The sequence below is a fragment of the Cytophaga aurantiaca DSM 3654 genome (genome assembly GCF_000379725.1).
GTDB classification, from domain to species: Bacteria; Bacteroidota; Bacteroidia; order Cytophagales; family Cytophagaceae; genus Cytophaga; species Cytophaga aurantiaca.
In genome coordinates this window covers 1-57671 of sequence record NZ_KB903622.1, presented here as the reverse complement: position 1 = coordinate 57671, position 57671 = coordinate 1, and the positions used below count along the sequence as shown (strand labels likewise).

Below are 57671 nucleotides of genomic sequence, written 5' to 3'. Positions count from 1 at the left end.
AATTGCAGTCAATACAGAAGATGCTCCCTGACAGATGCTTTGTTGAGAAACATTCATTGTAACAACAGGTTGATTAAATAAATTTGCTGTTGAAGCGCTCATATTCAATACGAATCCATGCCCGGCTCCTTGAGTTGCTGTCAAAGCTACACCACCATTATAATAGCTTACAAAAATATAATATGTATTTCCTTGTACCACTGTAATAGGTGCATTGTTCTGGTTGCCAGACAATCCATTCGCTCCTGTTTGACCAACTGTACTTGAAGAATTGCAAGCTATCTGCAAAGATGGATTTGTTGCAATATCCGTACAACTTGCATTCGTCAAATCAAACACAGCCCAATCATAATCATCTGCAGAGATTACAGGAGATAATGTAAAATTAAGTACCCCATTAACTGCAGCTGTAAATTTATACCACACACCATTTAATTCACCTGCTCTTAAACAACTCGTTGCGCTATTTATTGTATTCCCTTGAAGAGAATATGCATCATATGTATTTATAGCTGTCAGGTAACAAAGTGAAGTAGCCGTAATGCAGTTTTGCTCCGGCCCAACTCGTAGGTTCGATTGTCCCTGAGCTGAAGGAAACTTTCTTGGGAAAGGAGCTACCAGTTGCGATTTAGAAACTGTAACGCCCTGCAGAACTACAGAGACAGTTGTTTGTCCTGCTGCAGCATTTCCATCATTTAAATGGAGTTTAATATAATCTGTTGTAACGATGCTTTGTGCTGCCAACCCTTGAGGTGCAGAACTTAATTCATAATACAAACCATCTGCAGATGCAGTATACGTACTGGTAACGATACCGCTGGTACTATAATTAAACGCAAATGAAATTGTTCCCGTACCTGCATTCCCTGAAGTAACAGGGAGACGCTGCGGAAGATTAAAACTGTACAAAGAAGTAAATGTCTGTTCCCAATCCTGATACGTATCCGGATATGTTTTAGACGCTGTTAAAGATTTTGTGGTGCCACTCTGAGCATAACTCAAAATACCACACAACATCATGGCTACTACAAAGAGCTGTTTTGAAAATAACATAAAGGTTAGTTGGTTTAATTGATTAAAAATTAAAAACTATGTAATGAAAAAATTCACCTAGTAATCTATTAAGAATTAAATTTCCATAGCGCTACGAATCTATTATTTTTATTTATTTAAAAAAAATCATGAAAATAATCTGCTTTATATTTATAAAATAATTACAGATTATATTGTTTTATTACCATTACTTACTCACGATTTTAAATTCAACACGTCTGTTTAATTGACGTGTTTCTTCGGTGGCATTGCTTGCAATAGGTTTTGCACCGCCATAGCCTTTTCCTGTAATTCGCGCAGAAGAAATTCCTTTCGCAACAAGATAGTCTTTGATCGCAGCCACACGCTTTTCAGACAACTGAATATTCAACGCAGGATCACCCTGATTATCGGTGTACCCCAGCAATTCTATACGCATGGTAGGATTATCCAACAGCAAGGTATACAACTGATCCAGCGATTCATTGCTGCTTTCAAGCAAATCAACACCGCCACGCGCAAAATATACATTTGGTAATTGAAGAGTCTCTCCTACTTTGATCGGTATCAATTGAAAATATGCAGTCTGTTTTTGATTACCTTCCACAACTTCAACAGAAGTATTTTCATTTACATAATCATCTTTTTCAACCTGAACACTGTATAAAGCAACAGGCAATATAATACTGTACGAACCATCTGCAGCACTTGTCACTTTTTTAATAAGCACTTTGCTATCCGTTTTAAAAAATAAAATGTTTGCTTCAAGCGGTGACTGAGTTGTTTTATTAACAACACGTCCTGAAAGCGTTTGCATTACTGGTTCTGCAGTGCCGTCCGGAATGAGTTCGTATGTTTGAACAATTTTACTACTGATATTTATATCCAACAGATTTATGGTATCTGTAATCGTTTTATATCCTTTTCTCTGTATTGAAAAAATATACATGCGATCAGCATACAATTCCGTTTGTATACCTTGTCCATTGTTTATATATACAGGCAACATAGACTTATTGGATTGAGCATCTACACAGGTAATAGTTGCAGTGATCGGTTTTTTAGTTACTTCGTCTGTAAAATTAAATTGAACATCGTATTGACGCGGAAGGTGTCCTTCTGCATATACCGGAATCAGAACAGCATCAGGAGTATTTTTCAAATGAACTACCAAACTCGTAGAAGTTCTTCCGCGTTGTGTTGCCGTAAATTTTATCTGAATGGATGCAGATGCTCCGGCAGCTAAGGTATATGTTGACGGAGAAGATAAACTGAATTGTGTTTTGTCCGGACCCGCCAATTCAATGCCAGTAATGTATAGAGTGTTCTTACTTGTATTGGTAAATACATTTATAAAAGATGTATCAATAGTTTTTCCAACCTGAATACGACCGATATTCAATTCTGTATTTTTTAATGCATATGGTTTAACAATACCTGTTCCTGAAATGGTAACACGCACCGTATCGTATGCGGTTATTACTTTCAATACAGCTTCCTGCAAACCTGATTTCACAGGTGCAAACCGGATTTCAAGATTTTGTTTGGATGAAGCGTTTAACGTAAAAGACGAAATCGGATTTAACAGTTTAAAAGATGCTACTCCAGCTCCTTCAATTGAAATAGACTTTACGGGTATTTCAATTGGTACATTATTTTTCATGAATGCAGTAACAATGCTATCTTTATTACTTCCTACATATACCAATGGAAAATTAATTTTCTTCACTTCAGGTTTTGTAGATACAATAGTAAATGTCGACGAAGACTGATCTGAAAGAAGTCCGCCTTTATTATTTTCAATACCAGATGTAACCATGTATACATTTTTAGATGCGGCGTTTGTGAACAGAATATAAGTCCCATTACTAAAAGGCACAAACCACCCAAACTTCACCGCACCCGGTAATGTATAGATATGTATTACTTTTCCTGTATTCATATCTACCAGCGCAGGATAATTGTCAACAGAGCAGATCGCATAATTCTGATACGTATCTAAAGACATGAATGACTTTGCTGAATTTTGAAATCGATACAACTCTTTTCCGCTTAGATCATAGGCTGTAAAATCCTGTTTCGTTCCATCCGCCCCCCAGGTGTATACAAACAATACCGTTTCATCTTTATTGAATTCTGCATTTACAATTCGTTCCTTAGGAATCGAAATGCTTAACAGCTTACTTCCTTTTTTATAATCCCATACCCAAACCTGATGATTTGATTCTTCCAGCGATACAATATAATTTCTTGTGAAGTCTGTTACTTCTTTGCCTTTCACAAAGGCAACACTTTTAACCTTTGCTCCTGTTTTAAAATTAAAAATACCTAGCGTACCGTCTGCATCAAGAGCAACATATTGTGTAAGATCGTTGTTGATGTACGGTTCAATAAAACTGCTCAACGTTTTCTTAAATACGCCCCATTCTTCTATGTATTGAAATGTATGCGCATCGTATACTTTCGTTGGTTTTCCTTCGTCGTAAATAAAAATATATTTATCATCCGGAGAAAAAATAAAATACCCGTTTTGGATCGTATTGTTTATTTTAAAAATGGTGGTATTGGTATATGTATCCATCAGCAATAATTCCGTGGGAGTCTGTGAAATATATCTTGACCCATCCGGACTTAAATTATACGCATTCATGATGCCTGCAAAACGATCGTATACAATTTTTGATTCAGCGGTAGCTTTTTGTTCTGTTACGATCGTTTCTACTTTTATCAGATTCGTTGCACCCGGCTTATTCGGAATTCTCCAATTAAAATGATCTACGGTACAACTATCCTTTACAATTTTCCAGTCTTTACCTGCATTTGAACTGAATGAAATCTTAACAGGTGCATACGTGTTTTGCAGATTCCATCGGATCAATGTATCCGTACCTGCATAAAATGCTTCCTTCCCATCCGGCGCAATCAGATTGATTGCAGGCTTAGTTGAATTCGGCTGATATTGATAATAAATAAATGTGGATTGACAGCCAGCGGAAACCAATTCAATTCTGCCTGAAATAAATTCGGTTGAAGAGCCGGTATATTTTATAACGAATGTATCTGTTGCATCTTTTTTTATTGTATGCGGTATAGATGGAGTAACAATTGAGAAATAAGGTTTGGAAGAATTAAAAGATGTGATGGAAAAATTTCCATTTACCGCTTTTATTGAAACAGGAATTTCAGATGTAGTTGCATTAAACGTTATATTATTTACATCCAAAACAAGACGAACAACATGTTTAAGCGGTGCTTCATACTTCATTGCTGCAGCCTTGAACGCATTCCGTTTATCTCCAAACAAAACATTTTTAGAATAGCCGCAGGCAGCAGTACTAACCCACTCAACCGTAGAAGGTGTCAATCCCTGAATGCGATACAGAATACTAAGATAGGCCGCATTGATCTCCTGTTCTGAAATAACATTTTCATAATAATATCCATTGGTTGCCTGCACAATTCTTTTCAACTCTTCCGGCGTATTCATACCTAAGGTAATGACGTATACCTTTGCACCCATGGCTTTTGCTTTCTGTATGATCTCCGGCGGATTTACATTTCCATATCCATCTGTTAGAAAAATCAATACCTTTTCATGCAAACCGTTTCTTAAAATATCCAGTCCGCCCGCATTTGATTTTGTAAAACCCTTATCGTAATCCGTTCCGCCATGTGGAGTCAATGTCTGTATCGACTGCTGCAATCTCAGTTTATCTCTCGTAAAATCTGTGTTCACAAAACTGATATCATCAAAACTTGTTATGGCACATTCGGACAGATCTAAAGGAAGTTTATTGACAATTGCATTTGCTGCATTTTTAGCTAACTGTATATACGCGCCTTCCATCGAACTCGAAACATCAATAGTCAATACAAGAGAAATCTGCTTCGGTTTTAATGCTGTTGGATTAACAACTTTAACAACCTCTTGTGCACTTGCATTTTCTGTAATAAAAACATCTGCTGCTGTTAAAGTTGTTACTTGACTTTCGTTTTGATCTATGGCAAAAAAATCAGCTTTCACTGTCGGATAGCGACTGGTATCTATATTAAACAAGGTAAGCTGCTGTGCGAAAACAGGTGTGTTTTCGCACAGATAAAAAAGAATTATAATAAATGCTAGTAGCTTTTTTGAAGAATTCATAGATGCAGTCAATTTAGTGAATTATGAATTTGGTTCAAATAAAAACCTTTTATGAAATTGTGTTTTCTATCTCTGCACTGACCCCGGCAGGGGTCAGATCTTTATAGCAAAAAAAACAAATAGGTTCAAAGGTCATTATTCAAGCATTATTTTTTATATTTCATAAACGTTAATTCAAGATTTTATGGGCAAACTCAGCGTATTTAATTTTATTACCTTGAATGGTTTTTATAAGGATGCTTCCAATGACATCCATTGGCACCAGCATGGAAAAGAAGAAGGCGAGTTTTCCGGAGAGATGCTGAAGCAAAACAACATTCTTCTTTTCGGACGAACTACCTATGAAATGATGTACAGCTTCTGGCCAACAGAAATGGCTCTCTCTTCTATGCCTGAAGTAGCAAAGGGAATGAACAATGCAGAGAAGATCGTTTTTTCTAACACATTAAAAAAGGCCGAATGGAAGAATACGACAATTATAAAAAATGACGTTGTTTCAGAAATCCGTCAACTGAAAAAAACATCGAAAAAAGATTTGACTATTTTAGGAAGCGGAAGCATTGTAGCTCAATTTGCAGAAGCAGGTTTAATCGACACGTTTCAATTCATGATCGACCCCACGGCTATTGGTAAAGGTACTTCCCTTTTTAGCGGTTTAAAAGAAGATTTGAATTTTACACTCACAGAGACAAAAGTATTTAAAAGCGGAAGCGTACTTCTGTGTTATAAAAAATAATGATTACTATGACTCCATTTTTTATATTTCATAAATTTTAAACCAGATGAAACACGCTACCAAACTTAAGTTTCTGTTTTTTATTATTGTTTTTTTATTGATATGTATTTTAACGATTGAGTTGTTTAATGATCAGATGCCAAATCGTTTTTATTGCGGTGTAATCGATCCCCCAATTATAGAGCAACATGTTTCCGAACAAATTGATTTTGAGCCACGCCATGAGGCAGGAGAACAATTATTTAAAGAAAATTGCAAAAGCTGTCACAAAATACACGAAGTATCTGTTGGCCCGGCATTATTGGGAGTTACCGAAAGACGTCCAAGAAAATGGATTTATGCTTTTATCAAAAATTCTTCAGCCCTAATAAATAAAGGCGATACAATGGCAGTTAATCTGTATAATAAATACAACAAAAATATAATGACGAGTTTTCCATCATTCACAAAAGCAGAAATCGATTCTATTTTAATTTATATTGAATCTTCTTCGAGACCTGTACCAATATATGATCCTCCAATAGCCTTACCTTAGATTCAAAATCACAACATCCTTTTGTAGTATTTTGTATAAAATCTCTGTATCTTATGTAAACACCAAAATACATAAGCTATGGAACAAGCAACTTCTCAAGCAAAAGTTCTTAAGATCAATCACTCGATCTTAACGAATGCAGCAACATTCAATCATTCATTGTTCAACAGTTTGGTTACAAGCATGCAGGAACATGTAAAAGAACGTAATTGTGACGTTGAAATATATACTGAAGAATTTGATGGCAAACATATAACCGGCGAAGAAACGGAGCATCTATTTGATTCTCTTGAAATTCTTAACATCTGGTTAAAAACTACCTATCCGAATAATATTTAACTCTTTAATACTACAAGCAGCTACATACTATCCTCTACTATTTGTCCGTTATGCTCATATATTTTGGACATATACATGAGATCGCTTTACATTTTATTTTTCAGCTGCGCTACCGTTCTTTACAGTGCATACAGCAGTGCACAAAGCGTGTTCAGTATTGGCATCAAAGGAGGTATTGGTGCCTCACTCCCCGATCCGAATTCCTCGCTTGATATAAACGGACAATCTTATTCCTTGCGTACACATGCATTTTATACAGGCGGTATGTTAGGACAATATGTTTTGGGAAACACGATCGGAATAGAAACCGGAATACTAAATACCTATCAATCGTATTCCAGAAAAGATCTTACCGACCCTTCCCTGCTGCAATCACTTGGCTGGGATGCGAATATCGGCGTGAACAGCTATCAGATTCCAATTCAATTTATGTATATGTTTCGCATGAACAGCAAACCCAATATGCGTTTCAAACTAACAGGAGGCATTGCAATGGACTGGCACACGCAAGGCTTTTTAAAGAAACAGGAAAATCCTGCAATGGTTTCAAGTATTCTCTTTGGCGCACGGATCAAAAACCCGCGGGGCAAATACGGAAGAATAGAATATGGTCTGGAGTATCAGTATTCATTGAATGGAAACTATACGTTCGATCTAAAAACAGATCAGGGAACACAAACCTTACACACCAGGTATTCTGTCCTTTCATTCAATCTATATTATTTCTTTTTTAATAAGCACACATCCAATACGTGTTATTAGAAGCCTCACCAAGCATTTGATCTTTTGATTTGAATACGGACTTACAATATTCAAACATAAGCTACAATACAAAAAATCCAGTAATCACAGATATACCTCCTTTGACCCGAGAATATAGCTAAGAGTTGGCTATAGTTTTTTAATATGTTGATATTAGGGATAAAATAAATCAAACTACAGGTTGTCTACAATAAAATAGTGTATATAGTAGCTTATATGCGAAATAGATCCAATTGTCAATGTTTGGTTTTTATTAGCTGAATCTATTTTAGATATATATGGAAAATCAACAACCTAAATTTTTTTGGACATCTGATAGTGCTCACTGGTTTCAGCAGTTAAACAGTTCTGAAAAAGGACTTACTCAAAATAATGCTGAAACCATAGGTAAACAATACCTGGTAAGCAAAAGAACCAAATCGGGTTTAGAAAAAGACATACAGCTATTTATTAGTCAGTTTAAAAGTCCGCTCATGTTGCTTTTGATCGGTGCTGTTATTCTATCTGCTTTTCTTGGCGACACTTCAGATGTATTTATCATTCTTTTCATTGTAGTATCCACCGGCTTGCTGAGTTTTTTCCAGGAACGTAATGCCGGGAAAGTCGTAGAGAAACTACAATCTATGATTGCCTTGAAAAGCGTTGTACTACGCGATGGGAAAGCACTGGAAGTCATTTCAACGAATATCGTACCGGGTGACGTATTGTTATTAAAAGCTGGCGACATGATCCCGGCTGACTGTTTACTGATTGAAGCAAATGAAGTACATGCAAACGAAGCGAGCTTAACCGGCGAATCCTATCCTGTTGTAAAACAGGTCGGAATTCTGAACGAACAAACTGCACTGGCTCAACGAACAAATTGTTTGTGGGAAGGAACCAGCATTGTTAGCGGTACAGCAAGAGCACTTGTCATTCATACAGGTGATGAAACAATTTTTGGAAATATTGCTCAAGGCAGTTTAAAAAAAGTTGAGACTTCTTTTGAAAAAGGGATTAAAGACTTCGGTTTTTTCCTAATGAAAATAACATTAATACTTTCCATTTTTATCCTTGTTGTTAATTTATTAAACCACAAAAGTCCTCTGGAATCGGTACTATTTGCGTTGGCTCTTGCTGTAGGAATGGCACCTGAATTACTGCCTGCAATTACTACTATTGCTATGAGCGCTGGTGCAAAAAGATTATTAGCAAAAAAAGTAATTGTTAAAAAACTATCGTCGATACAAAACTTAGGTGAGGTTAATTTATTATGCACTGACAAAACAGGGACCATTACGGAAGGCTCGATTAACGTAGCGGATATTGTTGATACACTCGGCTCAAGCAGTAGCTTCGTTAAAGAAATTGCATATTGGAATGCAATGCTTGAAAGCGGCTACTCCAACCCGATTGATGAGGCGTTGAAAAATATGGATGCTCAACCATTACCTGAAAAAATTGGTGAAGTTCCGTATGATTTTATCCGAAAATGTTTAAGCATAGCTATTCAAACGAGCAGTGATAAAATGCTGATCAGTAAAGGGGCATTTATTCAGATCTTAGCATTATGCAACAAAGCGCGCTTAAGTGACGGAAGCATTGTCGAACTCTCTACACAACAACAATTCATCAAACAACAGTTTGAAACCTATGGAAAAAACGGTTTGCGTGCAATTGCTGTATGCTATAAAAATATAGATGTACAAACCATTTCGAAAGAATTAGAAAATGAAATGATCTTTGCCGGATTTGTTTTATTACATGATCCAATTAAGGCTGGCATTATTGAAACAATTACTGAACTGAAAAAATTGCATGTTGATTTAAAAATCATAACCGGTGACAATAGAAACATAGCAACCTCCATTGCTTTAAGCATTGGCATAACCAATCCGGTCATATTAACGGGTCAGGATTTGCTTGAAACAAGCACAGAAGCTTTAAATAAACGTGTACAGGAAACACATATTTTCTCTGAAGTTGAACCGCAGCAAAAAGAACGTATTATTCAGGCGCTCCGAAGATCCTATACAGTAGCATATATGGGTGATGGCATTAACGATGTATCAGCTATTACAGCAGCAGATGTTGGGATATCTGTTGAGAATGCTGTAGATGTTGCAAGAGAAGCGGCGGATTTTGTTCTAATAGAAAAAAATTTAATGGTATTGATTGATGGAATTAAAGAAGGAAGAAAAACATTTTCCAATACACTCAAATATATTTTCATAAATACTGGCTCTACATTTGGCAATATGTTTAGTGTTGCAATCGCTTCTTTGCTTTTGCCTTTTTTACCTATGCTGCCCAAGCAGATCTTGCTTACAAACTTTATTACAGACTTTCCATACTTAACTATTGCATCTGACAATGTAGATGAGGAACAATTGGCCAAGCCCGGTAAATGGGATCTTAAATTCATTCGAAGCTACATGGTCATATTTGGTATTCATAGTTCCATCTTCGATGTTATTACCTTCATAACTCTATTATTTGTATTAAAAGTAAAAGAATCTGCATTTCAAACAGGCTGGTTTGTTGAATCAGTTCTTACTGAATTATTTATTTTATTTATCATCCGCACACACAAGAATTTTTTCAAAAGTCAGCCTGGTAAATATTTATTTCTTTTAAGCGTTCTTGGCCTTATTTTAACACTAGGTTTACCTTATATGCCTTTTGCATCAGACATCGGTTTAGCGCCACTCCCTATGTTAAATCTGGGACTGATGTTGTTTATTGTTGCTTGTTACATCCTTACGGCTGATTTATTGAAAGTATGGTTCTTTAAAAAGTATAGGAGCCAATAAAAACCACAAAATGAGCGAATGGAACAATAGATTACATCGTATGTGGAATTATGTAAAAATTACATCTCAAATACCATCATTTCAAATTGTTTTGAATACCTTTATCTATCTATCTTTTTGAAAATCAATCTATATTTTACATTAATCACATCATGAAAAAAATTCTACTTTTACTACTAGCCATTGGATTAATACCTTTGCTAAGTAATGCACAATGCGTAATTAGCGCAGGCTCTGATCTTACGATCTGCTCTACTCAAAGCTCATTCCCCATTCAAGGGACAGCCACACAGTTTACCACCTACCTATGGTCAACCAGTGGCACAGGGTCATTTATGACAACAACAAATCTGGGTACGGTGTACTCACCTTCTCCAGCAGATATCACAGCAGGCTCTGTTACACTTAGCCTATCAGGCAGCGGCGGATCGTGTACTGCTAAAACAGCTACAGTGTTGATCACAATCAATCCGGTGCCAAGCATCAGTGCCGGTGCGGATCAAACAAGCTGCAGCAATGTACAGATGACTGCCAGCATTTCAGGCGGCGCCACATTAGCATGGAGCACAGCTAGCGGTTCAGGTACATTTACAAATCCTTCTTCAGCGAATTCATTATATTATCCAAGTCAAGCAGATCTAACAAACGGCTCTGTTACATTGACAGCAACGGCTACGAGTGCCGGTGCATGTACTTCATCGGACCAGGTTGTAATTACGTTCATTGCTTCCCCATCTGTTAATGCGGGCTTAGATCTTACAAGCTGTCTGAATTCACCCGTGAGTTTAATAAACGCAACAGTTACAAATGCTACAACCTATCTATGGAGCACTTCCGGAACAGGTACATTTTCAAGTACTACTGTTTTACATCCAACCTATCAACCTTCCGCTGCAGATATTACAGCAAGTAATGTTGTCTTAACACTTACGGCTACAAGCAGCGGCGGATGTACAGCTTCAGATGCTCTTACAGTATCGATCATAAACAGCGGCGCATCTGTAAATGCCGGAGCAGATCAATCCATGTGCGGCAACAGCGTTCAATTGAATGCTACGTTCTCCGGTGCAGGTGGCGTTGTCTGGACTTCATCAGGTTCAGGAACATTCTCAAGCACAACCATTGCAAACCCTACATACTCTCCTTCTCAAGCAGAACGTACTGCCGGAATAGCTACCTTAACGGCAACTACAACAAGCAACGGCTCATGCCCTGCTGCATCCGATCAGCTTATTGTAACCATTAACGCTCGGGTTCGATTGATCGCAGGTCCAGCAATTACTGTTTGTCCGAATGCTCCGGCATTCCCAACAGTAGCTGTAGACGCAGGTACTGTAACATGGACTTCATCCGGCACCGGTTCATTCACAAATGCAACTTCGCTAACACCAACCTATGTTCCTTCTGCAGCGGATTACACAGCCGGACAAGTAACGCTAAATGTAACATCCAGCACAAACGGTTCTTGTCCTTCAGAATCCGGAACAGTAGCTGTAACATTCACAGGTGCAACAGCAGCTGCAAATGCAGGTCTCGATGTAACAACATGTAAATCTTATGTCAATTTGAATGGAACTGTAACGAATGCAACTGGCGGCATCTGGACTACAACCGGTACGGGTACATTTGCTCCTTCTGCTCAATACCTGAACACTACTTATTCTTTTTCAAATTCAGATGCGAATATTGGTTCTGTAACCTTTACGCTTACTACTACCGGTACATGTGGTACAAGTGTTTCCGATCAGGTAACGGTAACAGTTGCAAGTGCAACTTCTCCAAACGTTTATGCAGGTTTAGATCAGGTAATAACAGGTACAACAGTATCTTTAAGCGGGGCTGTATCCAGCGCAAGTGGTGCACTATGGACTTCAAGCGGAACAGGAACATTCAGTTCTGCAACTTCTTTATCTGCAACATATACCCCTTCTGCACAGGATATCGTAAATGGTTTAGTAAAACTAACACTAACAAGCACAGGTAACGGTGTATGCGCTGCCGCATCTGATAATATGTATGTAACAATCGGAAATACCTTTACACTTTCCGGTGTGATACAAGCCGCTACCAATGCGCTTGACGAAGGTGTAGTATTGATCTACAAAAAAGAAAATACTACAGTCAGACTTATTCAAAAAATAGATCTTGCTGCTTCCGATGCAGGTGCTTATAGTGCAGAAAATCTTCCTGCAGGAAATTATATTGTTTTTGCCACACCAACACGTACTTCAACTTTCGCAAATACGTTTTTACCAACCTATTCTGGCGGCGTTCAGAAATGGGATCAGGCACAAGTATTCTCTTTGACTTCTAATACAACTAAAAATATTCCATTAACTGCTTATACAAGTGCTGATCCTACATGGGATACAGGTAACGACGTTATTGCAGGTATTGTTTATTTAAGTGGATCAGGACAAGTTCTTTTGCGTACAACAGCTACTGCAAATCAAGTGCCTGCTGCCAATACAACAGTCTACTTAACAAATGCAAGCGGAGCAACCGTTGCATATACGTTAACTGATTCTGAAGGCAAATACGAATTTACAGATGTTGTGGCAGGAAAATACAGAGCTGTACCTGAACTAGGTGGCACTGCAATTTCAGGAACACAGGGTTATGTACAAGTTGTTACAGATGGTAGTTCTTCAACCGTAGAAGATGCTTCTATAAACATTGAAGAAAGAACTTCTTCTTCAACAGGTGTACTATATGCCAAGACATTAAATCTAAATACCTATCCAAACCCGGCAACTACAAGAATCTCTTTTGATCTTGTAAGCAGCAATGTTACTGGCACAGTTAAATTACTGAATCAGGCGGGTGTTGTTCAACTACAACAACAGGTTGATCTAAGTACTTCAACTGTTACATTGGATATTGAAAAAATTGCTGCCGGTATTTACATTCTTCAGGTAACATCTGCAGACGAAGTGTATACTTCTAAAGTAATTAAATATTAATTTGAATTAATTTCATAATACTAAAACAAAAGGTCACGCTAATGGCGTGACCTTTTGTTTTATATCGAAACCCATTTCGTTGCAAAATATCAAATACACTCGTCAAATGATTTTCTTATTATCCGTTTTTATTTATATTGAATAAAATCCTCTAAGCTATGTTGAAATACGCATCTTTATTTTCTGTGCTTTTATTTTTTAATTGTTCGTATCTGCAAAGCGAAGAAACGAATGCAATAGATTCTACAAATAGCATAATCGATACGATGGATGCAAGCCGTCCTGTGATCGTACCGTCTGATCTGGATTCTTTTAAAATAACAAAGCTGAAAGAATATGCCAAAGATTGGGACGGGAGTTATTTCCCTTTGCCTACGCCTGCGATGCTTCAACATCAGCCGAAAAAAGATCCGGGGTATATGTATATATCGAACAGCTTTGATTCATTATCTTATAAAAATTCTACTGATAAAGAACCAAGTGAAGGAACACCTTGTTCGTGGAAACAAAAATTTAAATCCGGTATTATCTATAATAAATCTACCTGCCAGGAAAGCGGGACAAATTATGTGATCAATACAAAAAGCAATGATAAAAAAACATTGATACGGCTAATCGACATGTTGTTTTACAATCCCATAAATGATTGGAACACAGACTCTACAAAATATGCACCGTTATCAGAAAAAGCCGGTTCGTATTATTCGCTTGAGAAAAATGATGCGGGCTATTATGACATTGTGTACAGCAGCAGTTATTGATACATTATTGAATTGAAAAGACATGTCTTTCGAAAAAGAACTTTCAAATTTGGATTGGAAAAAAGAATATGCTTCTTTACAAGCATTACTTTCGAAAGATCTGCACATGTATCGCATACTTATGTATACATGCGTTGCTTGCGCTCTCATTTTACTTTTTGTTTTTCAGATTGCACTTATTATTGCACTCCCGGCTGCAGCTTATTTTTGGTACGCTACGCATACAAGTAAAAAAAAACTACCCATTGGGATATCATTTGCGTTATTAAGAAAGGAATGCTGGAACCGTCCAAGATCGCCCTTTTATAAAGACGATCCGGAATCTTTAGACGACAGTTACACATTTTATTTATTCATTCCTGATCCAAGCCATTATACTTCTTACACAATTTCTGAAGCCGGTTTGAAAAAATATACTACAGATACCATTGCAAAACATTTTATTGTTTACGAATACATTTTTGATGCTTTTGAAAAAGGTCAGCAAGTATTCTTTATTTTTTCACCCACCAACGACCTTGTTGCTTTTTATTTGAACAAAAAAATTCTACCGTTGCTTGTAACATCTACCCTCGAAAAAGGTAAAGAATACAAAACAAGTATTAGTTTGAATCAAGTACCATTAAAAGATATTAATCGCGATGGATTTGAATTGTTAAAACCCGGTGAAAAACCGGAAAGATATGATGCGTAAATCTGTATATTTTAATAGATTTTTAAAACCCGTAATTATATGGGAAAACTAATTGCATTTAATTTCATTTACATTGAATGGAGTTCACAAAGATGCTTCTAACGACATCCGTTGGCATAGGCATTCCTTTATTTCACAATAAGAAACAAGACTTGTATCTTCAGCTTATCAAAACAAAAGTATTTAAGAGTGGAAGTATATTGCTTTGTTATGAGCCTATGCTGGTAAATAACCTTTACAGAAATGTTTGTAAAATAGTATTCACTTCTTCCTGGGTCTTAATTGTAAATTTCGCGTAGCTATTTTTAACGCCTACTTTAATAGTAAGTGCATTATCCGGCAATGCCTTAAACATGTCTTCATCCGTCCGGTCATCACCAATAGAAAGTATAAAATCCGGTTGATACAAATCGCAAATTTTTCTTGCAGCTATTCCTTTATCAGCATCTGATGGTTTCATTTCCACAACCTTGTCGCCATCTATAATTGTTAAATTTGATTTCGCCCCAATTTTATTCTCCAACTCTTCAATAAATTCTCTTGATCGGATATGTGCATATTCCGTTTCAGTATTTCTATAATGCCATGCTAACGAAGTAGATTTATTTTCAATGAAGGATCCTGCACATCTATCTGTATATTTTTGAAATATTGGCAATACCATATGCTTCCATTGATCGTCGTATTGATATTGTAACTCCCAATCTTGCCCGGGTATGCGCAGAAAGGCTCCATGCTCAGCAGATAAAATTGTACTTGCATCAAAGATGTAGTTTAGAAATTCTTTATCTCTACCGCTGATTATAGCAACATTGACATTAAAATCGCTGCTTATTTTTTTCAACAACTCAACAATTCCAACACTTGGTTTAGAACTTGAAGGATCCGCTACGATTGGCGACAATGTACCATCATAATCCAATAAAAATAAACGTCTGCTTGATTCATCAAATATCTGTTTAAAATTAGCCAGTACATGTTGATTTATAATTTTCTCTTCGAATTTTAATTGTTTGGTTTTTATTATATCTAACTGATCCATGTAATCTTCAGTCCATTTAAATATGTCATAAACTTTAACGCGGTCTTGCATCAATTGCATACGCTGTGCTTGTTCCTGCTCATCCATTGTTAATGCCTGAACGATTGCATCAGATAATTTTTTCCTATCAGTCGGGTTAATTAAAATTGCACCGGTCAATTCCAACGAAGCTCCGGCCATTTCACTTAATATTAAAACTCCCTTTTTATCTGTACGCGTTGCAACAAATTCCTTTGCAACCAAATTCATCCCATCACGAATAGGTGTAATTAATGCTACATCTGCAAGCGTGTATAATGCTCCTAATTCATCAAAACTTAATGAACGATATAAATATACTACAGGCCGCCATCCAAGCGTTCCATATTTCCCATTAATCCTGCCAACTGCTTCTTCCAGTTCATGCTTCATTTCAGCATATTTTAAAATCGTTTCTCTGGATGGAACAACAATCATTGTAAAAACAACCCTGCTATGCCATTCCGGATGCTGATCCAGAAAATATTCAAAACCATTTAAGCGATGTATTAAGCCTTTAGAATAATCCAATCGATCTACAGAAAAAATATTTTTTTCCCGGCCCAAGTCTTTTAGAAATTCTTTTCGCTTTTCCATTACCTGAGGATTGTCATAAAGACTTTGAAATTTATTGTAATCAATACTGATTGGAAATGTATCTACACGAACAATGCGATTACCTATACTTATATCACGTACTGTAGTATCATAACCGAGTATACGTTGTACACTTCTTAAAAAATATTGACTATAATCATTTGTATGAAACCCAATTAAATCCGCACCAATCAATCCCTTTAACAAATCTGACTGCCATTGTTTCGGAAGCAAGCGAAATATTTCAAACGTTGCAAAAGGTATGTGATGAAAATAACCTATAGATGCCTCTGGATGCTCTGCACGTATCATAGCAGGCAACAACATGAGCTGATAATCCTGTATCCAGACAATATCACCCGGACGGATAAACGCATTTATTTTATCAGCAAAAATTTTATTTGCTTTTACATAGGCTTCATAATGATCTTCATCAAAACTGGTAAGGTACGGATAGTAATGTGATATCGGCCAGATAGTACTATTACAAAAACCTTCGTAATATGCTTCGTTTAACTCATCGTCTAGCAAAACAGGATGGACAATAAAATTTTCATTTTCAACTTTTGTCTCTCCTTCCTGTAAAATATCAGGTGTAGAATAACCAAACCAATGTATTTTTTGTTTGTCAGAAATAGCCTCGCCCTTTTCAGCTAACGATAATATCGCAGAAACAAGTCCTCCTGAATTTTGTTGTAAGGTACGTTCACCTGATTCCTGAAATGTAACTTTAAATGGAATTCTATATGCAACAATTATTAATCTTTTTTCATCATTCATTTCCTCTCCTTTCATTAAATGTAAGATGGCTTATCTAATTTTTTAGCAATTCTATAAGCCGAATTCATTAAACCCACATGACTATATGTTTGTGGAAAATTACCCCATTGACTTCCATCTAATCCAACATCTTCGCTCAACAAGCCGAGATGATTGGAATATTTCATCAGCGATTCAAATGCACAAACAGCATCATCTATACGGCCTACCGACGCCAAGGCGTCTACATACCAAAATGCACATACCAGAAATGTCACTTCAGGTTTTCCAAAATCATCTTCGTGTTTGTAGCGAAAAAGCAAACCATCTTGAACCATTAAATCTTCTTCGATAGCTTTTAAATGCAATCGTGCACGCTCAGAAGATGGATCCAGATAATGCATACTAATTAATTGGATACAACTAGCATCTAAATATTTCGATCCCGCAGCTTGTGTATATACCTTTCGTTCCGGATCATAGCATCGCTCGATCATTTCAGCTGCCTTTTTAATTGTTGATTTTGATTTTTCAATCAACTCTTCATCTTTATATAACTCGCCAATTTTTAATGCAGATTTTGCACCTACCCAATGGAATAAAAATGTATAACAGTGATATTGTCTAAGATGTCTGAATTCCCATAAGCCTGCATCCTTTTCATCCATTGTTTTATCAATGAATGAAAGTAACTTATAAATTATATCTGTTGAAAAACGGTTTGTTCTTATTAAACGAAGATCTGTAAATAGCGGTGTAATGCTTGCCAGTATTTGCCCATACACATCGTTTTGAATATGCGTATATGCATCGTTCCCAACACGTACAGGTTTATTACCTAAATATCCTTCAAGATCTAATTCTATTTCTTCGATTTTTTTTGAACAATCAATTCCATAAAGTGGCTGTATGCGATCTATTTCACTTTGCACAATATTTTCTATAAAATGAAAATATTTTTCGGATTCTTCAAAGTGACCAATTGTATTAAATGCCTGAAGCGTATAATAGGTGTCACGCATCCAGCAATAGCGGTAATCCCAATTCCGGGTTGAGCCATTGCTCTCAGGCAAACTCATTGTACCCGCTGCAATAATGCCGCCTGTATCTTCAAATTGATGTAACTTTAAAGCCAGTGCGGATCGGATAATTTGTGCCTGATAAAAATTTACAATATAAGTGGTCTTTACCCAGCTGTTCCAGTATTGACGTGTCTTTTGAAGAAACTCCTCAGCCGTATAATCTATTGCCGCTTCAAGCGGAGGACCATAAGTAAAAAATATATATTTCGTTTCTGTTAAGGAAAATTCCTTTTCATCTATGATATACGTAATCGGAATATTCGTACTAAGCCGAACATCTGCATCCAAATGTAAAAACCGAATGTGGTTACTTCCATACGATGTAGCTGTATCTCTATTGCCTCTCATATTGCCAGGTATACAGGTAACTTTTATACGTGGCTTTCCATGCATCACTTCTATTTTCCGAACCAACATGAGTGGTCTGAAGTTTCTGTTATGCTGTTGGAAGCGTGGTGCAAAATCTGTTACCTTATAACTTCCATCTGGCGTATGGCAAATAGTAACCAGAATGTTTGTGTTTTCTAAATAGGCCTGTTCGTATTCTGCTAAATTTTCATCTGCAGGTTTAATAGAAAATTGTCCCCCTTTTTTTTTGTCCAGCAATCCTCCGAACATAAAGTCAGAATCAAATCTTGGCAAACACAACCAATCAATATTTGTGTTTTTGTTTACGTATGCAATAAAAGAACAATTGCCTATAACACCCATATCATACTTGTGTGGCACCTCCATGCTTTTTGATTTTAAGGTTAAATAAAATAAAAACGAAAAAATGACTTATTATTAATATAAGAAAAATATATCTATAAATGAAATCTGAAAGATGATACCAGCATATTATTAAAAATAATAATGAATATTATTTTCCTGTAAGACTCATAAATAATGAAAAAAGAAAGTATGAGAATATAAAATTATTTTTAATGATACGTATTGTGTTGAAATTTCATTTCATATAAATAGCCGTGTACGATCTTCAATAGATCCTTTAATCGTTGTTATTTTTCCCTATCTGCCAGGTAGTGACTCCCATGTCTTTCAGGGAGTATCTGTATTCTTAGGTTTTTTATTCACGTTCGGATCTGCGTGTTCTTTATCCAATATCATTGCAGGAATTATTCTCACCTATATGCGTTTATTCAAAATAGGCGACAGAGTAAAGATCAGTGATGTAACCGGCGATGTAATAGAAAAATCATTACTGGTAACACGCGTACGGACAATCAAAAATAAAATTGTGTCTATTCCGAATTCAACCATTATGAATAGCCATACTGTAAACTATACCAGTGATGCACCTAACAACGGACTCATTATTCATACAACGGTTAAGATTGGTTATGACTTGCCATGGAGAGATATGCACCAGTCACTTATTGATGCTGCGTTAAAAACTGGAAGATCCGAAGACATTTGTATTACAAACCAGCATGGAAGACTTTTATGTTTCGTGTCAGATCAATGCATACACTCGGGAAGCAAACAAGCAAGCAACGATATATTCAGATTTGCATCAAAAAATTCAGGATGAATATAATGAAAGAGGTATAGAAATCATGTCGCCGCATTATAGAGCTGGTCGCGATGGTAATACCTCAACCATTCCTCCAAGCTATCTTTCTGAGGATTATAAATCTCCGGTTTTTAATGTGAACATACATAATACAAACCCTAAAGAAAATAAAGAGTAGCTTTCAATTAAAAAGAAAGCGAATAATCCGTTAAGTAAGAATATTTAAAGAGACGTAATACTGGTATTTATTACATTTTCTTTACCCATTCAGGCTGTTTATCGTATATTCGTATGCTATTTAAGAATAATTAACATCAACCAATTAAATAAACAAACATGAATATCATTCTTATTTTCTACGGTTTTTTTCTGATCAGCTGCGGCATTGGCTCAGTTATATTCATTGGCATGAAAGCTAAAACGGCTTTGATCTCCGGCAGTTCCTCCGGACTTATTTCCATACTCGTTGGATATTTCTATACACTGCATAACATACCACTGGTAATTATAGCGATCATCATTCCACTTGCACTGTTTTGTATTTTTTCCTGGCGTTCAACAAAAACTCTTTTAAAACTGATCGAACTGATCTCAGAAAAAAGTCCGGAAACAAATTCAAAAGCAATTGCCTTTTTAATTATCAGTTTAATGGCTGTTGTTTCGATCTTTACATTTGCCATTCAGTTAACAGAATATGTGAATATTGCATTGGTGCAATGAAAATTCATTAATTCTATTCAATCGTTAAGGCATTCTTATTAGTAAGAATGCCTTTCGTTTTTTACCGTTCACCTCCTATTTTTTACCGCTTACCGATTCCTTGTTTTTCCGTTTTTTCGAATTGCGTAAGTTTGATCCATAATAAAAACAAACATTATGGCACAATCATTTTCAGGCAAAAGAATCTGGGCAGGTACACTGCTGCTCTTAACCGGTACATTCTACCTCTTACATAATTTCAATGCACTCCCCTTTGCAGTTCCTGCCTATGTATTCTCCTGGCAGATGCTGTTGATCCTTGTAGGTGTTTATCTGCTTTACAGATCCATCACCAAAGGAGTGATCTTAATCGGTATCGGAACGTATTTCATCTTACCCTTAACAGGATTTATTCAACCTATTGAGATTGAAAAAATGTGGCCGGCACTTATTATTCTGCTCGGCATCATTGTTCTATTCGGATCTAAGAAAAACCATAAACCAAAACCTATGTCAACTACACATACTGTAAATGAAGAATTGTTTGATATCACCGCCATCATGAGCGGCAATACACGTCAGATCAGTTCATACGATTTCAAAGGAGGTACAATCACTGCCGTTATGGGTGGTGTAGAACTGGACTTAACCAATTGCTATTTATCAAAAGAAGGTTGCATCATTGACCTGTCTGTTGTAATGGGCGGTGTAAGTCTTAAGATATCACGCGAATGGAACATTCAATCTGAAATTACACCGATCATGAGTGGCATTGAAGATGAAGGTCAATATGCGAACAATGTACATATTGATCCGGCTGCAACAATTATATTACGTGGCAGTGTGGTAATGGGTGGAATTGAAATTAAAAGAGCATAACAATGCAGCATCCTTTATTTGTATCTAAAAGAAAACTATACACCTATATCTTTGCATGGATGCCCGTATTAGGCATTCATGCATTCATTGATATATACATTTATAAAATACCTACCACGTTAAGCGTCATCGATGCAGGTATATCTACTGGTATCTTTGCCATGATCGGCATGCTTTCCTGGTACACCGTACGTTTTATAAGTATTGACAATACAAAAATCCTCTTTACTATATTAAATCATTTTATTGCTGCACTGCTCTTTATTACGCTGTGGTTTTTTATTTCGAATTCAATTTTAAAAATCCTAAGCAACGATTTTTATTTTCTGAATTTCATTCAAACCACAACACCATTCCGAATTGTCATCGCATTGTTCTTCTATTGCATACTCGCTTTATCGTATTACCTGTATAAATATTACAGCTCGTATAAGGCACGAATAGAAAGAGAAGCCGAATGGAAAACGCTGGTAAAGGAAGGCGAACTGAATTTATTAAAATCACAGCTGCAACCGCACTTCATCTTCAACAGCTTAAATTCCATTCATGCATTGATGTATCAGGATATGGAAAAAGCGCAGGAGATGCTTACAAACTTATCTTCTTACCTGCGTTTATCAATCGAAAAGAATAAAGAAAAATCGGTTCCGTTTTCGGAAGAACTTCAAAATGGCTTATTGTATTGCTCTATAGAAAAAATCCGTTTCGGGAACAGATTGGATATTGAAACAACGATTTCAGAAGATTCTCTTTCATGTCAGGCTCCCTTTATGATCCTACAGCCGCTTCTTGAGAATGCCATCAAACATGGCTTGTTTGGATTCATTGGAATGGTTAAGATTGAAATCGTCAGCTTTGTTGAAGACAATGCGCTGCACATACTTATAAAAAACAATCACGATCCGTCTGTACACAAACAAAACGGAAATGGTCTGGGACTAACGCATGTACAACATCGCTTCGCTTTATCATTCGGAAGAAAAAATCTGGTGAAAATTAAAGATGAAAACGGTATCTTTCAGGTAGAACTTATTATTCCTCAATATTGATTTGAATACAATACGCACTATAATCATAGACGACGAACCTCTTGCCAGAGATCTGATCCGTTTGTATCTGAAAGACTATACATCCTTTCAGATCATCGAAGAATGTGCCAATGGATTTGAAGGATTAAAAGCGATCCAGGAACTGAAGCCGGATGTTATTTTTTTAGATATTGAAATGCCGAAGGTAACAGGTCTGGAAATGCTTGAACTGCTTGATCAGCCGCCGGTGGTCATTTTCACAACAGCCTATCAGGAACACGCGATAAAAGCATTCGATCTGAATGCCCTGGATTATTTATTAAAACCGTTTTCAAAAGATCGGTTCAAAAAAGCCATTGATAAAATCGTGACACGTATTGAATCAAAAACAGTTGATCCGAATATCATCAAAGATTTTATTAAGGAACCGCCGTTGCCACATGGCACGATCGATCGAATCGTAGTTAAAACTATTAATTCGATCAAAATAATTCCTGCTTCTGAAATCAAATATCTGGAAGCACAGGACGATTATGTAATGATCTATACGCATGAAGGTAAATTCCTAAAACAGCAAACCATGAAGTATTTTGAACATGCGCTTGATCCAGCTTTTTTCATTCGCATTCATCGTTCGTATTTAATTAATGTTCGCGAAATCTTGCGTATTGAACCGTATGAAAAATCTTCGTACCAGGTCATTTTAAAAGACAATACTACACTGCCAATCAGCAGAACCGGATATAGTTTATTAAAAGAAAAATTAAATTTTTAGATAGAACATTCAATGTTCTTTCTTATACCCCCGATACTTTTCTATAATTCTATTGCGAAGAATAAATACGGTAAGTCCGGCCAATACTACAACAACAGCACCGGCTCTTAAAGCAAAGGCTGTGCCCATATACTCCGACACCAAACCAATCTGAAAATTTCCGAGTGGTGTCAGCCCGATAAACATCAGTACATAAATACTCATCACTCTTCCTCTGAATTCACTTTTAACAAGCGTCTGTATCGTAGTATTGGATTGGGATGCAAACGACAACAATCCAAAACCACTAAAGAACAATAGTATAGATGCGGTATTCACATCGGTTGTATAACTGAATAAAAAGATACTGATCGAAAACACCAGTGTGCCTCCGAAAATAAAATACATAGGAGATATTTTTTTTGAATACAAGGCTATCACAAGTGTTGCCAAGAGAGATCCCAGACCCGACGATGCATACAGATAACCCAGCCCCGCTGCACCAACATGAAAAGTATTTTTTGCCATAATAGACAACACCGTTGTGTACGACCAGCCAAATACAGAAACAATCGCGATCACAATAAACAATGTACGGATGATCGGATGCGTCGCCGAATAATGTATTCCTTCTTTAATTGCCTTTATCGGATCCGGCAGATGAGCAGGCTTTACGTGTTCCATTTTTATTTTCCGCAATGCAAGCAATACGGCAACGTAACTCAGTGCATTCAGAATAAATGCACCTCCGGTACCAATGATTGCAATCATCAGTCCGGCAACAGTGGGGCCAATAACACGTGCGCTATTAAATACTCCGGAGTTCAAAGCAATAGCAGATGGCAGCTGTTCTTTATTTACAAGTTCAGAAACAAATGCTTGTCGTGCCGGTGCATCAATGGCATTCACTGTACCTAACAGAAATGCAATCACACATATTTCCCAGATGGTGATCCAGTCAAAAACAGTCAATATGCCCAGCAACAAGGCCAGTACCATGGCACAGATTTGTGTAAAAAATAAAATTTCTTTTTTAGGAAAACGGTCCACAATTACACCGCCATACAATGTAAAAAGAAGTGTAGGAAGCGTAGACAAGGCCATTACCAGACCAATCAAAAAAACAGATTCAGTTAATTGCAGCACTAACCAACTTTGCGCGACAATTTGCATCCATGTTCCGATCATAGAAACAAGCTGTCCGGAAAAATAGAGTTTATAATTTGTGCTTTGAAAAGCAGGAAATGCTTTCTGTACCTTATCTACCCACACCCGATTTTGCCCACCAGGTACTTCCGGATTCGAATTAACAATAAAATTTTCTTCAGAATTTATTCCGCTATCCATATCTAAATCGCGCTTGCCGGCCTACTCATCTAAAGATAGGAAAAGAAAATTTACTCTGTTACCTGATTGATCAAAAAAGCATATTGTTTCCCATTCAGTTTAATATGCAGAATAACTTTTATGCACTCTTTCGTTTCAAAAAAAATATTTCCTTCTACATAGCTCAATGGATATATGGTATTCGCACGTAAGGCCTGTGATTCCCAAAAAGCTTTTTGAGCTTTTGCATCCAGCAGATTATTTTGTTCCGATTTCAGTTTTTCATTATAAATGGTTGTGCTAGTCTGCGTAGTAGTATTGATCTTGTTGGCCCAAGGCGTAACTTTAGCAATGCTTACAGCCGTATTCCCTGTGTTTCGGCTTTTTACAAGGGTATTGATTTCTTTTTCAGATCGGGCAATCTCCGCATCTGCTTTTGCAATATGTATTTCAGGATTACAGATCGCTACAGAATCCATGTTCCCATTCGCGTATACACGACTGATGCTGCAATCTTTAGGATTGATTGTTATCGTATCATTTCCAATATTCTGAATTTTAAGTCTGAAAACGGTAAATCCATCATGGTTCGCTTCATCGTAGATACTTAAAAAAACAGGGTCATCGTAAATACTGCAACTTTTCTTCCCATTCAGCCATAGTGCCTTTTCACCGCATTCTACTTCGTAATGAGTTGCATATTTGCCCAATAATCCCAAATACAGATACAAAAACAGAATGGATATAACTTTCATGCTCTATTTAATCAAACTTAATATATCCTGATACGTTCTAATCAGCGGCACTGTTACTATGGATGTTGACAAAAAGCGGATAATTTGTTTCGAATTTACCTCTACTGGTTATTAATTTGCGTATATCTTCTTGATAATGAATAATTAAATGATAATATTTAACGTGGCTTTTAATATACGAGTGACTTTTTTTAACAGATGAATAATTTTTACAAAAACGAATTAATCAGGCGGGAAGGCCGAATCAAGCAATATGTATTTATTACATCCACTATAATTGCATTGGGTTCAATACCGGATCTTATTTTAGGTGTATATCCAGCCGTGATCTGTATCGGCATTCTCTCCCCAATTTTATTAGCCGCATATTATTTCAATAAAAAACGTACCGACGTAGCCGGAACATTACTCTTGCTGTACATCACCTGCTCCATTTTCATTTCCAATATGTTTTATGGCATGGAGGCCAATAACAGTTATTACTACATTGCAGAATACATCATGCTGCTACTTGTAATTGACACACGAAATAAATTTTATCTGATCATAAACCACGTCCATATCGGTTTTTCTATACTAGCAGCTCAGTTTTTGAATTTTTACAATTACAAACTCTTCGTTACCGAAAATGACGCCATCATGATCATGGGTAACGTAAATATTGTTCTTGCAGTAATAGCAAGTATGTATTTGTTCTATACCTATGTTGAAGAAAATATTGCCAAAGAAAATTATCTGATCTTAATGCATAAACGAATCAACACTAAAAATAAAGTAATTGAAAATGCACAAGTAAATTTAGAGACTTTTATTTACAGAGCATCTCACAATCTTCAAGGCCCCATACGATCTATAATGGGGCTATACAACATCAGTATCTTAGAGCACAACTCTGAAAAATTAAAAGAATTAATTCAGCTGGTAAATGAAAGTGCCATTAAGCTGGATGAAGAATTATCGATCACCTCTCAGATATTTAAGATCAACCAACATATTATAACATTAGAACCGGTTAACTTATATCAATTTGCTGCTGATTATTACAAAACCAGTGATATTGAAATTGTCGAAAAAAATCTTTCTGTATACAATACCCTTGCCGATGTCACCTTGCTTACAGAAGGAATGAATAATTTATATTCCATCTTTAAAAAACTAAGACTAACTCCACACACTAAACCTCAATTGACACTTAATATTACAGGAGTAATTTTTTCTTTTACAATTACTTTTGAAGCGATTCAACTTGACGATAAATATTTATCTGTCTTTTTTGCACCGTATCAAAAAGACCTTAGTTACTTATACAACCTTACAAGTGAGCCCTACATTTGCAGAAGAATTATGGACAAACTTCATGGAGATATTTCAATACATAAAATGGACAACAACTATCTTTCTTTTACAGTTGCGTCTCAATTGATTTAACAAAAAAATATTTCCACACCTCATCCTTTGAATGATTAAATGCCCCAAGTAACGTTCAGAAAAAATAACTTAAATCAATTAAAAGTGTTTTAAAGGACGACCCCAGCGGGGTCGCATGTTTATAGCATATATTATAATAGTTTTTTTACGCACAATACCGAAGGTATTTTATTGGAAAATAATACCTTCGGTATTGTGCGTATTTTGTTTTGAATTTGATCCTCTATAAACATATGACCCCGACTGGGGTCATAACCCTACTATCAGCTGCGAGTGTTCTTTAAAACGAATTTGCATGAATTTATTTTTACCGCATTTTAAAAATAGTATGTATCAGGGTAGGTCTAAATAATTACATTCACGCTATTAAATATTAAACTGTGCTGCTTAACTATTTATTATTTTGAAGCAGTTATTTTTATAGAAACATCTACCTCATTGCTCATTGTCACGCTGTTTCCTCCTACACCATAGTCCAAGCGATTAAGCGTTACAGTACCTTCAAAAATACCATTGGTATGTGTAAAAGGAATTTTGATATCCTTCGTTACACCTTTGATTGTAAGTTTACCTTCTGCAATAAGACCGCCTCCGCTGGTTTTAAGAATCTGAGTACTTTCAAATGTTATTTTAGGATAGGTGGCAACATTGAAAAAATCTTCTTTACGCAAGTGCTTGTCACGACCTTCAATGCCTGTATCAATGGATTCTACATTTATGGTTGCTTTTATTGAACTTGGAGCCTGGGCAGATTCATTGTAATCGATATGTGCTTCAAATGATTTAAAAGATCCGTCCACACCTATTCCGGCATTTTTTATTTTAAATGCTACCGAACTTTTCGTGTAGTCAGGTTTTAATAAAAAAGACATGCTTGCCAAAGCAAGGAGTGCGATTGCGGCGAAGCCAATTATTTTTGCGCTAGTTCTCATATGTATTACGTGTATTACGGTTTGATTATATATAATTTACATAGATGTTTGAACATACACAAGAATAAGGCCAATATCTAACGTTCTTATTATCCATGTATGTGAAGGCCATCTAAACTTTTTTTTATACTTTTAACAGATATTCAACTGAAATAATTCATTGATATCATTCAATTTGCATGAAAAAATACATTGCTTATTTTAGCGCCTGCTTACTACTCAGCTCTTGTGGCTCATCCACACTACCCGCAGCAGATATATTAAAACACAATTACCATCTTTCAAACGATAGCATAGAACAGTCTCTTGAAGTGTTTTCATTAGGAGATTCTACGGCACAATTTGTTTTACGTGTAGAAAATAAATATCATGACACATTAGATAGCTATATGAGTCATGCTGCATCTGCAGATGGAAAGCATTTTACACATGTTCGGGAAAATTGTAAGATTGCATTTGAAATAAAAGACGAAAAAAGAGATACCATTCTGCTTACGCAATGCGATTGTCCGGAACTATCCGTTGCCCCTGTTAAACGCAGCATGACAACGGATAGCGCTCAGATCGTCGTTTTTAGATAATCGGTTATAAACACAACCAATAAGTTATTCACACGTACTGAGTTAAAACAAAGAATTCAAGAATGCGAATTGCTTGTTTATTAGAAATGATTTAACTTGATTTAGTAGACTAATTCTTAATCCATGAAAAAGCAGTTATCCCTGATCGTATTTGTTCTGTTAACATTTATTTTACAATCTCAATCACCTGTTCAGCCTGATCCGACAAAAACAAAATATCTTATTCTAAAGACGAATCGTTTATTGGGCATGAATCATATGGCTGTTAAAAATGGTAAAACATATACAGGCGATTTTGGCAAAGCCATACAATACGAACGTTATGCGAAGCAATTATATCTTGCAAAAGAATATAAGAAGGCGGCACAATTCAGCTATCGTTCAAGAGAATTTTCAATCGCATCACTGGTTGCAAATAAAGCGAAACCTACAAGTGATGCAACATTTACAACCGAAGAAAAAATGATGGTGTCTCCATTGCCTGAAGTTACGGTCATGGACAAAGAGCTACTTGAAAAAAACATACCGTTGCCAACTGACCAGGACTTACTCGCAGGTAATCTCGATATTACCATCTAAAGCTGTCCACTTTAGTCAAGTGATTATACATATTTTTTAGTCCCGCCCTTGAGCGGGACTTTTTATTTGTCCCGTTGGCTAAAGCCAACGGCAATGAAAGCAGAACTTACCTCACTTACAATTCAGCATTATTATCAGCCGCAGAGATAGTTTGTCGGCCGCCCCCATCTCTATCCTTAGAGTTAGCACAGCGCTCTAAGGATGTTTTAATAGAAGAGAGTTTTTGACTCGAATTAAGTATTTGATGAGAATTTAAAACGAGTCAAAGACTCTTGTTTATTTGCTGATCCTTAGAGCGCTTCGCTAACTCTAAGGATAGAAACATCGACGGTCCAAAGATTCTTTTTATATTTACCTTATAAACCACCCGACTTATGCCAACACCGTTCCTTACCGCTCAATGGAAGAAATTAATTTTAGCGAACTATGCCATAGATCCTGAAGTTTTAAAACCATATGTGCCTGCCGGTACAGAGCTTGACCTATGGAACGATACCTGCTATGTTTCTGTCGTTGGATTTTTATTTGATGAGGTGAAAGTGAAAGGCTTTTCTATTTTTGGACATAAATCTTTTCCTGAAGTGAACCTTCGTTTTTATGTACGTCGCTTTGAAGATGGAGAATGGAAAAGAGGTGTGGTATTTATTAAGGAAATTGTACCCAAAAGAATGATCACAATTGTTGCAAATACAATTTATGGCGAAAAGTATCAAACACTTCCAATGCGCCATCAATGGGATATTCTGGACAATGAGCAGCGTATCGAATACGAATGGAAAGTAAATAATAAATGGAATTACCTGCGGGTTAAAACAGGTCTGGAGCCTGTAGATATCAAAGAAGGCAGTGAGGCAGAATTCATCACCGAACATTATTGGGGATACACCAAACGTTCGGAGACAAAAACTTCTGTGTATGAAGTTGTACACCCACGCTGGAAAGTATACCGCATGCACAATCTGAATTTCTCTTTCAGTACCAAAGAATTATTCGGAGAGGCTTTTGTACCCTATTTGGAAACCAAGCCTACTTCTATTTTTCTGGCTGAAGGCTCAGAAATTGCAGTAATGGGTGATGGGAATTTGAAATATTAAACTTGTTTCAGTATTTTAAATTGCCCTAGTTTAGCTTACAGGCGATATTTTCACATGCCCTATCCTTTACGTACTTTAATACGTATATTCCAATACATTTTTCAGGAATACTTTTAGAATCTACTTTATTAAAATACCTGCTGTATGAACCTTTTTCAAAAAATTATAAATCTCGGAATTTCGCCCGAAACAAAGCCGTTGAACCAACAATACATCCGCATTACGAACTCGATCAATTTGCTTTTTATTTTTGTTGTTTCAATCCCGTTGATTATTGCAATAACTTCTCTGACAAACGATACCATAAATAGCTATGGACGATTCATTTTATTAATCGCATGTAGTATATGTTGTCTTCTAATGAATAGGTTTCATTTAAACAGACTTGCTAAAATTGTAACGTGCATAACCCCTGTTTTTGCATTGATAGTCTATCCTATATTCATAAGTCATTTTATTCATGCCGGCATGTTTCTTTGGATCCCTTATGCGATAATGGCTCTGGGTGTTGTTCCATTTTTTATTTTTTCCTTTGAAGAAGAGAAAATACTCATGCTGAGCGTAATCGGATTATATGTTTTATTAGTTGTGGGATTTGATGAATTCTTACTGTCTCATTTTGATCAATTACCTGACCTTGCTTTCATAAAAAAATATTATTTGTATTATCTCTTTGCCAAAATAGCAATTACCGTTTTTCTTTATACCACTTTTTTAATGTTTAAATTAATGTATCATAATAATCGTGTAAAATTATTGAGGACTACAGAAGAATTAAATCAAAAAAATGAAGCACTCAACACACTTAATGCCTCTCTGGAAAATAAAGTAGCTGAACGTACCGCTAAATTATCTTTACAAAACGAACGTATCAAAAATCTTGCTTATACCAATGCGCATGAAATACGATCTTACATTGCTCGAATAATAGGCTTGTCAAATATCGTTAAACATGATATTTCTCAGGAAGAAAAAGAATTTTGCGAATCTAAAATCGTAGAAAATATTTCAGATCTGGACAAGGTCACTCAAAAGCTATCTAAAGAGTTGATTGAAGAGAAATAAAATACACATAAGACGCAATAAATTGCGTCTCTACTACCCCAATACATACTCCACAACCACAGCAGTAGCGGCACCCAGCAGCGACATCACCAATCGGTTTGCTTTAAATTTGTGTTGTGGATTTGATTCAAAAAAGATCGTTGTTGAGATATACAAGAAATTACCTGCAAGCAACGCGAATAATAATCCCATACCTTCGGCATTCAGAATTCCCTGATCGGATAAGTAATCACTTACAAATAAACCAAGCGGAGATGCCAGCGCAAATACCAGCTGCCAACCAAAGATCGATGTGCGTGTTTTCATCAAGCCGATCAATACGGCTGCCAAAGCAAATGCTTCAGGTAATTTATGTAACACCAATCCTATAAGTAATGTATTGTGTTCGCCTTCCGCATGCATGTGTGAAGGATGCATCAACAAAGTCCCTTCCAATAAACCATGCACACACATAGCAAGCATGATGAAATATTTTTGAGAACCATTGTGATCGTGATGTAAATGTATGTGTCCGTGTTCAACACCTGTAGAAAAATACTCAATAAGCATTTGTAAAAAGTATCCTACCAATACGAAGATTCCTGCCAATTTAAAATTACCCGATTCCGTAACTGCTTCAGGTAAAATATGAATCACCGTGATAGAGAATAAATACGCTCCGCTAAACGACAAAATAAATTTGAAGTTTTCTGTTCCTCTTGCGGAAGTAAAATAAACCAGCAAAGCGGGAATAAACGCAACTAAAAATAAAATTATAGCACTCAGTAACATTTCGGTTATTTTTTAGCAATCATTATTAATCGATCCGATTCTGCAGCATCATAAGCATCTAGCCTGTAGCTACCAAAAGTATCAACCAGTGTCAGTCCGGCAAAGGTAAAGAATTCTTTAAAATCTTCTAAGGTCAATGCTTTCACACGCTCAGTAAAGAAGTATGGTGTATTATCTGCTTCAAAACGAATTTCTTTATGAATGTATCCATCCTTCACATATCGTTTTAGATAAAACTCAATGCCTTCCATTACTTTCGTTTCTTCTTCCTTCAACAAATTCACGGCATGCGTTACATTCATAAAATCAATCACCAGCGAACCTCCTACTTTCAAAGCTCTTGAAAGCGTTGTAAACGCAGCCTTATCTTCTGCTTCCGTTTCAAAATATCCGAAACTGGTAAACAAATTCAATACATAATCAAAGGCTTCATTCCATGCAGGCTTACGCAGATCATGTACCAAAAACGTAACCCCCTTCGGTGCATAGGATTTAGCCAGCGAAATACTTGCGGTAGAAAGATCAGCACCCGTTAATGTATACCCCTTTTCAGCAAGAAATAATGTATGTCTTCCCTTTCCGCACGGCAGATCAAGTATGCTCGCCCCTTTTGGAACAGCCATATGATCCATCAGATTGGTTAAAAACACTTCCGCTTCAGATTCATTGCGGTTGCTATACAAAATATGGTAATACGGCGTATCAAACCAGGTATCAAACCATTCTTTCTGTAACTGAGGCATATTTGTTCTTTTAAACAGGCTATTGGAAATTATATACAATATTAATCAAAAGGAAGTTCATTTAAGAATCTATGTTTTAAGTTCTATGTAATAAGTTTTAAGAGAATCATCTTAGAACTTAAAACTTTACACCTAAAACTCATTATCTTTGTACCAATGCGTGAAGACTATTTAAAATCAGACGACGAACAGTTTACTCCCGGTGAGAAGGAGATTGAAAGGGCATTGCGGCCGCTTTCTTTTGATGATTTTGCCGGACAGGATAAAATACTCGAAAATCTAAAAGTTTTTGTCAGTGCGGCTAAACAACGCGGCGAACCCTTGGATCACGTATTGCTACATGGACCTCCGGGACTGGGCAAAACAACACTTTCAAATATTATTTCAAACGAATTAAATTCGAATATAAAGATCACTTCGGGCCCTGTATTGGAAAAACCGGGCGATCTGGCAGGTTTGCTTACCAATCTGCAAACAAACGACGTGTTGTTTATCGATGAAATTCACCGCTTGAATTCTGTGGTAGAAGAGTATTTATACTCTGCTATGGAAGATTATAAAATTGATATCATGCTGGATTCGGGTGCTAATGCCCGAAGCATTCAGATCGGCTTGAATCCGTTTACTCTCATCGGTGCTACTACACGTGCGGGTTTGCTTACCTCTCCCCTGCGTGCACGTTTTGGCATCAATGCACGCTTAGAATATTACGACGCAAAATTACTTACTCAGATTGTTCAACGCTCTTCAGATCTCTTAAATACACCGATTCTTGAAACAGCAGCATACGAGATTGCCCGCCGAAGCAGAGGTACTCCTCGTATTGCAAATAATTTATTAAGACGTACAAGAGACTTTGCTCAGATCAAAGGCGATGGCACCATTACGCTGGAGATTGCACGTATGGCGCTTAATGCATTGAATGTAGATCACAACGGTTTGGATGATATGGATATCCGCATCCTTACAACCATCGTTGATAAATTCAAAGGCGGACCGGTTGGTCTGTCAACGATTGCTACTGCTGTAGGCGAAGAAGCCGAAACCATTGAAGAAGTGTACGAACCTTTTTTAATTCAGGAAGGATACATGAAACGTACATCCAGAGGCAGAGAGGTTACACCACTTGCATACAAGCATTTGCAACGCACACCGCCGGCACAATCAGGTACTTTATTTGAATAAGAAATGGCTTCTTTGCAGACATCGCACAACACGCGTATTGTTAAAGAAGCTGCAAAACTAGCGGGCTTTGATTACTGCGGCATTTCTACAGCCCGATTTTTAGAAGAAGAAGCACCGCGCCTTGAATCCTGGCTCAACCGCAACCAACACGGCACCATGTCGTGGATGGAAAATTATTTCGACAAACGGTTAGATCCCCGGAAATTAGTAGACGGAGCAAAATCCGTTGTATCGGTATTGCTGAATTATACTCCAGCTCCGGAAGATACTACCCTTTCAGAAGGCGATGTAAAAATTTCCCGTTATGCATATGGCAAAGATTATCATCATGTCTTGAAAGATAAATTTAAAATAATGTTGCAGTACATTACCAAACATATAGGTGAAGTGAACGGCAGAGCATTCGTTGACTCCGCACCGGTGATGGATAAAGCCTGGGCCAAACAAAGCGGTTTAGGCTGGGTTGGCAAGCATAGCAACATTATTACGAAAGATTCCGGCAGCTACTTTTTCATCGGCGAACTGATCATTGATCTGGAGCTGGATGTCGACGGACCGATCAAAGATTATTGCGGAACCTGTACACGCTGTATTGACGCCTGTCCGACTAACGCCATTACAGAGCCGTATCAGGTAGATGGTAGCAAATGCATTTCTTATTTAACCATTGAATTGAAGGAGCAGATTCCGCCTGAGTTTAAAGAGCAGATGCAAGGCTGGGCTTTTGGCTGTGATATCTGTCAGGAAGTTTGTCCCTGGAACAGTTTTGCCACCCCTATCAAAAAAAATGAGTTCTCCCCTTCGGAAGAACTCAAAAAATATTTTGAAATGCCTTTAAAAGAAATCACTAAAGAAGTATTCAATATCCTTTTTAAAGACTCAGCAATAAAAAGAACCAAAATCGAAGGGCTCTCCAGAAATCTGACATTTATAAAAAAAGATTCTTAAGCAAAACAACGCTTCAAAACCAATTCGTGCTTATGCCCAAAATGTTCGTAGCACCAATTTCTTAGCTCTACAACTTCTTCTACAATCAATTCACTCAAATGTTTAATCAATTCCTTCTCAAAAAGCTGCTGATCAAAGCTTACTTTCTCAAGAATAAATTTTGCATAATTTAACATATAGCCCAATAGGTGTTTTGGTGAAAACTTTAAATTATTACGCTAATATTACATGAAAGGTTGTAACCTCTCAACTATTTATCCGGTTTATTTGTCATTTTTGTATAAAATCACCTCTAAATCATCAGATATTGAATTTAAATCAAATAAATAGACTGGCTTTGGCCTTATTTGTTGGACTGGCAATTTGCTATTCTTCAAATAGTCAAACTATTTCTTTTAAATGCAATAATACCACCTTACATAAAAATGATTTTTTAAGTATATCTATTACATTCTCAAAGGATGCAAAGAAAGAATACAACGCCTATAAAAGTTATCAATTCCCGGATATCGCAGATATGGTGAAGTCTCATACCTACTTTGACGATAAAGAAGGTGTAGATAAATCTCATACGATCACTCAATGGTATGAACCCATAAAACCCGGAACCAAAAATGTTCCCGCAATAAGTATTCAAACTAAAAATAAAACGTTTACCAATCCTTCTTTTACCGTTTCGGTATTGTCTGAACTTTCGGACAACCCAACAGAACCACCTGCAGAGCCGTGGATCGGAAAAACAAAATTACAATTTGATGCTCCTTCTATTGAATGGCATGTAACAAGTTCAACAAAAGAATTGTATCCCATGCAGCCTATTCATATCAAGGGCTACCTGCTAATACCTATCGACAATACGATTCCGTTTACCTTCGTCAATAGTCATGAGCAAAAAGAACTGCTTAAAAAGAAAATCAAAAATAATAATTGCCTTATACAGGACCAGGATTTATCAAATACATTCGAACGTGACACCATTACCAAAGACAATATTGAATTTCTAAAACTCACAGTCATTGATCAATTTCTCTTTCCTCAAAAGTCGGGCGAAATCATTATTCCTGCTACCGAATGGTATGTTTATGGGTATAAAAGGGGAACAAATGAGGAAGGCATTGTTCGGCTTCCTGAAAAAATACTTCTAAAAGAAAAAAGCATTTCAATAAAAGTAAAAGCTTTGCCCGCTACAACTTCTACAAAAATAGTTCCTGTTGGATTGTTTTACATCAAAGACTATCTCGATACGAAACGTATCCGCAATGGACAGGCAACGTATTTATCGATTGTGCTGGAAACCAATACAGACCTTACTTCCATAGGCAATTTTGAATTTGTTTCTTCCGATATTGAATTGATGGGAGAAGAAATTGTTTCGTTGCGCGTGATTGATACTGACCAGTGGCGTGTGCGTAAAGAATTTAAGTTTCAGATCAATCCCTTACGCAGCGGACAATATGAGTTAGCAGATGCATTTCGATATGTATATTTCAATCCTTCAAAACAAAAATACGATACGATACATCCCAAATCTGTACTGACTGTTTATGGAGACCGCATCACGGAAAGCAATGCCATGCTGACCAACGACGAATTTTATAATCGATATAATTATCAAACGAACAATACCTTATTTAAAACCAATCAGAATGATTTGTTCAACTACTTGGCGAACCTGATTATTTTGATTATGTTAGTAGTTACCGCAATTCTTGTAATAAAAAAATGAGCAATACATACGGCACAATATTTCGCATTACCACCTTTGGAGAATCTCATGGTAATGCTGTCGGAGTTATAGTAGATGGCTGTCCGCCTAATATCGAAATCGACGAAGCATTTATTCAATCAGAAATGGCTCGCAGAAAACCGGGACAATCTAAAATTGTTACACAACGTCAGGAAGACGATGTGATAGAAATTTTATCCGGTGTGTTTGAAGGTAAATCTACAGGTACCCCGATCGCTATGATGGTGCGCAATGCAGATCAGCGCAGCAAAGATTATTCGCACATTGCAGATCGCTATCGTCCATCACATGCAGATTATACCTATCAGGAAAAATATGGTTTCCGTGATTACCGTGGCGGCGGCAGAAGCTCTGCCCGTGAAACCCTTGCACGTGTAGCTGCAGGAGCATTAGCGAAAATAATTTTAGCAAAAGCAAATATTAAAATTCAGGCATACGTTTCGCAGGTAGGTCCGTTGAAATTGACAACAGATTACAAAGCATTAAACATTCCGAATGCAGAAACAAACATCATTCGTTGTCCGGATGATGAAGTTGCTGAAAAAATGATTGCCTTCATCGATGAAACGCGTAAGAATAAAGATACGGTTGGTGGCGTTGTAAGCTGCGTGATTGAAGGATCTCCCGTAGGTTTAGGCGAACCGGTATTTGATAAATTGCATGCAGAACTTGGCAAAGCCATGTTAAGCATCAATGCTGTAAAAGGTTTTGAATACGGCAGCGGATTTGAAGGTGTGGAACTATTCGGCTCACAACACAACGATAAATTCTATGCAGACGAAGATGGCACGGTACGCACACAAACAAACCATTCAGGTGGTATACAAGGCGGTATCAGCAACGGAGAAGATATTTATTTCCGCGTTGCATTCAAGCCGGTTGCAACCATTATGATCGACCAGGAAAGCATCAACGATAAAGGCGAAACGGTTACTGTAAGTGGCAAAGGCAGACACGATCCATGCGTGGTACCTCGTGCAGTGCCAATTGTGGAAGCAATGGCAGCAATCGTTATGGTTGATTTTTATTTAAGAAACAAAGCCATACGTTTTGACTGAAAAGGAAAATAAAAAGATTCCCATGCATGTTAAAATACTTGCAGGTATGGTGCTGGGTATAGCATGGAGCATTGCTGCGAGTTATACTACGGAAGGTGCAGCATGGACACAAAGTTACATCAAACCATTCGGAACGGTCTTTATTAAATCACTTCAAATGCTGGCAATTCCACTGATCATCACATCGATTATCAGTGGAATTGCCGGTTTAAGGGATATCAATAAACTTGGCCGCATCGGCGGACGCACACTTGCCTTGTTTACTATTACCTGCCTAACTTCTACCCTTCTTGGTGTGACGCTTGCCAGTGTGTTCAAACCAGGATCTGCTATTCCCGAAAAAACAAAAACAGAATTACTTTCATCCTATCAGGAAAAAACAACCGGACTGATAGACAAAGCACAGCAAAGTGTAGGCGGTGCAATGGATATGATAACGGAAATGGTCCCGAATAATATTTTCCATGCCATGAGCAACAACGGCATGATGCTGCAGGTTGTAATATTTTCTATTTTATTCGGTATCGCCTTATCTAAAGTAGATGTATCCAAATCAGACATCGTTATACAGTTTATAGAAGGCTTAAATGAAACATTTATGAAATTGGTAATGCTGGTTATGCTCATCGCACCTATTGGTGTATTTGCATTGATCGCATCCATCAGTTTCAATGTAAGTGTATTTTTATCCTTACTTTATTATATGCTTACTGTAATTGCTGGTTTAGCGGTGATCTTATTTATTCTGTACCCGTTTATCATTCGCTTGTTTTCAAAAATTACCTACGGAAGATTTTTCAAAACCATGCAGCCGGTATTTTTAATGGCATTCTCTACGAGTTCAAGTGCCGCAACGTTACCCGTTACCATGGAGCGTGTTTCCAACGGCTTTAACATTAAAAAAGAAATTTCTGATTTTGTTCTTTCTCTTGGCACAACCATCAATATGGACGGCACTGCTTTATATCAAAGCATTGCAGCCGTATTTATTGCACAGGCTACAGGTATTGATCTTACAGTCGGACAAATGGTGATCATTGCGTTAACTGCAACGTTATCTGCTGTAGGTGCTGCTGGCATTCCTGGCGCAGGCATGATTACGCTGATCATTGTATTAGATGCCATCCATGTTCCGATTGAAGCCATCGCACTCATTATGGCTCCGGACCGTTTATTGGATATGTTCCGCACGGTTATCAATGTTGCGGGTGATGCCTGTGGCGCGATTGCCGTTTCGGGGATGGAGGATAAGCGTGGCCAGTAAACAGTGGTCAGTTGTCAGTATGAGTTTCTATACTTACAACTCATTTTTAATATTTCCTTTTGCGTCCTTTGCGGTTAAATTTTATAAATAAAAAAAGCCCACCCTAAATAAGAGTGAGCTTAAAATCTAAACTAAACTACAACTACATTGACTTCCCTGCTTCCATTTCCTTTTTAAGATTCGGCAAAAACCCTGCAACCAGCCCCAACAAAGGAAGTACGGATGCAATCTGAAATGCATATTCAATCGACGTTTTGTCTGCTACAAATCCTAAGATTGCAGAACCGATCCCGCCCATACCAAAAGCCAGTCCGAAGAACAAGCCCGACACCATACCAATCTTGCCCGGCATTAATTCCTGTGCATACACAAGTATTACCGAAAAGGCTGAAGACAAGATCAAGCCGATCATTACGCACAATATTCCCGACCAGAATAAATTTGCAAACGGCAATAATAAGGCAAACGGTGCAGTTCCTAAGATAGAAAACCAGATCACATGCTTTCTGTTGAAACGATCGCTGATCGGTCCACCAAGGAAAGTACCTATGGCCATAGACAAAAGGAAGATAAACAAATAGAATTGCGATTGTTCTACTGTTAAACCAAACGTTTTATTCAAGTAGAAGGTGTAATAACTTGTGATGCTTGATACATATACAAACTTCGAAAAGATCAATACCACTAAGATCGTTAATGCACCAATCACTCTTTTTCTGGATAAATTATGTTCATCAGAAGATGCTGCCTTCTTTTTACTTCTGTTTGTTAAATAGTTTTTATACCATATCGATACCCGCGATTGAATAACAATTGCAAGTACCGCAAATGCCGTTAAATAAATAATTCCATGCTGCCCTTGAGGCGCAATCAACCATGCTACAACCAACGGTGCTATCGCACTACCGGTGTTTCCGCCGATCTGGAAGATGGATTGCGCAAGCCCTCTTTTCTTCGAACCTCCGGATGCCATATAAGCAACGCGTGAAGATTCCGGGTGTAATACTGCAGAACCGATACCAACCACACACACCGACGCCAGGACCAGATAGAAATTCGTTGCGTACGACAACGAAATAATTCCGACCAAGGTAAAACACATACCGATCGGCAACGAATACGGTTTAGGTTTTACATCCGTATACAAACCAATTGCTGGCTGAAGCAGCGACGCAGTAACGTTTAACACAAACGTAATCAACCCGATTTGTGTAAAACTGAGTTGTAACGATTCTTTAAATACCGGATACATCATCGGGATCGACTGTTGAATCAGATCGTTTAATAAATGTGCACCACTGATTGCAAAAAGGATGGGATATACCGTTGTTTGAATCGTTTGGCCTATCTCCCGTTCTGCTACTTCATTTTCATTTTCCATAATTGTATTTGTTTTATTGATTTAATTCATCCTATCATCTGATGATTTAATTGAAATTTTTTTAATCCAGACTCAAGATCTGAGACATATATTCTCCGGCCTTCTTTGATTCTTTGTTTGCAATCGCTTCACAGAGTTTTTCGTGTAATCCCTGCGACCGCTTGTATGCTTTGGTGTCGGGATATTCCGTTTGGAAATAATCGCTGATCACTTTTGCAAAGGTTTTATACAGATCAATCAGTACGGGATTTTTAGAAGCTTCTGCAATCACAACGTGGAATGCAATATCTGCGCTTAAGCATTCTTCCTGAACCTGTTCTTCGATTGCTTTCTTACGTTGACTTAACAACGTACGCATTTGTTTTACTTCTTTCTCCGTTCGGTTTTCAGCTGCCTTCTGAACCATTGTTATCTCAAGCATATGCCGAACTTCATTCAATTCTTTGGTATTTGCTCTTCGCAGTCGCTGATGTAGCGGCTCCGTCACCACATTCGCATCCTGAACAAATGTTCCCTTCCCTTGCTGTACAGTCACCAGACCGGCATTTGCCAGTATCCTCACCGACTCCCTTACGGTTGAACGACCAACACCAAAACGCGCCATCAATTCCGGTTCGGTTGGTATTTTATCGCCTTTCTTATACTCGCCCGAAGCAATAAGCTGTTGCAGCTTAGCAGCAACCTGATCCGCTAACTTTACGACTTCTATTTTTTCGGAGGAATAATTCATAATATCATCTGATGAATTTTAAAGGTAGGTTTTAATTTTAATATCTACAATTACAATATGGTCTTTTTGAGCACTTTTTGTCTTACCGCTAGAAACTAGCAACTCGCAACTAAAATTTGTACCTTTACAGAACCTCTTTGCAAAATGAGGTGTTTAGAGACTAAAGAATTGAATATCATGGAAAATAAACACACAACTGTAGAAATCTATACAGAATATACACCCAACCCAAATACATTAAAATTCATTACAGATAAAACACTGATTGAAGAAGGAAGCGTAGATTTCCCTTCGGCATCTACAGCAGAATCCTGCCCGTTGGTGTTGGATCTGTTCCGTTTTGATTTTGTAAAACGTGTATTCATGGCTGCAAACTTTATTACTGTTACAAAGTCTGAAGGCATGGGATGGGATGAAGTAAGCGGCATGATCAAATCCCTAATCAAAGGATATATCGAAGAAGGAAAACCTTTGTTCAAAGAAACGCATAAACCTGTATCCCATACTGCACCGGTAGAAGGCGAGCCTGAAGTGGTAACAAAAATAAAAGTAGTATTAGATGAATACATCCGTCCGGCTGTTGAACAGGATGGCGGAGCAATCAATTTTGAATCATTCATTGATGGTGTGGTGAAAGTTCAGTTGCAAGGTTCTTGCAGCGGCTGCCCTTCTTCTACCGTTACATTGAAATCAGGTATTGAAAATCTATTGAAACGCATGGTTCCGGAAGTAACCGAAGTGGTTGCAGAAGGAGTGTAAGGGAGTATTAAGTACGGAGTATAGAGTACTTAGACTATAAAATTATCTAACTGGTCATTCATATTAAAAGGGAAAGAGGTGTAAAAGTCTCTTTCCCTTTTTTGTACTGAGTACTCTATACTCTGTACTTAATACTTTTTAAAACGACACTACGTTCTATCCAAAATTTTCAATCACATGAAAAAAATTCAGAACTGCTCTTTTCATCTGCATTGGATTACAATGTGCTGTTTCTTATTGCCGTTTTTTTACGACAGCTGTAGCGATAAAAAACCCCAGAATGCATATGTAGATAGTACTGCTGTAGTTGTTCCTATTGTTCCTAAAAAAGAAGATTCTATTTCACAAAAAAGCTACTCTTTGGACACTGTAAAAATAATTTCAGCCGATACCATTACAGAGACATCTACAAGTGATGAAGAAGAATTCTCCTCTAAAAAAATCATTAAAAAATACCCTATATTGAAACCGCTATTAATGCCTGCATCTAGCACGTATACTGGCCTTGCTACCATTGTTAATACAATTCAATTTGTTTCCCTTTTTGCTACAACCATAACCTTCATACTATTACTACTTGGGTTGTTGGCAAAATTAATAGATAAGAATGCTGTAAAAATATTTTTACTTCTGGAAATTTGTGCAACGGGATTTTTATTCATTGCAAGTCCGTATGCACTATTTGCTTATGAAATATTATGGGGCTATTGGATCTGCATACTATGCATAAGTTCTCTAACAATCATAGATGCATATATAATCTACAAACAAAAAAGAAAGGAGCAAGATCATTAATGCTCCTTATTTAAACCCTTATACTAAAAAGCCTTTCTGAAATCACTTTCAGAAAGGCTTTTTAGTATAAGGAAACTTGGGTTAGAAATATATTTATTTAAGCTTTTAAGATTTCATTTTTCAATAAAGATCTGTCAATCTGAATTGCACCAGTTCTTTTATCTACAGGCTTTGTTGTAGAAGTATCCGGCTTAATAGATGCGGGTTTCGTTTTTGTAGAATCCGTCTGCGGGCCATCTTCTGAATTGTACGCAACAAATGCGTTCGCATCCAATACAGTTGCATATTTTGATCCTGTTTTGACAGTATCCACTGAATTTGGTTTTGCTTTCAACGAATCTGTTTGCGGACTCATTGCATAAAATAAAGCGGATGATTTCAACGAACCCGTCTTTAATGTATCCGGTTTCGCAGCAGGTTTTGATTTTGTTTTTGCTTTCGTACTGTCAGCTTGCGGACCAAAAGCCATCATTTTTCCATTCATTATGAATGCTCCGGTTTCTTTTGATTTGATTGTGTCTTGTTTTATTTTAATTTTAGCAGAATCCGTTTGTGCCATAGCACTCGTGCTTAATACTGCTACTGCAATTGTAAATAATGTCTTGATCATACTTAAATTGTTTTAGTTAATATGTTTCCATTACAATCAAAATGGTGCCAAGTATTTAAAAATATCACAACCAACGCATTACAAAAATACCATTGTAAATATGTGTAGAAAAATTCTACAGACCTGTAGAAACATGCTACACATGTTACACAAACTAAAAAAGTCGTAAATACATTTACATTTTATTTCTATATTTTAATGCGATGAAGTGGAGAGAAAATCAAGTTCAAATAAAATTAACGTTGCTATTAATTATCGGGATTATTGGTATTTGTTCTATTTGTTTTTTTGGGCATAATGCATTCACATCTCTGCGTGAAAGTGTAAAAGAATTTCAATATCCGGATCAAAAAATAAAATTATTAAGCAACCTCTCCGATCAGACTAACAATACAGACCAGTTTTTACGATTATATACCATTACCAAACAGAAAGCATACATTCACAAATACAATAAATCTGCAGACAGTGTTAATCAGCTTTTTAAAATGTATCGAAATTATATTTCCGGAGATACTTTTAAAACACGGCAGATAGATACCATTCAAATATGGTGGAATAAAAAACTAGAGGAAAATAAAGAGCTTATCAAATTAAACAACGATAAGCCTGATATTTTGGTCATCAGCAAACTAGTAGATCAATCAAAGGATACCACACTTTATTCTACTCAGATTCATAATGAAAAAATTATTCACGACTCATTGGTTATTATAAAGAAAATCCCTTTCAATAATGAGCAGCGCCGGGGATTGGTATCCAAAGTCAAAAAAATGTTTGACAAAAAAGAAGAAGTAGATTTGGTTGTAGACTCGTCTGAAAATATGGCCTTGCAACTTTATTCCTACACATATAAAGAACAGGACACCGTATTTACAGACACTCTTGTAAAACTAGAGGCGTTCAACAAAGTGGATAAGGCGCAAGTAAAAAATGTACTGCAGGAAAAGATGCAACATGACACCATCGTTAATTTAAAAAGGCTTGCAGTTATAGAAAAAGATTTTTTCATTCGGAATCGAATTTTCAACCAAATTAAAAACATACAGAAACAAGAGCAGGCAGATGCATTGATCAACATTACTGCTATTCAAAATATCAGCAATGAAACCATCAACCAGATATTCTGGATTTTTCTATTTATTTTATTTACCTGTATTTGTTTGTACATATTATTGATCATGGACACATATCGCATCAAACGCTATGAGGAAAAGCTCATTCTGGAAAAACAGAATTATCAGAATCTGGCAAATAATCGATCTCAATTCTTATCCATGATGGCACATGAGCTAAGAACTCCATTGCAATCCATTATTGGATTTTCAGATTTGCTGTATCAACAAAATAAATCTGCGCCTGATAAAACACATCATTATAGTGAAATAATAAAAAAATCATCGACTCATTTGCTTCAAACAATTAATCTGCTGCTTGACAGAAGTAAAATTGATTCCGGAAAATTAGAACTTGAACACATTTCATTTAATCTGAAGGTATGTATAGAGGATGTATTTGAGAGTTTAAGCATGCAGGCTCAGGATAAAAAAATAAATTACTTGCACAACTCAGACCTGCCTGATGATCTGTTTGTCCTATCAGATGGTTTTAGATTAAAACAGATTTTGTATAATTTATTAAGTAATGCAATCAAGTTTACTGAAAACGGTGATGTACGTTTAACCGTTTCAACCTTTCTAGATACCGAAAAATACATACAGATCCGTTTTGAAATATCGGATACCGGCATCGGCATTCCTGCCAATAAGTTAGATCAACTATTTGATGAATATAACCAGCTCAGCACAGCAACTGGTCGACTATTTGGAGGAACGGGTTTGGGATTGGTGATTACGAAAAAAACACTTGCACTTTTTTCTTCTGAGTTCATTATTCTTTCGCAAGAAAACAAAGGAACTTCTTTTTCATTCGATATTCTGTTTGAAAAATCACCCCACATACAGGAAAAATCACCTCATGTATATAAACATCTGAATGTCTCTATTTTACTGGTTGATGATGATAATTATAATTTACTTTATACACATCAACTATTATCCAGATATGTTACACATGTATATGTAGCAGGATCATTAGAAGAAACACAAACAATTTTAGAGCAAACAATACCCGATATTGTCTTATGCGATTTATATATTCATGAATCCATGGGCACAGAAATCATTCCGTTTGTGGCAGCCAATACAAAAATTATTTTTATGAGTGCAGATCATGATCGTTTAGCACAGCTTAAAGAGTTAAATTATGCTACACTTGCAAAACCATATTCAATTGAAGAAATTCTATCTATTATTTCTGATTCTGGAATTAGAACAACTAATGCTACCAAATTCCATGATGCATCTGAAGATATTCATAGGAAATCGTTAATTGACAAATTGCATTTATTGAAAATTGCACTTCAGAATAAGGATTATGTAAATATAGAATCGCTTCTACATCAGATAAAAACTGCATTCGGATATCTGGCTCAATGGGATGAGATCAAACAGATTCAAAAAATAGAAAGTACCTACTCCGTGCATAAAAACAATGAAACACTTTATCTTAGTACCACCGACTTATATAAACACTGGAAAACGTTTTATTCGAGTTGATATAATTTCAATTTATTGTAAAGTGTTTTGCGGTCAATATTTAAAATACGTGCAGCCTCACTCTTATTGTTTCCGGTCTTTTTTAATGCTTTAATAATTGTATCCTTTTCCTGCTGTTCCTGTAATGATTTAAGATCTACAGTGTCTGCAGAAACTGATTGCGCCTGAAACATCTCCTGCGGTAGTTCTTCCGTACCAATAACATCCGATTTGGCAAGAAGTACGGCACGACGAACTACATTTTTCAACTCACGAATATTACCGGGAAAAGCATAATGGGCCAACACTCTAAAACAAGTATCAGAAAATTGTTTGACATGCTTATTAAACTCCGTATTGGATTTTGATATAAAATGCTGTGTCAATTCTTTTAAGTCTTCTTTACGATCTCTTAACGCTGGCACATGAATTTTAAACTCATTTAGCCTGTGATATAAATCTTCTCTGAATTTTTCTTTCTGTACGGACAAAATGATTTCTTCATTCGTTGCTGCAATCAATCGGATATCGAGTTCAATTTCTTTCGTAGCGCCAATACGCTTTACCTTCCTTTCTTGCAATACCCTTAATAATTTGATCTGATTTTCATACGTCAGGTTTCCAAGTTCATCCAGAAACAAGGTTCCGCCATTTGCAGATTCTAGTAGTCCAGGCTTATCGTTTATTGCTCCTGTAAACGCCCCTTTTATATGTCCAAAAAATTCACTACCGAATAATTCTTCTGAAATAGAGCCGCAATCGACTGTTACAAATGACTTATGTTTGCGTAAACTGTTTGAGTGAATATATTTTGCCAGCTCTTCTTTTCCCGTCCCGCTTTCACCGGTAATCAATACAGAAAGCATTGTAGGAGCTACCAGAGACGCATGTTCAAGTACGGATTCAAATAAATGGCTTTTACCTTTAACAAATTCTTCTTTACAGATCTCTGTATTTTTATTGAGTATTGCAGCAGGCTTCAATAAGCTAAGTAATTCTTCAGGATTAATCGGTTTAGTCAGATAATCCCGTGCACCGGATTTTATTGCCATTACTGCAGAACGCACATCATCATAAAAAGTCATGATAACAATAGGAATATGCGCATGTACTTTTTTAATGGCTTGCAGAATTTCAATTCCATTACTATCCGGTAATCTCAAATCCAGGAGTACAAAATCGATGTCCTGAGAAGTTACTATTTCCAGTCCGGCTTTACCTCTATCGGTTGTAATTACCTCAAATTTATTTTTATGAAGGAAATTTTCAAGAATGTTCCGTAACGAAATATCGTCTTCTATGATTAGTATCTTTTCCAAAATAATGTGAGGTATATTCTATATTCTTCTATATACAATATATCGAAGAATATAGTTAAAAGCTAACATTCAGGAGGCGGAGATACTTAATATACTACAGATACAAACGCTGGAGTTACCTTACATACAGGAAATTCTGATTATTAAAAAAGATATTGTTATTAAATCAAACTTTAAGCATTCAATCTTTCACTTAGGCGTTACTGTTCCATCCTAGGACGGGACATACTCATATAAAAAAGGGGGAGTGAAATTAGCCACTTCCTTTTTTATAAAACAATATATGTGCATAATACAATTCATAGGACATTTTTTTAAAACAGATACGTTTAAAAACAATAAATTGAATCGCCAAGGGGAAAAACACGAAAATTCTACAATTTTCGTGTTGAGATCGTCTAATTAAAGAACACATTTTAAATAAATTTAGTAGTTTTAAAATTACGTTTAATCTGTACTATTAAGTAGATCTAATGAAATCATCAATAAATAAGATAGTGCAAAGAGCCAGCCTGGTAGTTGTCTGCCTCTTTGCACTATCTTACTTCAGTAATATGGTATATAATGCGGCAATTGATGGTAGAAAGTCTGGTTTACTAGCCGGATATCTAACTGATTTTTCCCAATTCCCTGATCTTATAACAAAAACACTTACATCAGACGAGTTAGCAGGAATACCTCCAACATATACAAAAGCTGACTCCTCTTTTCAGGAAGTAAACAAACTTACTTACCCTGTTTACGCGCTTAACTCGTTTTGGGATGCAGCTAAAGAAGAGTGGGAAATCAGACTTTTTAATCTAAAAAATGATTCTACATCTTTTCAATGGAGACTTTCCCAAAAAAATCTGGACATGTCAACTACGTCTTGGTTTTTCCCTAATACCAGTCCAAGAAATTGCATCATACTTCCGAACAAATCACTCCTTGTCAGCGCTGATGAATCCGCAAACTTAGTGCGTCTTGATTCTAATTCGCATATACTTTGGTCAAATCACGAGTTCATCTATCATCACTCACTTGAACTCGACGCAGATAGTAATGTTTGGGTCTGCGGTTCTGCTCTCAATACTAATGGCAAGATAACGTTACAAGCCGTTAAAAACTTCGAATCGATTATCTTTAAATACAAGGAAAACTATATCATTCAAATCGACTCTAAAACCGGAAAAATATTATTTCAAAAAGGAATTACAGAAATTTTACGGGATAATCATTACTCTAATTTCGTATTCGGTTTTAGCAATCCAAATGCATTCGCAAATGATCCTATTCACCTAAATGACATACAGCCAGTACTAACTGATTCTCCATACTGGAAAAAGGGCGATGTATTCATAAGTATCAGACATCGCTCTCTGGTATTTTTATACAGACCATCTACCAATAAAATTATCCGTTTAATTTTTGGTGAATTTATCAATCAACACGATGTTGATGTGATATCCGACTCTGAAATTGCCATCTTTAATAACAATTTCATACAACGTGTAAAAGATAAACCCGATGCTCCTGAGGACACTTTTCGTATATCCAATACAATGAACAGTTCTGAAATTGTCGTTTACAACTTTAAGGATTCGACATTTAAAACCTTATTAAAAGATCATTTTATTAACGAAAAAATCCAGACCAAAACCCAGGGCGGATTTACTTTTCTGAAAAACAACAATATTTTTGTTGAATCTCAAAATCAGGGAAAGCTATTTATAGTAAATGATTCAGGGGTTGTGCTCAAAAAAATACTGCACGTACCTTCTTCACCATTTATCTATCAACTCAATTGGATAAGAATTTACGAACAATTACCTTATTAATAACATGCTAAGTACATTATTATACATCGGACCAGGCTTGGGTATCGGAACAATACTTCTAGTTCTCATCATCCTTTTAATTGTTATCCTGAGTTTCGGTTTAATCTTATGGATACCTATTAAAAATTTCTTCCGATGGTTGTTTTCTAGCAAATCAAACAAATGATTTTACTACTACTTGTTTTTCTATCTTCACTGATCCTTTCAACTGGATTAGTTCTAGGAAGAACATTCATTTTTCGTATGATACTCCATACGATGGCGATGCTCAACACCATTCTAGATAATCACTCAACTGATGAACAGAAACAATCGTTACTCATTCGAAATCTGGGAAACCTTCTATTCTCTCTATTTATTTTCTTCAGTCTTATCCTTATTATCTCCACCTGCTCCTTACTTCCTTTTTTAATCTACACCAACTTTAATTGGGCAAAGTTAGAACAATTAGATTTTTCTTATCTCTCTTACATAGCCATGTTGATCGGAAGCACAGCCCCTTTCCTATTACTTTCTGTTGTTAAGACCAAAGGAGATTACACAGAGACATCCATGTTATTGCACCGTATGATCTTAGACAATGGAAATATCTCCAAACAACTTTTTTTTCTTGAAAAAAAAATCTTCTCTTCAAAAAAACAAAAAAACAACCCGCACTTTATTATCATCTCCGGCCTTGCCAGATCAGGAACCAGTGCGCTTACAACCTTGTTGCATGAGTCTGGAATTTTTCATTCGTTGAGTTATGCCAACATGCCTTTTACATTAAGCCCGAATGCATGGAGTAAACTATATTCCCCTACCAACAAAAACCTTAAAGAAAGAGCACACGGCGATAAGGTACTATTCGGTTATTCAACAATTGAAGCATTAGAAGAAGTTTATTTTAAAACGTTTTTACACGATGGCTTTATTCAGGAAAAAACATTGAGTGAACACAACATAGATGAAAAAACATATAACAACTATTTACACTATCAACAATTATTAAAAAGAGATTCTGAAACGACTTACCTTGCTAAAAACAACAACTTTATTCTTCGCTATCGTTCTCTTCGATCATTTAATAAAGACTTTAAAGTTGTTTTCCTTTTCAGACATCCGATAGAACACGCCTATTCCTTATTCAAACAACACCAACGTTTTTCAAAACTGCATCAGGAAGATCCTTTCACGCTGGAATATATGAACTGGCTGGCGCATCATGAATTTGGAATGAACCTGAAGTATTTCCAATTCGCTACAACGAATATTCCAGCTGATGCAAATCCTGAGACCATAGAATACTGGATCCATGTATGGATCAATTACTCTAAAGTAATTTTGAATCTGGAAGATGATCCAAACCGCATGTTGGTGCAATATGAAGATTTTCTACACACCCCAGTTAAGGTTATTGCTGCAATATCAGAATTCACTGGTTTGAAAATCCCAATCAGTAAGGTGGAAAGATTCGAAAATACTCCTTCTTATAAAGGTGAGTTAAATCAAGTACTACAGCAGGAATGTCTTGACTTATATCAAAAGCTGGCAGCAAAAAAATCTCCTATTTAAGCCTGTCTCAATGGCAGATTTTTATCAAATGAAGCTTATATTAAAAAAGAATTTTCATACATCTAAAACACATACTCCGACAAATTCTCTGCTACTTCATCTAATATTGCAAGCGTCTCTTCGTACGAACCTGCCTCAACCAAGCGCTGGCGGTATGGTTTAAAATTCTGTATACCTCTGAAATAATTGGTGTAATGCATGCGCATTTCAAAAATCCCTTCTTTCGGTCCTTTCCATTCTACAGAAAAAGCCAAGTGTCTTTTGCATACATCTACACGTTCACGTATATCCGGCGGACCAAGTTTTTCGCCAGTTGCAAAAAAATGTTTTACTTCTTTAAAGATCCATGGATAACCGATTGCAGCGCGACCGATCATGATGCCATCAACGCCGTATCTGTTTTTATATTCCAATGCTTTTTCAGGTGAATCAATATCACCATTTCCAAAGATCGGAATATGTATATCCTGTTGTTCTTTTACTTTAGCGATCCAGCTCCAATCGGCTTCGCCTTTGTACATCTGCTGACGCGTACGTCCGTGAATAGTTAGTGCCTTGATCCCAACATCCTGCAGCCTTCTTGCTATATCAACAATATGAATTGAATCGTGATCCCAGCCCAAACGTGTTTTAACAGTAACCGGAAGCGTACAACGTTTCACGATCTCTTCTGTCATTTTCACCATTTTAGGTATATCCAGCAAGGCACCTGATCCAGCGCCCTTACAAGCAACTTTTTTAACCGGACAACCAAAATTGATGTCCACCAACTCCGGACCTGCTTCTTCAGCAATAGCTGCTGCATCGCACATCACATCAATCTTATCACCAAAAATCTGAATACCCATAGGGCGTTCATAATCAAAGATATCAAGCTTGTGAACGCTTTTAGCTGCATCCCGGATCAAGCCTTCTGCAGCAATGAATTCCGTATACATCATATCGGCTCCCTGCTGCTTACAAAGCGCACGAAACGGCGGATCACTAACATCCTCCATTGGAGCTAAAAGCAACGGAAATTCACCTAATTCAATATCGCCTATCTTTACCACCTTGGTATCTGATTATTTTCCATAAATTTACATCTTTATCGCTAAGAAAACTATTTGAATTAAACAGAATGCAGGCAATTCAACCATTAGGTACCATTTTAAGATTATTTGCATATTTTATATTGGCACAAGGAATCACAGCAATACTATTGCCATTAATTGGAAATCACCCGATTTCAACGTATTCAAATATCACATCTATACAGACGCTACCCGACTTATTCCGTACGGTTGCATTCAGCGATATGATCGGTAAAATAATTGGCTTTATTCTTTTACCGCTAGTCTATTTAAAAGTTTCAAAACAGGAAAATACAAACCCGTTTATACAGGACAAACGAATTCCTTTTGACAGTCTAAGCATTATACTCGGCATCACAGCACTACTCTTAAGCCTTCCATCCATCACACTTCTTGCTGAACTGAATCAGAATATTCATTTGCCTGAATCGTTAAGTTCGCTTGAAAAATCGTTGCGCAGTACCGAAAAACTTGCAGGAGAACTTACCATGTTATTTGTACGTGTTGATACACCTGCAGACATTGCGCTGAGTTTTGTTGCCATTGCAATAATACCTGCCATTGGAGAGGAAATTATTTTCCGTGGTTTCTGCCAGCGCGAATTGATTCAACAAACAAGGAACGTGCACCTTTCCGTTTGGATCACTGCATGCATATTCAGCTTCATCCATTTTCAATTTTTGGGATTTTTCCCAAGAGTATTATTAGGTGCTTTACTTGGCTATATGTACGTTTGGTCTGGTTCTTTACTTGTGCCGATATTGATGCATTTTACGAATAACGCCTTAACCCTTATTTTGTTAATGACGTATAAAAAGGGGTACAGCAATTTCAATCCTGAATCAAGTGAAGAAATTCCATACGTATTTGTATTTTTAACATTGTCGGCTTGTATTGCAATTTTATACAATAGAAAAAAAACATACGACAACCATTTGTCGAATTACATAACCAATACCCATGAGTAATTTACTACAACGCATTATCACAGGAGTTATAGGCGCAGCATTTATGCTGATTGCAATTTGGTTCAGCTTTTATAGTTTCGCTGCTGTATTTTTTCTTGTAACAATATTAAGCAGCTATGAATATCATCAACTACTTACCAAAAGCGGCATTCCCAATAATGCTCCGGCAGGAATAGCAGGAAGTATTTTGGTATATACGCTATTTGTTCTTCAAGCCTTGAATTTCAATCTAAGTCCAATACTTATAGCGGCACCATGCTTGTTATTTATGGTTTATATGTTAATTGAATTATTTTCAACGAACGAACAACCTCTCGCCCGCGTTGCATATACCATTTTCGGAATTATGTATGTTGCTGTTCCATTTGGTTTGTTAACTCTTATTCCTTGGGCTCCAATTGCTGACGGATGCGTAAGATGGGGAGTCCCGAATCACTTTTATCAGTTTGAAATTGTTTTTGCAATACTATTTTTAATTTGGGCAAACGATGTAGGTGCTTATTTTGTAGGAAAATCTCTTGGTAAACATAAATTATTTGAGCGCATTTCTCCTAAAAAAACATGGGAAGGTTCAATCGGTGGTTTGGTTACTGCCATGATTTTCACATACCTATTGTCTTATTTTTATGGCATTTACTCCATTCCTGTTTGGATGGGCTTATGTGTGATTGTTGTCATATCAGGCAGTTTGGGAGATTTGGTAGAATCCATGATAAAAAGAACCTTGAATGTAAAAGATTCAGGTACCTTATTGCCAGGCCATGGCGGTTTTTTAGATCGGTTTGATGCCTTAATTTTCGCCATTCCATTCATCTATTTATATCTAAGTATAGTGGCTTAAAACATATATAAAAATATTTCAAATAGAGAATTGATCCATTCGTTCTGTTTGTTTTGTTTTATTATATTTGCAGTTGGTATAACCCCCTAAAAATAACATGACCATACACAAAGAAGGATACAGATCATTATTTTACGTTTTAATTTTTTTAAGCGTGTTAAATGTAAGTATCTCCTATTTTTTCCCTGAAGCATTTCTTCTACAAAAGATTGTCTTGACTATTTCTCTATTAATCTTTATAATCGTACTGCAATTTTTCCGTAGCCCAAACCGGGTTATTGAAATAAACGATAAACAAATTATTGCTCCGGCAGATGGTAAAGTTGTAGTGATCGAAGAAGTTGTTGAATCTGAATATTTCAATGGAAAAAGAAGACAGATTTCAATTTTCATGTCTCCGTTTAATGTTCATAGCAATAGAAATCCCGTATCTGGAGTAGTTAAGTTTTTCAAATACCATCCGGGGAAATTTCTGGTTGCATGGCATCCAAAATCAAGTACGGAAAACGAACGTACTACTACCGTTATTGAAACAAAGAACAATCAGCAAATATTAATGCGTCAGATAGCTGGTGCATTGGCTCGCAGAATTGTGTGGTATATTGGAGAAAATTCTGAAGTTACGCAAGGCGAGGAATTTGGATTTATTAAATTTGGTTCTCGCGTAGATTTGTTTATTCCACTTGACGCAAAAGTTCATGTAAGTCTGGATCAAATGACTGTTGGAGGTAAAACTGTAATAGCTGAATTTTATTCATAAACAAGAATTTTAAACTTTATTCGAAAAAAGAAAAAATATTTCGTTAGACACTATAAAATTTCTTTTTCGATTTATAGATTTGATAAATAGATAAAAAAATAAGAATCGTTGCACATATGAAAACAACTTTAGATGCTCTACAAAATGAAACGTTAGTCGAAGAAAAAATTTCTTTAGAGGAATTATTATCAGGTATTGACGGTATTGCATTACATGACGTATTGGCCAAGGCTAAAGGCTCGATCAAAGACGAAGATGAAGATGAGGACTCTGAAGAGGAGGAGGAAGATGATGACCTTGACAATGACTTTGATGAAGACGACTTCAATGAGGATGAAATTGAAGACTGGGATAAAATAGAGGAAATTGATCCGGACGATTTAGAAGATGAAGTGGAAGACGATGATTTCGAAGATGACGATCTTGATGTAGATGCAGACGACGATGGCGGTTGGGATGATAATTTCTAATCTCTATCTTTAACATAAGATAAGTACTTAAAATGTCAGGTTGTATCCTGACATTTTTTTTTTATACTTGTAGTATTATTAATTCTTCAACCAGCAGAAAAAGAAAAGATAATGATTGAACAAACCATATTAAAAGAACTTGAAGAATCTTCAGCTGTCTTAAGAAATTTCATTGAACAGGAAAAAAAAAACAACTCCATTGCTGAAGCTGCAACACTAATTGCTGCAAGCTTAAAAAAGGGAGGGAAAATTATTTCTTGCGGCAATGGAGGTTCTTCATGTGATGCCATGCATTTTGCAGAAGAATTAACAGGACGCTACAGAGAAAACAGAAAAGCGCTGCCGGCAATTGCCATCAGTGATTCAAGCCACATGTCGTGTGTAGCAAATGATTATGGCTACAAATACGTTTTTTCACGCTACCTGGAAGCACTAGGTAACAAAGGCGATGTATTACTTGCAATCAGCACTTCAGGAAATTCTGAAAATGTTTTAGAAGCTGTTAAAGAAGCTAAAAACAAAGGAATGTTTGTGGTTGCATTAACAGGAAAAGATGGAGGCAAACTTTTACCATTGGCGGATGTTTGTGTAAATGTACCGCATGTTGGTTTTGCCGACCGTGTTCAGGAAGTTCATATCAAAATCATTCACATTCTAATTCTGCTGATTGAGCAATCTATGCTCTAACAATCAGCTATGCTCGCAAAAACTTTTGGAAGCGCCGTTCATGGCGTGAATGCGTTTACTGTTACCATTGAAACAGTAGTCAATCAAGGAAACAAATTTTATATGGTAGGCCTGCCCGACAGTGCCATCAAAGAAAGCGAGCAGCGTGTAGACGCTGCTCTGAAAAACTTTGGGTATTTCATGCCCAGACAAAAAGTTGTTGTCAATTTAGCTCCTGCAGATATTAAAAAAGAAGGATCTGCATACGACCTTCCTATTGCCTTAGGCATTCTGGCGGCTTCAGAGCAAATTTCCGGCGATCGTCTGGATGAATACATGATCATGGGTGAACTATCCTTAGATGGAGATATAAAGCCTATTAAAGGCGTTCTGCCAATTGCTATTGAAGCACGCAAGCAAGGCTTTAAAGGATTCATCTTACCGAAGGAAAATGAACAGGAAGCTGCTATTGTAAACAACTTAGATGTGATCGGTGTTTCAAACATCATGGAGGCAATTGATTTTTTTGAAAACCGTCTTCACATTGAACCATTGACCATTGATACCCGCAGTCAGTTCTTTCAGCAGGTTGCCGTCTATGAAGCAGATTTTGCGCATGTGCAAGGCCAGGAAAATATCAAACGTGCCTTAGAGATCGCTGCTGCTGGCGGGCACAATGTGATCATGATCGGACCGCCGGGTGCCGGCAAAACCATGTTAGCGAAACGGCTTTCATCCATTCTTCCTCCCCTCTCTTTACACGAAGCACTAGAGACAACTAAGATTCATTCGGTAGCAGGTAAGCTCGGATCCAAAACATCCTTGATCACGCGCAGACCTTTCAGATCGCCTCACCACACGATCAGCGATGTGGCACTTGTAGGTGGTGGAAGTTTTCCGCAGCCGGGTGAAATTTCTTTAGCACATAACGGTGTTTTATTTTTAGACGAACTGCCGGAATTTAAACGTGCGGTGTTGGAAGTAATGCGCCAGCCTCTGGAAGAACGTACAGTCACAATCAGTCGTGCGAAAATTGCAATCGACTACCCAGCAAACTTTATGCTTATTGCAAGCATGAACCCGTGTCCGTGCGGATACTACAATCATCCCGAAAAAGAATGTGTATGCGGACCGGGAATTGTACAGCGCTATCTCAATAAAATAAGCGGACCATTACTGGATCGCATCGATTTGCATGTTGAAGTAACTCCTGTAAAATTTGATGAAATGGTTGCGAACACCCGCACCGAAACCAGTGAACAAATACGCGCCAGAGTAATACAGGCACGTGAAGTACAAACGCAGCGTTTTGAAAAGTTTGACGATGTACATTGCAATGCCATGATGCCTTCGCAAATGGTAAAAGATATTTGTGAAGTCGGTAGTGCAGGAAACGCTTTATTGAAAACAGCGATGGAGCGTTTAGGCTTATCTGCCCGCGCATACGATCGCATCTTAAAAGTCTCCAGAACCATTGCTGACTTAGCAGGTTCAGAAACTATTTTAACCGAACATCTCGCCGAAGCCATTCAATACAGAAGCTTAGATAGAGAGAACTGGGCGGGGTAGTTTCCAGTTGCTAGACACTAGTTTCTAGACAATAAAAAACGCAATAGAGACATATCCCTACTGCGTTTTTTATTTTTGTATTTGTTTAATTTATTTGTCGTCAAATACATTACTATTCTATTTCCATTTCTAGAAACTAGTACCTAGCAACTGGAAACTACCTATTGTTTTATCAACTTTCTCAACTCCACATTCCCATCCTGTTCGATGCGGATCAAATAGATTCCTTGAGGCAAGCCGTTTCCAATGATGGCTTCGTTTGTATATTCATTACTTGAAAGCTGTATGCCGGAAGCTGTATAGATGGTAACTCTAAATTCAAATCCGATTAATTCGATTTTACAATTATCAGAAGTCGGGTTTGGATACATTTTTATATTTGTTGCCAAAGCAGATTGAGTTGATGTAGAGATACAACTGCTTTCAGTCGCTCCGCAACCACAGTTTCCAGGTGCAATTTTATTGGCATCATTTGGACAGGCATCTCCTGCAATTGAAACATAGCCACTCGGTTGGGTACATGATTGTGTAGAAACCGATACATCTCCTTTTCCATCTGCATCTGCATCTGCATACCAGGTTAATGTACCTGTTACAGTAACCTGTACATTTATTGATGTACTGCTACATCCGGATGCTATTACTGTGACAGAGTACTGTCCAGTATTACTTGCTGCGTAAGATGCATTTGTTGCACCTGCAATCGGAGAACCATTCAGATTCCATTGGTAATAAGAACCTGTACTGGAAGTTAGTACTACACTTCCACCCCCGCATAATAATGTTGATCCTGAAGGTGTAATTGTAGGTGCTATTATTGTTGTCACCGGAGTCGGCACAATAGATGATGTAGCTTTACAGCCAGCAGCATTTGTTATTTCAACCGAATATGAACCGCCAGCCCCTGCTTCAAAAGTAGAATTAGTAGCTCCGCTGATCACATTTCCATTGCTAAACCATTTATAGGATGTCCCCCCTCCACTCGCTGTTAATAAATAACTCTGACACGACGACCCTGGACTTAAATTTATCGTTGCTGTTGGCAAAGTATTCACCGTAACAGTTGTTGCAGCAGATGTAGCTTTACACGTATTTGCATTTGTTACTTCAACCGTATAGGAACCAGAAGCAGCTGCAGTATACGTTGCGTTTGT

51 protein-coding genes (1 of these 51 running past the window's edge) are annotated in these 57671 nt (G+C 36.8%); 35 read left to right on the top strand and 16 right to left on the bottom strand.

All coding sequences use genetic code 11. The features are described 5' to 3' along the window. Positions 1 to 1053, bottom strand: partial view of a T9SS type A sorting domain-containing protein gene (locus A3EE_RS0102990; RefSeq protein ID WP_018341946.1) — the beginning only. Its footprint begins 2229 nt before the window's first position; 1053 of the gene's 3282 nt are visible here — the first part of the coding sequence; it begins with the start codon at positions 1051 to 1053; the stop codon falls past the left edge of the window. A gap of 187 nt (positions 1054 to 1240) precedes the next feature. Beyond that, a complete protein-coding gene (locus A3EE_RS0102985) occupies positions 1241 to 5176 on the bottom strand; it encodes an OmpA family protein (protein ID WP_018341945.1) in 3936 nt (1311 codons plus the stop codon). Between the two features lie 184 nt (positions 5177 to 5360). Between A3EE_RS0102985 and A3EE_RS0102980 the strand changes: the two genes are divergently transcribed. From A3EE_RS0102980 to A3EE_RS0102945, 8 genes are all read left to right on the top strand, one after another. Further along, positions 5361 to 5912: a dihydrofolate reductase family protein gene (locus tag A3EE_RS0102980; RefSeq protein ID WP_018341944.1), complete on the top strand. Its 552-nt coding sequence runs from the start codon at positions 5361 to 5363 to the stop codon at positions 5910 to 5912. A gap of 46 nt (positions 5913 to 5958) precedes the next feature. Further along, positions 5959 to 6447 (top strand): c-type cytochrome, encoded by a 489-nt coding sequence (locus A3EE_RS0102975; protein ID WP_018341943.1) that lies wholly within the window; start codon positions 5959 to 5961, stop codon positions 6445 to 6447. 78 nt (positions 6448 to 6525) lie between these two features. Beyond that, positions 6526 to 6786, top strand: coding sequence for a hypothetical protein (locus tag A3EE_RS0102970; protein ID WP_018341942.1), 261 nt, complete (start codon positions 6526 to 6528; stop codon positions 6784 to 6786). A 75-nt stretch (positions 6787 to 6861) separates the two neighbouring features. Then, positions 6862 to 7548 (top strand): hypothetical protein, encoded by a 687-nt coding sequence (locus tag A3EE_RS0102965; RefSeq protein ID WP_018341941.1) that lies wholly within the window; start codon positions 6862 to 6864, stop codon positions 7546 to 7548. A gap of 278 nt (positions 7549 to 7826) precedes the next feature. Beyond that, entirely contained in the window at positions 7827 to 10340 is a 2514-nt protein-coding gene (gene mgtA / locus A3EE_RS0102960) for a magnesium-translocating P-type ATPase (protein WP_018341940.1), read from the top strand. A gap of 152 nt (positions 10341 to 10492) precedes the next feature. Then, a complete protein-coding gene (locus tag A3EE_RS0102955) occupies positions 10493 to 13303 on the top strand; it encodes a beta strand repeat-containing protein (protein WP_018341939.1) in 2811 nt (936 codons plus the stop codon). 158 nt (positions 13304 to 13461) lie between these two features. Then, positions 13462 to 14064 carry a hypothetical protein gene (locus A3EE_RS0102950; RefSeq protein ID WP_018341938.1) on the top strand — a complete coding sequence of 201 codons (603 nt, stop codon included), beginning with the start codon at positions 13462 to 13464 and terminating at the stop codon, positions 14062 to 14064. A 22-nt stretch (positions 14065 to 14086) separates the two neighbouring features. Next, positions 14087 to 14758, top strand: a complete 672-nt coding sequence (locus A3EE_RS0102945; RefSeq protein WP_018341937.1) for a hypothetical protein — start codon at positions 14087 to 14089, stop codon at positions 14756 to 14758. A gap of 235 nt (positions 14759 to 14993) precedes the next feature. On the opposite strand, the gene A3EE_RS0102940 is transcribed toward A3EE_RS0102945, so the two are convergent. Both A3EE_RS0102940 and A3EE_RS0102935 read right to left on the bottom strand, forming a co-directional pair. Beyond that, positions 14994 to 17210, bottom strand: coding sequence for a bifunctional alpha,alpha-trehalose-phosphate synthase (UDP-forming)/trehalose-phosphatase (locus tag A3EE_RS0102940; protein WP_018341936.1), 2217 nt, complete (start codon positions 17208 to 17210; stop codon positions 14994 to 14996). Then, complete coding sequence (locus A3EE_RS0102935) at positions 17210 to 18991, bottom strand: glycoside hydrolase family 15 protein (protein WP_018341935.1); 1782 nt, start codon at positions 18989 to 18991, stop codon at positions 17210 to 17212. The genes A3EE_RS0102940 and A3EE_RS0102935 overlap by 1 nt, the downstream gene beginning before the upstream one ends. 397 nt (positions 18992 to 19388) lie before the next feature. Between A3EE_RS0102935 and A3EE_RS22090 the strand changes: the two genes are divergently transcribed. The 6 genes from A3EE_RS22090 (at position 19389) to A3EE_RS0102905 (ending at position 23153) form a co-directional block, all read left to right on the top strand. Further along, the gene (locus A3EE_RS22090) at positions 19389 to 19790 is read left to right on the top strand and encodes a mechanosensitive ion channel domain-containing protein (RefSeq protein ID WP_026209562.1); all 402 of its coding nucleotides are present in this window, start codon (positions 19389 to 19391) and stop codon (positions 19788 to 19790) included. Continuing rightward, complete coding sequence (locus A3EE_RS22085; RefSeq protein WP_342661988.1) at positions 19690 to 19950, top strand: hypothetical protein; 261 nt, start codon at positions 19690 to 19692, stop codon at positions 19948 to 19950. Before A3EE_RS22090 ends, A3EE_RS22085 begins: the two co-directional genes overlap by 101 nt. 158 nt (positions 19951 to 20108) lie before the next feature. Then, entirely contained in the window at positions 20109 to 20492 is a 384-nt protein-coding gene (locus A3EE_RS0102920) for a hypothetical protein (protein ID WP_018341934.1), read from the top strand. Positions 20493 to 20648: 156 nt separating this feature from the next. After that, positions 20649 to 21350: a LiaF transmembrane domain-containing protein gene (locus tag A3EE_RS0102915; protein ID WP_018341933.1), complete on the top strand. Its 702-nt coding sequence runs from the start codon at positions 20649 to 20651 to the stop codon at positions 21348 to 21350. Positions 21351 to 21352: 2 nt separating this feature from the next. Then, positions 21353 to 22399, top strand: coding sequence for a sensor histidine kinase (locus tag A3EE_RS21150; RefSeq protein WP_018341932.1), 1047 nt, complete (start codon positions 21353 to 21355; stop codon positions 22397 to 22399). 1 nt (position 22400) lies between these two features. Beyond that, complete coding sequence (locus A3EE_RS0102905; protein WP_018341931.1) at positions 22401 to 23153, top strand: LytR/AlgR family response regulator transcription factor; 753 nt, start codon at positions 22401 to 22403, stop codon at positions 23151 to 23153. 9 nt (positions 23154 to 23162) lie between these two features. On the opposite strand, the gene A3EE_RS0102900 is transcribed toward A3EE_RS0102905, so the two are convergent. After that, positions 23163 to 24479 (bottom strand): MFS transporter, encoded by a 1317-nt coding sequence (locus A3EE_RS0102900; protein WP_018341930.1) that lies wholly within the window; start codon positions 24477 to 24479, stop codon positions 23163 to 23165. A 50-nt stretch (positions 24480 to 24529) separates the two neighbouring features. Next, positions 24530 to 25213 (bottom strand): hypothetical protein, encoded by a 684-nt coding sequence (locus A3EE_RS0102895; RefSeq protein ID WP_018341929.1) that lies wholly within the window; start codon positions 25211 to 25213, stop codon positions 24530 to 24532. 198 nt (positions 25214 to 25411) lie between these two features. On the opposite strand from A3EE_RS0102895, the gene A3EE_RS0102890 reads away from it, so the two are divergent. Then, positions 25412 to 26641 carry a sensor histidine kinase gene (locus A3EE_RS0102890; RefSeq protein ID WP_018341928.1) on the top strand — a complete coding sequence of 410 codons (1230 nt, stop codon included), beginning with the start codon at positions 25412 to 25414 and terminating at the stop codon, positions 26639 to 26641. A gap of 398 nt (positions 26642 to 27039) precedes the next feature. Here the strand turns inward: A3EE_RS0102890 and A3EE_RS0102885 are convergent, their stop codons facing one another. Next, the gene (locus A3EE_RS0102885) at positions 27040 to 27573 is read right to left on the bottom strand and encodes a YceI family protein (protein WP_018341927.1); all 534 of its coding nucleotides are present in this window, start codon (positions 27571 to 27573) and stop codon (positions 27040 to 27042) included. Positions 27574 to 27752: 179 nt separating this feature from the next. Between A3EE_RS0102885 and A3EE_RS0102880 the strand changes: the two genes are divergently transcribed. The 4 genes from A3EE_RS0102880 (at position 27753) to A3EE_RS0102860 (ending at position 30892) form a co-directional block, all read left to right on the top strand. Next, complete coding sequence (locus A3EE_RS0102880) at positions 27753 to 28154, top strand: hypothetical protein (protein ID WP_018341926.1); 402 nt, start codon at positions 27753 to 27755, stop codon at positions 28152 to 28154. 123 nt (positions 28155 to 28277) lie between these two features. Next, entirely contained in the window at positions 28278 to 28733 is a 456-nt protein-coding gene (locus A3EE_RS0102875; protein WP_018341925.1) for a hypothetical protein, read from the top strand. Between the two features lie 374 nt (positions 28734 to 29107). Further along, positions 29108 to 29827, top strand: a complete 720-nt coding sequence (locus A3EE_RS0102870) for a YqjF family protein (RefSeq protein WP_018341924.1) — start codon at positions 29108 to 29110, stop codon at positions 29825 to 29827. Positions 29828 to 30295: 468 nt separating this feature from the next. Further along, complete coding sequence (locus tag A3EE_RS0102860) at positions 30296 to 30892, top strand: ATP-binding protein (protein WP_157446857.1); 597 nt, start codon at positions 30296 to 30298, stop codon at positions 30890 to 30892. A gap of 33 nt (positions 30893 to 30925) precedes the next feature. Here the strand turns inward: A3EE_RS0102860 and A3EE_RS0102855 are convergent, their stop codons facing one another. Beyond that, positions 30926 to 31663, bottom strand: coding sequence for a ZIP family metal transporter (locus tag A3EE_RS0102855; RefSeq protein WP_018341922.1), 738 nt, complete (start codon positions 31661 to 31663; stop codon positions 30926 to 30928). 5 nt (positions 31664 to 31668) lie between these two features. After that, positions 31669 to 32406, bottom strand: coding sequence for a class I SAM-dependent methyltransferase (locus tag A3EE_RS0102850; protein ID WP_018341921.1), 738 nt, complete (start codon positions 32404 to 32406; stop codon positions 31669 to 31671). 156 nt (positions 32407 to 32562) lie between these two features. Between A3EE_RS0102850 and ruvB the strand changes: the two genes are divergently transcribed. Next, positions 32563 to 33591: a Holliday junction branch migration DNA helicase RuvB gene (gene ruvB, locus A3EE_RS0102845; protein WP_018341920.1), complete on the top strand. Its 1029-nt coding sequence runs from the start codon at positions 32563 to 32565 to the stop codon at positions 33589 to 33591. Positions 33592 to 33594: 3 nt separating this feature from the next. Further along, positions 33595 to 34539 carry a tRNA epoxyqueuosine(34) reductase QueG gene (gene queG / locus A3EE_RS0102840; protein ID WP_018341919.1) on the top strand — a complete coding sequence of 315 codons (945 nt, stop codon included), beginning with the start codon at positions 33595 to 33597 and terminating at the stop codon, positions 34537 to 34539. Here queG and A3EE_RS0102835 read toward each other — a convergent pair. Further along, positions 34536 to 34715, bottom strand: coding sequence for a hypothetical protein (locus tag A3EE_RS0102835; RefSeq protein ID WP_018341918.1), 180 nt, complete (start codon positions 34713 to 34715; stop codon positions 34536 to 34538). The genes queG and A3EE_RS0102835 overlap by 4 nt on opposite strands. A gap of 161 nt (positions 34716 to 34876) precedes the next feature. Between A3EE_RS0102835 and A3EE_RS0102830 the strand changes: the two genes are divergently transcribed. The 3 genes from A3EE_RS0102830 to A3EE_RS0102820 are packed head-to-tail and all read left to right on the top strand — an operon-like array spanning position 34877 to position 38608. Continuing rightward, positions 34877 to 36265: a hypothetical protein gene (locus A3EE_RS0102830; RefSeq protein ID WP_245553795.1), complete on the top strand. Its 1389-nt coding sequence runs from the start codon at positions 34877 to 34879 to the stop codon at positions 36263 to 36265. After that, a complete protein-coding gene (gene aroC / locus A3EE_RS0102825; protein ID WP_018341916.1) occupies positions 36262 to 37344 on the top strand; it encodes a chorismate synthase in 1083 nt (360 codons plus the stop codon). Before A3EE_RS0102830 ends, aroC begins: the two co-directional genes overlap by 4 nt. A gap of 22 nt (positions 37345 to 37366) precedes the next feature. After that, the gene (locus tag A3EE_RS0102820; RefSeq protein ID WP_033417473.1) at positions 37367 to 38608 is read left to right on the top strand and encodes a dicarboxylate/amino acid:cation symporter; all 1242 of its coding nucleotides are present in this window, start codon (positions 37367 to 37369) and stop codon (positions 38606 to 38608) included. Positions 38609 to 38750: 142 nt separating this feature from the next. On the opposite strand, the gene A3EE_RS0102815 is transcribed toward A3EE_RS0102820, so the two are convergent. Both A3EE_RS0102815 and A3EE_RS0102810 read right to left on the bottom strand, forming a co-directional pair. Next, positions 38751 to 39989, bottom strand: coding sequence for an MFS transporter (locus A3EE_RS0102815; RefSeq protein ID WP_018341914.1), 1239 nt, complete (start codon positions 39987 to 39989; stop codon positions 38751 to 38753). Positions 39990 to 40050: 61 nt separating this feature from the next. Continuing rightward, complete coding sequence (locus A3EE_RS0102810; RefSeq protein ID WP_018341913.1) at positions 40051 to 40719, bottom strand: FadR/GntR family transcriptional regulator; 669 nt, start codon at positions 40717 to 40719, stop codon at positions 40051 to 40053. Between the two features lie 177 nt (positions 40720 to 40896). Between A3EE_RS0102810 and A3EE_RS0102805 the strand changes: the two genes are divergently transcribed. Both A3EE_RS0102805 and A3EE_RS0102800 read left to right on the top strand, forming a co-directional pair. Next, a complete protein-coding gene (locus A3EE_RS0102805) occupies positions 40897 to 41478 on the top strand; it encodes a NifU family protein (RefSeq protein WP_018341912.1) in 582 nt (193 codons plus the stop codon). A 177-nt stretch (positions 41479 to 41655) separates the two neighbouring features. Next, positions 41656 to 42273 carry a hypothetical protein gene (locus A3EE_RS0102800; RefSeq protein ID WP_018341911.1) on the top strand — a complete coding sequence of 206 codons (618 nt, stop codon included), beginning with the start codon at positions 41656 to 41658 and terminating at the stop codon, positions 42271 to 42273. A gap of 97 nt (positions 42274 to 42370) precedes the next feature. Here A3EE_RS0102800 and A3EE_RS0102795 read toward each other — a convergent pair whose 3' ends face one another. Then, positions 42371 to 42883: a hypothetical protein gene (locus A3EE_RS0102795; protein ID WP_018341910.1), complete on the bottom strand. Its 513-nt coding sequence runs from the start codon at positions 42881 to 42883 to the stop codon at positions 42371 to 42373. A 203-nt stretch (positions 42884 to 43086) separates the two neighbouring features. On the opposite strand from A3EE_RS0102795, the gene A3EE_RS0102790 reads away from it, so the two are divergent. Next, a complete protein-coding gene (locus A3EE_RS0102790; protein ID WP_018341909.1) occupies positions 43087 to 45501 on the top strand; it encodes an ATP-binding protein in 2415 nt (804 codons plus the stop codon). Here A3EE_RS0102790 and A3EE_RS0102785 read toward each other — a convergent pair. After that, positions 45489 to 46799, bottom strand: a complete 1311-nt coding sequence (locus A3EE_RS0102785) for a sigma-54-dependent transcriptional regulator (protein WP_018341908.1) — start codon at positions 46797 to 46799, stop codon at positions 45489 to 45491. The genes A3EE_RS0102790 and A3EE_RS0102785 overlap by 13 nt on opposite strands. Positions 46800 to 47272: 473 nt before the next feature. Between A3EE_RS0102785 and A3EE_RS0102780 the strand changes: the two genes are divergently transcribed. Together A3EE_RS0102780 and A3EE_RS19925 are read left to right on the top strand one after the other, a co-directional pair. After that, positions 47273 to 48616 (top strand): arylsulfotransferase family protein, encoded by a 1344-nt coding sequence (locus A3EE_RS0102780; RefSeq protein WP_026209559.1) that lies wholly within the window; start codon positions 47273 to 47275, stop codon positions 48614 to 48616. A gap of 243 nt (positions 48617 to 48859) precedes the next feature. Further along, positions 48860 to 50170, top strand: a complete 1311-nt coding sequence (locus A3EE_RS19925) for a sulfotransferase domain-containing protein (RefSeq protein ID WP_211208914.1) — start codon at positions 48860 to 48862, stop codon at positions 50168 to 50170. 62 nt (positions 50171 to 50232) lie between these two features. Here the strand turns inward: A3EE_RS19925 and dusB are convergent, their stop codons facing one another. Beyond that, positions 50233 to 51222, bottom strand: coding sequence for a tRNA dihydrouridine synthase DusB (dusB, locus tag A3EE_RS0102770; protein WP_018341905.1), 990 nt, complete (start codon positions 51220 to 51222; stop codon positions 50233 to 50235). A gap of 68 nt (positions 51223 to 51290) precedes the next feature. Here dusB and A3EE_RS0102765 point away from each other — a divergent pair, with 68 nt between their 5' ends. From A3EE_RS0102765 to A3EE_RS0102740, 6 genes are all read left to right on the top strand, one after another. Next, positions 51291 to 52211, top strand: a complete 921-nt coding sequence (locus A3EE_RS0102765) for a CPBP family intramembrane glutamic endopeptidase (RefSeq protein WP_018341904.1) — start codon at positions 51291 to 51293, stop codon at positions 52209 to 52211. Then, entirely contained in the window at positions 52204 to 53052 is an 849-nt protein-coding gene (locus A3EE_RS0102760) for a phosphatidate cytidylyltransferase (protein WP_018341903.1), read from the top strand. The genes A3EE_RS0102765 and A3EE_RS0102760 overlap by 8 nt, the downstream gene beginning before the upstream one ends. Before the next feature lie 97 nt (positions 53053 to 53149). Beyond that, entirely contained in the window at positions 53150 to 53812 is a 663-nt protein-coding gene (locus tag A3EE_RS0102755; protein ID WP_018341902.1) for a phosphatidylserine decarboxylase family protein, read from the top strand. Positions 53813 to 53928: 116 nt separating this feature from the next. Then, positions 53929 to 54282, top strand: coding sequence for a hypothetical protein (locus tag A3EE_RS22045; RefSeq protein WP_018341901.1), 354 nt, complete (start codon positions 53929 to 53931; stop codon positions 54280 to 54282). Positions 54283 to 54393: 111 nt separating this feature from the next. Further along, positions 54394 to 54969 carry a D-sedoheptulose 7-phosphate isomerase gene (lpcA, locus tag A3EE_RS0102745; RefSeq protein WP_018341900.1) on the top strand — a complete coding sequence of 192 codons (576 nt, stop codon included), beginning with the start codon at positions 54394 to 54396 and terminating at the stop codon, positions 54967 to 54969. Positions 54970 to 54978: 9 nt separating this feature from the next. Continuing rightward, a complete protein-coding gene (locus A3EE_RS0102740) occupies positions 54979 to 56517 on the top strand; it encodes a YifB family Mg chelatase-like AAA ATPase (protein WP_018341899.1) in 1539 nt (512 codons plus the stop codon). A 161-nt stretch (positions 56518 to 56678) separates the two neighbouring features. On the opposite strand, the gene A3EE_RS19920 is transcribed toward A3EE_RS0102740, so the two are convergent. Continuing rightward, positions 56679 to 57671, bottom strand: a 993-nt coding sequence (locus A3EE_RS19920; RefSeq protein ID WP_033417463.1) for a T9SS type A sorting domain-containing protein, incomplete at its 5' end; no start/stop codon positions are given.

Coding starts and splice junctions, on each gene's coding strand:
- A3EE_RS0102860 (WP_157446857.1), top strand. CDS start 30,296: ATGTTTCTTTGGATCCCTTATGCGATAATGGCTCTGGGTGTTGTTCCA.
- A3EE_RS0102875 (WP_018341925.1), top strand. CDS start 28,278: ATGAAAAAGCAGTTATCCCTGATCGTATTTGTTCTGTTAACATTTATT.
- A3EE_RS0102915 (WP_018341933.1), top strand. CDS start 20,649: ATGGCACAATCATTTTCAGGCAAAAGAATCTGGGCAGGTACACTGCTG.
- A3EE_RS0102985 (WP_018341945.1), bottom strand. CDS start 5,176: ATGAATTCTTCAAAAAAGCTACTAGCATTTATTATAATTCTTTTTTAT.
- A3EE_RS0102870 (WP_018341924.1), top strand. CDS start 29,108: ATGCCAACACCGTTCCTTACCGCTCAATGGAAGAAATTAATTTTAGCG.
- lpcA (WP_018341900.1), top strand. CDS start 54,394: ATGATTGAACAAACCATATTAAAAGAACTTGAAGAATCTTCAGCTGTC.
- A3EE_RS0102970 (WP_018341942.1), top strand. CDS start 6,526: ATGGAACAAGCAACTTCTCAAGCAAAAGTTCTTAAGATCAATCACTCG.
- A3EE_RS0102975 (WP_018341943.1), top strand. CDS start 5,959: ATGAAACACGCTACCAAACTTAAGTTTCTGTTTTTTATTATTGTTTTT.
- A3EE_RS0102740 (WP_018341899.1), top strand. CDS start 54,979: ATGCTCGCAAAAACTTTTGGAAGCGCCGTTCATGGCGTGAATGCGTTT.
- A3EE_RS0102855 (WP_018341922.1), bottom strand. CDS start 31,663: ATGTTACTGAGTGCTATAATTTTATTTTTAGTTGCGTTTATTCCCGCT.
- A3EE_RS0102800 (WP_018341911.1), top strand. CDS start 41,656: ATGAAAAAAATTCAGAACTGCTCTTTTCATCTGCATTGGATTACAATG.
- A3EE_RS22090 (WP_026209562.1), top strand. CDS start 19,389: ATGCGTTTATTCAAAATAGGCGACAGAGTAAAGATCAGTGATGTAACC.
- aroC (WP_018341916.1), top strand. CDS start 36,262: ATGAGCAATACATACGGCACAATATTTCGCATTACCACCTTTGGAGAA.
- A3EE_RS0102895 (WP_018341929.1), bottom strand. CDS start 25,213: ATGAAAGTTATATCCATTCTGTTTTTGTATCTGTATTTGGGATTATTG.
- A3EE_RS0102765 (WP_018341904.1), top strand. CDS start 51,291: ATGCAGGCAATTCAACCATTAGGTACCATTTTAAGATTATTTGCATAT.
- A3EE_RS0102760 (WP_018341903.1), top strand. CDS start 52,204: ATGAGTAATTTACTACAACGCATTATCACAGGAGTTATAGGCGCAGCA.
- A3EE_RS19925 (WP_211208914.1), top strand. CDS start 48,860: ATGATACTCCATACGATGGCGATGCTCAACACCATTCTAGATAATCAC.
- A3EE_RS0102945 (WP_018341937.1), top strand. CDS start 14,087: ATGTCTTTCGAAAAAGAACTTTCAAATTTGGATTGGAAAAAAGAATAT.
- A3EE_RS0102780 (WP_026209559.1), top strand. CDS start 47,273: ATGAAATCATCAATAAATAAGATAGTGCAAAGAGCCAGCCTGGTAGTT.
- A3EE_RS0102885 (WP_018341927.1), bottom strand. CDS start 27,573: ATGAGAACTAGCGCAAAAATAATTGGCTTCGCCGCAATCGCACTCCTT.
- ruvB (WP_018341920.1), top strand. CDS start 32,563: ATGCGTGAAGACTATTTAAAATCAGACGACGAACAGTTTACTCCCGGT.
- A3EE_RS0102790 (WP_018341909.1), top strand. CDS start 43,087: ATGAAGTGGAGAGAAAATCAAGTTCAAATAAAATTAACGTTGCTATTA.
- queG (WP_018341919.1), top strand. CDS start 33,595: ATGGCTTCTTTGCAGACATCGCACAACACGCGTATTGTTAAAGAAGCT.
- A3EE_RS0102965 (WP_018341941.1), top strand. CDS start 6,862: ATGAGATCGCTTTACATTTTATTTTTCAGCTGCGCTACCGTTCTTTAC.
- A3EE_RS0102935 (WP_018341935.1), bottom strand. CDS start 18,991: ATGGAGGTGCCACACAAGTATGATATGGGTGTTATAGGCAATTGTTCT.
- A3EE_RS22045 (WP_018341901.1), top strand. CDS start 53,929: ATGAAAACAACTTTAGATGCTCTACAAAATGAAACGTTAGTCGAAGAA.
- A3EE_RS0102755 (WP_018341902.1), top strand. CDS start 53,150: ATGACCATACACAAAGAAGGATACAGATCATTATTTTACGTTTTAATT.
- A3EE_RS0102795 (WP_018341910.1), bottom strand. CDS start 42,883: ATGATCAAGACATTATTTACAATTGCAGTAGCAGTATTAAGCACGAGT.
- A3EE_RS0102980 (WP_018341944.1), top strand. CDS start 5,361: ATGGGCAAACTCAGCGTATTTAATTTTATTACCTTGAATGGTTTTTAT.
- A3EE_RS0102815 (WP_018341914.1), bottom strand. CDS start 39,989: ATGGAAAATGAAAATGAAGTAGCAGAACGGGAGATAGGCCAAACGATT.
- A3EE_RS0102955 (WP_018341939.1), top strand. CDS start 10,493: ATGAAAAAAATTCTACTTTTACTACTAGCCATTGGATTAATACCTTTG.
- A3EE_RS0102850 (WP_018341921.1), bottom strand. CDS start 32,406: ATGCCTCAGTTACAGAAAGAATGGTTTGATACCTGGTTTGATACGCCG.
- A3EE_RS0102835 (WP_018341918.1), bottom strand. CDS start 34,715: ATGTTAAATTATGCAAAATTTATTCTTGAGAAAGTAAGCTTTGATCAG.
- mgtA (WP_018341940.1), top strand. CDS start 7,827: ATGGAAAATCAACAACCTAAATTTTTTTGGACATCTGATAGTGCTCAC.
- A3EE_RS0102890 (WP_018341928.1), top strand. CDS start 25,412: ATGAATAATTTTTACAAAAACGAATTAATCAGGCGGGAAGGCCGAATC.
- A3EE_RS0102900 (WP_018341930.1), bottom strand. CDS start 24,479: ATGGATAGCGGAATAAATTCTGAAGAAAATTTTATTGTTAATTCGAAT.
- A3EE_RS21150 (WP_018341932.1), top strand. CDS start 21,353: ATGCAGCATCCTTTATTTGTATCTAAAAGAAAACTATACACCTATATC.
- A3EE_RS0102940 (WP_018341936.1), bottom strand. CDS start 17,210: ATGAAAGGAGAGGAAATGAATGATGAAAAAAGATTAATAATTGTTGCA.
- A3EE_RS22085 (WP_342661988.1), top strand. CDS start 19,690: ATGGAAGACTTTTATGTTTCGTGTCAGATCAATGCATACACTCGGGAA.
- A3EE_RS0102950 (WP_018341938.1), top strand. CDS start 13,462: ATGTTGAAATACGCATCTTTATTTTCTGTGCTTTTATTTTTTAATTGT.
- A3EE_RS0102805 (WP_018341912.1), top strand. CDS start 40,897: ATGGAAAATAAACACACAACTGTAGAAATCTATACAGAATATACACCC.
- A3EE_RS0102810 (WP_018341913.1), bottom strand. CDS start 40,719: ATGAATTATTCCTCCGAAAAAATAGAAGTCGTAAAGTTAGCGGATCAG.
- A3EE_RS0102920 (WP_018341934.1), top strand. CDS start 20,109: ATGAATATCATTCTTATTTTCTACGGTTTTTTTCTGATCAGCTGCGGC.
- A3EE_RS0102880 (WP_018341926.1), top strand. CDS start 27,753: ATGAAAAAATACATTGCTTATTTTAGCGCCTGCTTACTACTCAGCTCT.
- A3EE_RS0102820 (WP_033417473.1), top strand. CDS start 37,367: ATGCATGTTAAAATACTTGCAGGTATGGTGCTGGGTATAGCATGGAGC.